Raw genomic sequence first — 57,671 nt, 5'->3', positions numbered from 1 at the left:
GTTCTAATTTGTCCCATTTAAGTGACATAATCATTCTCTACTTCTTTTGATTATTTCATGGACTAATAGAGATTTTTCTGTCGATTCTGCAATAAATCTGTTTTGGATTTTATCGAAGAGTTTGTATTTTTCGACATCTCCATCGAAGAATTTTTTGATTAGATATGGTTCCGCAAAATCGTTCACGGAGAACGGACGAATCCATTTGGTACGAAAATTTACAAATACTTTTTTGGTTGGGAGAATTTGATAAAAGGATCTTCTATGGTAAGAAGATTTAAAAATTTATAATAGAGGAATTTATTTTGAAGACACTCTATCTATTGGGCGCTGGGGCTAGTGCCAATACAATATCAACAGTTCCGAAAATGGAAGATAGTATTAGATCATGGACCAAATCTTTTGGTTATGGTCTGGCTGAAAGATATAGCACTCCAATAAGCTTTTCACCGGACAATATCTTAATCGAGAAATTTGAATGGCTCGCCAACGGGGTTCGAGATTACGGTACTCCCGATATATTTGCGAAGAGCTTACTTCTTTCAAAAAAATACCAAGAATATAAAATTGCAAAGATTACTTTAGCTACTTACATTGTACTTGAACAGAGCATAAAAAAGGTAGATAAGAGATATTTCGGTTTTTTTTCTGCCTTAATTAATTTTAATGAAGAATCTTCAAATGTTACTTTCCATCCCGAGATAAAAATTGCGACTTGGAATTACGATCTTCAAATTACCGAAGCATTAATGTCTTTAACGAACTTCAAAGAAAGCGAAGTTAACTCTATTTTACTTAAAACCTCTGATTTGCATTCTAATACTCCTAGTAAGAATCAAGTTTATAGATTAAACGGATATGCTGGTGCCGAGTTTTTTGGTAATGATATTTTATCGAATTCTTTATCTGCTGCATATTTTCACTTACCTAACGAGAGCCGTCACCCGGAGAAAATCCAAAAACTTTTTTTAGAATGGTTAAAAAGCGAAGCTGATTTAAATTTCCATTTTGCTTGGGATAGCCATGAGCCAATAAAAAATCAGAGAGAAAAATTTTTTGCGGATATTTCAGATACAGAGGTTTTAGTAGTAATTGGGTACTCCTTTCCCACTTTCAATAGATTCATAGACAGTAGAATTTTTTCAATGCTTAGGAAACTTAAAAAGGCCTATGTTCAAGATTCAAGCGAACAAGCATTGGGAAGAGTCAATCAGCTAATTAAGCAAAATCACTACCCTGGAAAAGAAAGCATTGAAGTTAAACATATTTCAAATGTTGATCAATTCTATATCCCGAGTGAGATTGATCAATAAGGCTTAAGCGTGTTAAACGCTTTGTAAATTGCATCTATAGCGAATAGAATCAGAGATGACTTGTACTAAATCTTCACTTTTTACTATAAAGTTAATCTTCTCTGAGAAGGTCTTCTCCCCTACTTTTGAATATAAAACTGCAAAGAGTTCATCAGCAAAAGAATGAGAAATAGATTCTATATTCCTTAAATCTATAGTTACCTTGTCGCCATTTTGGAGAAGTTTTTCAAGAATTAGCCTTTGCTCTTGGCCATAAGTCCGTGAGGATAAATCAGTTCCAGAAAAACTTAATCTTACTGTTTCATTCATGACTAACCTCCCACTTAATTGACGGCAAAATATTTGGTAATTTCGCCAACTTTTCTAGTCTAGCCTTGGCTAGGGACAAATTAATAGACATAGATATCGTTACGCCAACTATTTTTGGCCCATTTATAAAATTTTCCTCTCCCCTCGAATTTAGAATGTAAATGGAATCACCACTTGCAATTTCCAATGTTCCACCTGAATCCAAGCAAAATGATTTCAGAATATCCAATCCTATTCCCATGTGATGATTTCCGTCAGCTTTTCTACGAAACGTGTTCGTTCCTCTCATAGGATTGATAAAAGCATCCTCAGGTAGCATCTGAGCAAATTCATCATCAACTTTCTTTGTTGAATTTCCCTTCTTTAGACTCCAATTTATTGCCTCTTGATGCGACATAATCCCAGGGATATTATGTGATCTGATTTCGTTTAGGAAGCCTTTCCCTGAATCTGAAATACAGAAATAAAGCTCTTGTTTCCTTAATTGGAAAAATGAAAATCCTTGTGATTCACTGTGACTTGCGACATTATCATGCAATTCCATGACGGTTTGCAAAAGTCCGGTTGCACTTTGACTTACCAACAAAAACGGGTAATCTTGTAAAACCTTACGCATACAAGTATTAATTCCTGTATTCGCTAAATCGACTGATTTTGGATCCTCTGAATCAATTCTCTGAATTCTAGAATACTTATTACCCTCAGAATGTCGGTTTATATTAACTGATTGGCGAGGATCAATAAAACCAAACAAACCAATAGTATTTGCAAAAGATCTATTTTGTTCCCAATCAAATTTTATCTTAGATATTCCATGCCTTTGGGAAAGAAAAAGTACCCAAAAAGAAGGGTCAAAAAAGTTTTTTTCAAAAACAAATGGGTCTGATTGGATTTCTGGAATCGCTAAAACTTTTTCAATATTGGAAAGAAGAGACATTTTTTCTAAGTATTTTTCTTATAATGGAAAAATGAAATCGTTTTTCCTTGCATTTGAATTCCAGCATATAAATTATCCCTAGATGAAGTCTATCACCATTGCATCTTTAAAAGGCGGAGTTGGGAAAACTACACTAGCCATTTATTTTGCGGCCTCCCTTGCGAGACAAAAAAAGCGAGTTTTGCTTATCGATGCGGACCCAAATAACAATCTTACTGATTTCTTCCTTAGAAACGAGGAACTTGATTCACTTCAATCTAAGTCATTATACAATATTTTAAAAGGAAGGGTCTCAATTTCAGATGCGATAAGAATCGTTGAGCCAGGTCTCGGCGTTGTCCCGACTACACCTGAACTCGCGAAAGCTCAAAATGAGTTTGGGGCAAACCCAGGCACAGCTTTAAGGTTTCACAACGCTTTAAAATCTTTGGACTTTGATTATATTATTTTTGATACTCCACCATCATTGACTTACGAATTGTATTTAGCACTTTACAATGCAGATCATGTGATTTGCCCGATAGGATTTTCCAGATGGACAATCCAAGGATATCAGCTTATCGCTGAAGCATGTGCGCAAAACAACGTAACCGAACCTGTGTGTGTTCCTTTCAATGTTTCGAAGAAGGATTCAGAAAGAATTTCGGAAATTGAACTCCCTTCGACAAAAACATCAATTCCAAAATCAGCAGAATTTGCCAAGTCAGCGATAAATGGTAAACTATCTGAGAAAGTTTGGGATGAATTTTCAGACTTAACAAAAGAGATTTTGAGATGAGTGAACGAAAAAAACTCATAACTAATTTAGTCGGTGCGCGACCAGGCCATATCGTGACACCAAAAAATGAAATCAAAAATGACGAAGTTACAGAAATCAATCTTCTTCATCAATCCATCATCCAAGATCTATCCAATGCGATTCAATCCGCGATATTAATTGGAGAAAAACTTTCAAATCAGAAGAAAATCATCGGTCATGGAAATTGGATTCCTTGGATGAAAGAAAATTTACAATTTTCAGACTCTACAGCCAAAAGATACATTCGTCTTTTTGAAAACAAGTCTTTGTTAAATCGGTCAACAGTGACCGATTTGAAATCGGCATTACAGCTAATTTCTGAATCCAAGAAAGAAGAAAAGGATGTTACTCCGACAATTTCTCCAGTTGAATTATATAAGAAATTTTCATCTGGAGAGAACCTAGGCAAGAAGGACCGAGAAGTATTGAAAACTTGGCTAAAGGATAAGGAAAAGTCAACAGAACAGAAACTGAAAAAAATAAAATCTGACTTAGCAAAAATTTAATTTTTTTCTTGTACTTCTTTTTGTTTCTGACTACTTAGTACATGTCTAGCTTCACTGGATACGAACGATGCGGGAATTCGGAAGCCCGCAAAGTTCAAACCTCCCAAAACACAATTCCCAAAATTCATCTCCCTCCCAACCTGTGCCATTATGTCTCATTATGTGCTTGACTTATTATGTCTCTTAAATATACCGTGTACCCGTCTTAACGCCTAAGACTTGCCACTTCCGAAAATTTGGCAATTTAGTGAAGCTGGATCAATCCAATGATCCAAACAAAAAATCAATTTATTACGTGGCCGTAGGCGTGTCCACCTAAGAGGATCATTATGAGGACAGGATTATGGATACCTGTTGAGATCGAAGTATTGCCTTTGAATCTCACAGAAAAAGTCTTACTAGCAGAAATCGTTTCCCTCGATAGGGTAGGGGAGTGTTTCGCATCTAACGAACATTTCTCCAAATTAATTGGAGTAAGATCGGACTCGGTTTCAAGGATCATTTCCAAACTTAAAAAAATGGGTTTGGTAAAACAAACTGGTTTCGATGGGAGACGAAGAAAACTAATACCGATTCTTGAGACAAAATCGGTGCAAAAAGAAGATCATATTTTGTCCAAAGCTTTATCCTCCGCGCCAAAACAGAATATTCCCAAAACCAAAAGCAGGGTAGGCGAAAGTGCCGAGGCAGGCTTTGCAATTTCCAACGTTCCTATAAAGAGAGTACAATCACAGTACAATGTACAAAAGAGCTGGGATGAATTTTTAAAATGGAGTAGGGATAGGTTATCACCTTCAACCTGGGACTTAGTTTCGAAAGCATCTCGACCAGAGGATTTGAAAGGATCCGCTTTTCTCATGTGGAAAAATTGGGCACCATTATGATCGAACTATTTCCACAGTCTGACAATGACCAATTTATTTCTACACCAGATGCAGAAAGGTATTTTGAAAAGCCGTCTGAAATACCTATTTGTCAAAATTGCAAAGCCAAAGTTGCATACCACGAATGGGGAGAAGATGGAGTAGAATTTGCATGTCATGGGAATATCTTGCGATTTCATTTTATAGATGGAAATTTAGCCCGAGTTGAAGAACTTCTTGAATGAGGAGTAGACCAAAAATCTGTTCTTTACTCCGATTCGTTTCGTCTAAGAAATAATCATACTGGTCTTATGGCACTCCAACATGTCTGGTAGAGAAGGAGCAACAGAACGTAAAAATTTGGGTCTGTGTCTTGTTGATATTTATCCTCGGTTTCTTAGCAAAAGTAGTATCTAAACGTAAGATAAAAGGGGTAAAAAAAACTATGGCTAAAACTTTAAATTCACTAATCGATTCCGTTTCTAATTTCCTCATCTCCTACTCTGCCAGCATTGCAGTTGCTTGAATTTTCCAATACCAGTGACTAATTCCAACTTTTGAAAACTGCTTGATTCTTCAATCGCAGGTCATACTTGTCTTCAATGGAAAAGATTTTATATTCCGAAATAAAACTAGTCAAACTCGATGATTTAGTCATCCACAAAGATAACTTCTTCCGAGATGTAGATCGCGAATCACAAAAAGAGTTTGATGCGGATGTTGCCACTCAAGGCGTACAAGATCCAATAGTCCTAACCAAAGAAAAAAATGCAAACGGCCAATACGAAATTCTAAATGGCGCCAGAAGATACCGTGCTTCCAAAAAAGCAGGCTTCAAAACTATCCCAGCGAAACATGTTTTATCTGAATTAACTGATATCGTTCGAGCTCGTGTTATGGTAGCTCAGAACGGTTTTGCGAAGGACTATACTCCAGAAAACAGAAAACGCGTAATCCTTATTTGGTTTGGAAAAGATGAAGTTCTCCAAGACGATAGGGGAGGGTCCTATGGGAATAAGTTCTCCTCCCGAAAAGAATTCAAAACTCCCATTCGACGTAAGATCATGGATATGTTTGGCTGGCCTCTTGGAACAGTAAATCGGGACCTAAAGGAACTCCGAGACGAACTAAAGAAAGATATGAAGAAACCTCCCAAGGAGTTACCAGAACTGAAGGATGGAGAGGTAAGATATTTCAATAACAGAATCCTTGATTGGTGGGAAGCAGAAAAGCAAAAGAACAAAGTCAAAGAGGACCTACGTAAAGAAATTGATTCCTACAAAGAGCGATTGAATAAAATATCCAAGAAACAAACTGAATTCAAAAAGGATTTTGGTAAAGTAGGTGGGTTTGAACACTACTTGAAATACGCAATTCAAAAGGATCCAGATATCAAGAAACTGAAGGACCTAAAGAAGTTTATCGAAGGAAAAGAGGCACTTAAAGAATGAGTGATTTCAAAGTTGGATCCACGGTAAAACTGAAAGGAGGTAACCAGCTAATGACAGTCACTCAACTAAGAGAGTATAACTGCGAAGTTACGTGGACAATCGATGGTGGAGAGATAAATTCTTACACTTTTCAATTAAGTGCATTGGAAATAGTTCCGGAAAAAGAAGTAGCACAGGAAAGGAAAAGATACAACAGAAGAGAGAATGCGAAAGTTGGCCTTTCCGGAGGCGAGCAATTTAGCAAATATGCATCTCCTATCGCGGCCATTTTATCTGCTTTAGTTTTAGCTTTTCAAGCTTATACGATAAGTGGTTTGAAAGAGAAAATCGATTTTCTAGTGAATGCTCTAAAAATTAAAACTACACAATCAGAGAAAGAAGATTCACCTAAAACACCTGAATAGATTTTTCAAAATTAGTCTCTGAAGTAAGGTTTAGAGAATAAATTATCGGGATACCCCTGAAATCTAAAATATCCTTTCCAATCAATATCCTAAATTCAGGGGATATTACTATAATGTTTGCACTTTCCCCATGTTCTCTATGGTATAATTCTGTTTTATGAGCTAGGATTTGAAGGACAGAGGATTTTAATGATTCAAACTTTAGGGAAGTATAAAATTCCTGCGCTTCCCAGTGAAGTGTTTTTACTCTATCCATTTGAATTTCTTTCCAGTTCGGCATGGCAATTTTGCTTTTTATACCTGATTGATAAATCTAGCAATATTTGGGAATTGGTCTTCTATTTTCATTTTAGCAATGATACCAGATTTTCTCAAATGGACAAACGTTGCATCGTTACAAAAAGATTTTATAAATGGGGAATAATCAGAAGAGAAAGATTGATGTTCGGAATCAACAATACTATCAAAAGTTTCACTACGGCATTGTAAAAGATCCCAATAGATTAGATACTCTAAGCAATTTAGATATTTTAATATGAGTTTAGTCGATATCGCCATTCCAGCATCTTCTATAGAAATGAGTTTCGTAGTTACTTTTATCTTACTATCTGTATTTAAAAAACTTTCTATTAACGCCGCACCTGTTGTATTAGGGAAACCGCGATGAATTAAGTTTAGTTCGATTTCAGAGTATACTTTCATATAATTAAGCAAATATTCTTCGTTCTTTTGCCTAATGGAGTTTTCCAGTTGCTTAGATGCAATGCGAGTTTGATTTCCAGCTTCTTTGTTAGCAGTTTGCAATTCTAATCGGTTAAGTCTTAATTCCTCCCGGTTTAGGCTTAATTCTTCCCGCTGTAAATGAAGAGTGTATAATATTGCAATGAATGTAAAAAAAGAAAAAATACTGCTCAGGGTCCCACCGACAAAATCGCCAAAATGTGCCCATAATTCATTATCATCTGTTAGCATTGGGAAATGATAATAATAGAATAGAAAAACTGCCCCAATAATCCCGATGCTTACCAAAGAGAAAGAAATCAATACTATTTTGAACCAATTTATATTAATGATAGAATAGCGAAATTTTTCACGTTTACCCATTCTTTCCTTCCTTTTTTCGTCTTTTGATTGATATATGTAACTGAAACTCTTTCAGTAACCGAATCATATATTTCTGTTGTGACATCTCTCCCCGATCACTTTCAAGCAACTCATAGGAATCATCATCCAAATCTAAAGTTATTCTAGGCATTACTTCATTACAGTAAATCACTGTAAGTGGTCAATGCGTTTTTCGTTGACAGGTAGTATTTTACTGCAACTTGTCACTTCCCGATGGCACCAAAGAAGAAAATCCCTCGGAAAAAAGCACCTAGCAAACGTGTGGTGAAGAAAGGTAGTTCTAAATCATGGGAAAATCCTGACTCAACAATCTCAAATAACTCGACCGAAAATACAATACCGAGTCGAGAACCAGAGGAGATCTTTTTAGAGAGTAGGGGAGGAAAAGAATTTGAACCAATTCCAAAAAACAAAGCCGTGGTTCTTTACAGAGAATTTCCAGAAGTCTCCCCATTTCAAGAATCTGGATTAATACTTTTCCGTGCTGGAAAATATAAAACGCACATTGGTCCTATGATTGGGAGAGCTCGAGATTGGTTCGGATGGAATTATAAGCATTGTGAACCATTCCGAAAATATGCCGATGAAATTGAACTGGAACTCTTATCGCATATTCGCCAAAATTCCGTTCCAGTGGCCGTCGGATTTTTTCGAATCTTAGAAGAGATAGCATCAGGTGACTATGACTTTGAGGATAAGATCCAGGCCGGAAAATTAGCCTTCGCTTATTTAGAAAAAACGGGACGACTTCCTAAGTCTGATGACAAAGAGGAAGAAGACAAAAAGATAGAACAAGCAGTTCAGGCACTTTCAACTGCGCTCGCGGAAAAGTTTGGGAATGACCTTGCGATATGATCCAAATCGAGGAATTGCGTAAGGAATTAAAAAGGTATCCTGCCAAAGTCGCTGAAATTTATCTCAAGCGATTTTTAGAAAAACAAAAAGCACAATACGGAGAAGGGAATCCCGCCACCTTACGAAGAGTAAAGGCCATAGAAAGTTTTCGAGTCTTTCTCAATACTTATTTTGCTCACTACTTCTCTACTGAGTTTGGGGAACAGCAATTGGAATTGATAGAGGACATACAAGCCTTTGCCGGAAAGAAGGGTAGGGGGCCAATGAAAATAATCCGAGCTCTCTCCCGAGGTTTTGGAAAATCAACCATTCTCTCTTTATGCGGTGTCATGTGGTTGGTGCTTAGGCGTGATTGGCATTTTGTGATCATGGTCAGTGCCTCACTCACACAGGCGAAAGGTTTTCTCCAAAAGATTGTGGATGAGTGTGAAGATAACGAACTGCTTGTATCTGACTTTCCTGAACTAAGGCCTGCAAAAGATCAGAAAGGCCAGAATGTTGCTTGGAATGATTTGGATATCGTTTTCAGGGGAGGTGCCAGGATCATTGCGAAAGGCTTTCTTAATGCCATTCGTGGAACTCGGTATAGACAATATCGGCCAGACGCTTTGATTGTCGATGATCCGGATGAAGAGAAGGACGTTGAATCAGATTCCAGAATGCAAAAAAAATATCGTTGGTTCGATCGGGCGGCATTGAAGCTCGGAGCTCAATGGGGTATCGATGTAGTTTTGTCTTACACAACTCTTTCACCAAATTGCGTAGGAGAAGTTATCTACAACGATACCAAAAAGTATTGGGATTGGAATCGTAAGAAATTCTCTGCCATTGGAACTCGTCCAGATGGATCCGAGTATTCTACTTGGGAAGCCGGGGCACCTCTCTCGATGCTTCTAAAGGAAAGAGAAGTCGATCCAATCTCTTTCGCAAGAGAAAGGCAGAACGTCATACTCGCAGAGATCGATCAGAAATTCAAAGGTAGAATTCAAACTTACGAATTTGTTAGGCCGGAATCATTTCAAGGATGGACTCTTGGATTGGCAGTGGATCTTTCGCTTGGGAAGACTCAGAGATCAGATTATTCCGCAATTGTCGGTGTTGGACTTTCTCCACAGGGAAAATTCTACGAACTCTATTCAGACATTGCTAGAAGACCTCCAGATCAGATCCAAATTGACCTCGTAAAGGCTCTCAGAGCGTTTCCATGGACAGTTGCGGGTGTTGAGACCAGTGGAGGGCAGGAATACTTCCTGGACGCGTTTAAACGGCATTTAGAAGACTGGAATGAACTGTGTGTAAACCCAAACAACGGGCAAGGATTATCACCCACAGATCGAATCATTGTTCCAATGGTTGGGATCCCAAACACTGGAGATAAGATCAAACGAATCGAAGGGGCATTGCAAACTATAATTGCAACTGGCCTCATGTTACTCAGATCCGATTCCAATTTACTTTTTGAAATGCTAAACGAATTCCCTTACAAGAAACTGGATGGTCCTGACGCATTGGAGATGGCTCATCGATTGATTGTAGAACAAATGGGGAATATGATAAGTATAGTCACACCAGAACAGTTAGCGAAGGCAAGGGAACGGGAAGCAGGGTTGCATCAAGAATCGCAAGTTACAATTGGAAAGTCTATTGAGCAGCTTCGAAGAGAACAATTAAGAAGGCGAGGTTATTAAGTCTTTCTTTTGTGTATTTGAAAAAGGAAATCTTTTTCGTTTACGCTAGTGTTCTATGTAAGGTACTTAAAGAGGTTCTTTATATGGTTCCTAAAAAAGGCCGTATTTTCATTTACAGAGATTTAATTATCCCTAATTTTTTCAATGACTGTAAATGGTTTCAGGCGTTAGGTGACATAGTAGTAATTTAAAATCATCCACTTTTTCGATTATAGAATTTCGAATTGGGAATAAAGGCCTTTTTTCTATCACAGACCATTGCGGAATGTTTTCCGCAATGGTCTGTGATATTTCTGTTTTATTAATTCTGAAAAAAAAATGCGAAATTCAAAATAATTTGAAATTTCTGAAATAAAATTAATCTGAACTGTTATTAATATAATAGCTTTTTGCTGGCATCAAATCCTAAGCCTTTTCGATTACAAATAAAACTTTTTAGAATATATAAGTTGTACGAAAAAACATTGACCTATGTTTCTAAATTTTAATTTATTATGAAACACGTGTTATTGTAGGTAAAGGCTCTGGGGTTCGCTTTGAAATTATCAAAATTAAAGAATATACTACTATTATCTTTTGCGTTTTTTTCGTTTTCAAGTTTTACCTTGATGGATTTTTGGAACGAAAAAATTCCTCAAAATTTACCAACAATCTCGGTTGATCAGTTCGGGAATGCTATTACTACTTTCCCGATTGAGCTGCCTGTTGCCCTAAAAGAAATAGCACCTAATTTGCAACTTTCGTATAATTCGGAATTACCAACTGGGTTATTAGGAAAAGGATGGGATTTAAATCTTAATCATTACATAGAAAGAGATGTTCGCGGATCGTATGATCATGGGATCGAGCGCTTTACATCTACACTAGGTGGAGAGCTAGTCCCCTCGAATACATTAAATATTTATCGAACTAAACCTGAATCATTATTTATATTCAAGAAACTTGACTCGAAAACTTGGCAAGCGAAAGACAAAAACGGGTTGATTTATACATTTGGGGGCAACGATCAGTATCAAACTGAAAATTCATTGTATAGCCAAGATCAGGTCCAAAGATGGCGGCTAACGAGCGTAAAGGACACTTTTGGTGTTGGATATACTGTAACATATGGGAAACCGAATAGCAGTGCAGGTATATTTGTTACAAAAATTGCATACCAAAACAGAGAAATCTCATTCGAATATCGAGACAATGACGATAACGCAAAGAAATATACGAATTTTATTCAATCGCAAGATAACCAATTAATAAGCGAGATTAGAGTAAAAGTAGCTGGAGTAACTGTCCGTTTATATAAATTTGATTATTCTACAAATCTATTAGGAGAAGCACAATTAATTGCGATTTCTCGCGAAGAATCAAATAACTTTGGAGATGGCAAATACTTTGATATTCAATTAACCTATAGCCAGAGAACACAATCTGTATATGGATCAAAAGTTGAGAAACGAATTCCAAATCTTTTTGCGGTTTCACGAGTGCCATTGCAAGATAAATTTGAATGCAACCTAGGTACACTAAACTGTTTGGCATTCAACACTATGGTATGTAATATGCCAAACCCAGCGAGTCTATTGGTCTGCCAGACCGAAAAAGCAAGGTATGGTTTGCTTTGCAGTCAATTTCAGAATACGTGGTGGCTTCCTTGTATGACAGGAACCAGAAGTCCAAATAATCTTCTAACTTTCGGTGATACGGATGGTGATGGAAGCTTGGAAGGAGTTCGACTTGTAGGTAATGAAGATGAAGGTTCGTTCAGAATTGTCACAATTAAAAATCCAACAACAAGTATGGATGAATCCACGGTATCTCCGAATTTGCATGGTATAGGTTATAATAGTTTTTCTACAATGTCTTGGGGGGATGTTGATGGAGATGGAAACGTAGACTTAGCATATTCGAATGGTCAAAATGTATTAGTTACCTTCGCGCGGAATGGCTATTATACTGAACCATATCTGATATCAAATTTAAGTTTAGTTACCCCGCCCGTTGATTTTCTATTTAGTCCTCCTGATTTAACCTGGAAGGGGGGTCTTGTTGATATGGACGGAGACGGACGTTCAGATTATATAAAAAAGATTAATGATACAACGATTTCAATCAGTTACTCACAAGGTACTTCTTTTTCTGGCGAAAATCATATAGACATTGGCCCAATCTTTATAAATGAAAAAATGGGGCAGTTTATTGATTTTGATTCTGATGGAAAGCCTGAGTTTGTACATATTTTAAACGGCGAGGTAGTTATAAGAAAAATATTCTTAAGCTCCGGTAATTCCATTGAGTATCGAATGGGTGGAATCTACACGGGCAATGGGAATATTAAAGAGGAAGGATACAACAGATGGCTTGCAGATATCAATAGTGACGGTAGACCTGATTTCTGCGTATTACTACCCAATGGATTATTTTATACTTATTTAAATTTAGGGAAAAGTTTTGCGGAAGGAGTTAATCAAGGTTATCTTTCCGGAATGGTTTACCAGGGAGAAGTTTTTGGAGATGAAATTCTTAAAACTAAAACATTTGCTGATGTGAATGGAGACGGGAAGGTCGACTTACTAGCTTTTGATGGATCGAGAGTAGCTGTCAATTATGGGAACGGACAAGGCTTTGTCAGTGGAGGTACATTGGCAGAAGCTGATTCGTTTTATGGGGCAATGGACTTAAACAAGGATGGAAGAGTAGAACTAATTCATCTAAAGGCTGATAAAAACGCATTTTTACTAAATGTACCTTACTTAAGTTATTACCCTGCAATTCAGGACTATGTTGATGGTACGCGCAGAAGTCAGAATTATTTTGCGATGCATGCAAGGGGGTTTGATGCTTTTGTTTCCTTATTTAAAGCTCCCAAAACAACAATGTCACCAGGCTTACTTCTAAGTCTCCTTAGCTTATTAGCTCTTTACGATACTCCAGAAGGAGGAAATTTAAGTGTTACTCCGGTAGTTCTGAATAATTCACATGATAAGCTTGTAAAACTATCAGATGGGATGTGGTTTGAAACTGAAATTCGATATAAAAAGACAGAAGAATTTCAAAATGCTATCCAGTTTAATAATGGCTCCTACCCAAAGCTTTCAGTTCCAATATCAAAACAACAGGTTTATGAGATAGAATCGAAAAGTGCAGATAAAGTCATAACAGATAGATATGATTATCAAAATTTTAGAATTCACCTTGGTGATTTATTTTCCCGGGCATATTATGGGTTTGAAAAAGTAATTGAAACTAATCTATTACATAATCTAAGAAAAGAAATAATATATAACCAAGCAGGACCCCAATTTGCCGGTCTCGAAAAATCGATAAAGAGTTATTATTCGGATGGGACCCTTGCAAAAAGCTTAACTTATAATTATCAAATCAAAAATCCTTTTGGTGTTGAATTAGTATTAAGAAATTCGCAGGTTTCAGAATCCTACATAGACTCTTATCTTTATAAAAAAGAAGAATACGAAGCAGGGTATGACATATATGGCAATGCTTTGTCTCAAAAAAAATTCGCCAATAACATATTGGTAAAAGAAGAAGAATCAAATTTTGATAATAATACTTCTTTTGATAACTATTTTATTGGAAGACCTAAAAGAATAAAAAGTTATTTGCAATCTGAATTAGTTTCAGATGAAGAGTTTAATTATACCAATAACAGTTTGGTTGCTGAAGTTGTGTCATTTTCTGGAAGTCCAGACCAATCGAAAGTGACAATGAGTTATGACATGCTCGGCAGAAATACGGTCAAAAATGTTCCAGGTATCGGTGAAGTGATAACTGAATATGATTCAGATTCTGGAATCAATGTTGTATCGCAAATGAATAGTTTAGGTCATAGAACAGAGAAAAGATATGACTTACTTACAGATTCATTAATTGAAGAAATTTCGCCAAACGGAGCGAGCTTAAAGAGATCGTACGATCCTTTTTTGAATGAAAAGAGCGAAACACTTCCCGGTGACTCTGCACCTAACCTTAAACAAAGTTTTACATATAAGAAAGAGGAACTGAAGCTAGAGGTCGTCAAGCAGTCGCGTAACTCGGAAGGTGGGTATTCGGTCATCACGGAAATAATGAATCATGAAGGGAAACTTCAAAGTAGGATAACTCAGTTAAATGAATCAGCCAATCTAACCGAACGAATGGTATATGATTCTTTTGGACGACTTTACCGTAAATATAATCCTATTATTTCGGGTTTGATGGAAGATGATTGGGAAGAGTATAATTATGATGGCTATGATAGAGTTATAGGGATTATAAATTCGAAAGGAGAAAGAATCTCTATTTCATACTCTCCAAACCAATTGGTTACTACTTCGAGTATATTTTCGGCTACAGGCGAGCTAGTTCACACGATAGAGATTGAAAAGAATATATTGGGTCAAGAAATCCGAAGAACGATGAATGGTTCTACTCATACGATGAGCTATAGTGCTCGGGGGAATATTGCAAAAATTACTGATCCGTCGGGCAATCAAATAAGTTATGAGTATGATTCCAGGGGAAGGAAAGTTAGTCAAACTGACAAATCTTCCGGTAACATCGAGATGAAATATGACATGCTCGGACGCCTATCGAGAACGATTAAGTCGGATGGAACGGTAACTGATTTTAACTATGACGGTTTATCAAGAATCATATCTCAAATGACCGGTGGGAAAACAATTTCATATGTTTATGATGTTGGTGGTGCAACATCACAGTCCTATCCAGTAGGAAGATTGACCCAAGTGAATGATGGAAACCTTACAACATTGATGGACTATGACTTGCGAGGTAATGTAATCCGACAAAAGAAAATGATGGATGATGTGAATTTGTTTGTCGAGTCGGAGTATGATACTAATAATAACCCAACACTTATTCGGTATCCAGAAGGAACAGTCGTTCATTATTCTTACGGATCTGGAGGGCATTTGAATAAAATGACTTTAGATTCGGCTGATGGTAATTCAGTGGACCAGCTACTGGTGAAATATGAAGGACCTTTTTTAGAAGAGGATCGCTTTGTTATAAAGAAAATTACTGGGAACGGTGTTGAATCAACTATTGAAATTGATAAAAAATTTAAGAGGTTAACTGGGCTTCGAACCAAACTGGCGGATGGATTTCTGGAACAAAACTTGAAATATGAGTATGATCCAGCTGGAAATATAAGCAAGATACAGGATAAAAACCGAGAAGACAGGACTCAAAATTTTGAGTACGATTCACTGAACCGCCTTGTTAAGTCAGTTGGAAAATATGGTGAGGAACTATATGAATATTCAGCGGATGGTAATTTACTAAAAAGAGGAGAAGTTACTTTTAAATATGAAAATTTAAATAAACCTCATTTAGTCACTGAAGCCAGATCTCCTCAAATAGGAACTTTTCATTACTCCTATGATTCAAATGGAAATATGGTTAATCGGAATGGAGATGTTCATTCTTATGATTCTAACAATTTGTTAACAAGTATCAATACTGCGGGCGGCACTTCCATTCGCTATTACTACGATCATTCTGGTAATCGAATCAAAAAAGATGTGGGCAATGGAAAACAGATTAATTATACTTTATTTGGGGATGCGTTTGAAATTACAAGGGAGGAGGGCATTCCAGAATCTGCAACTTTATATCTTAAAGGATTAAAAGGGGAGCCTCTGGCTCAAATAGCAGTTCCTGATGTACAATTTTTGAGGGATGAAAATTTTAGTTCTCTAACCCCTTGGGACAAAATCCTAAGTTTGAATTTCTCTGTATTTGATTGTTCTAAAACTAAGATGGACTGCGAAGTATATCGAAAAAATAAATTTGATTCTTTGATATTTAAGCCGCTAAGAAAACACTTAACTAGAGAAAATATCAAATTCGGATCGTATTCTCTTCAATTCGCTTTTCTTGGATTTTTATTCATTTTCGTTCATAAACAAAAAAGACCTTATTTTTCGATTTATATTATGCCTGTTATGCGGTATGCAAATGTAATATTGTTGTTTTCTTTTATGATTGGCGTTGAGAATTGTTCGTTTCTTGGCATCGGAGGCAATGGGGATGAGAAACCTCTAACATTGTTCCCAACGCATGTCTCTGACTCCGCCCCTTCTGTTAATGATGAAGGAAACGATTACTTTCCAGGGACAGGCACAATAGTGCCTCCTATTTCATCAAATTCATTTTCGGGTATTTCTTTCCAACATGCTGACCATTTAGGTTCCGTTAGTTTTTTATCGGATTCGAAAGGGAATCCTTTGTCTGGTGGTGATTGGACGGGGAGATCCAGGATTGCTTACAAACCTTATGGATTGATTCACAGAACTGATAGCGGCGGACCTGATATTAGTAAAATTAAATATGCTGGTCAAACGGAAGACAAAGAATCTGGATTATACTATATGAAGGCAAGATATTATGATCCTTTTATTGGCCGATTTTTAACGGGAGACAAAAAGCTATTCTCAAAACAAGTCAACGGATTGAACCGTTATATGTATACAAATGGAAACCCAATTAAATACAATGATCCGACTGGTTATGGAAGACAATCCCCCTACTTTTCGGCAGTTGTCGTATATATGCTTAGTGAAGGTATGAATGAAAGTGATCGGTTACTTCTAACATCGGCAGCTTTTCGGACCTATAGAGGGAACGAGAGAGGAAGACAATCTTATATAGAAAAAACTTTCGGTCAAAATGCATCTCATTTGGGTAAGCCGCATATTTCAAAGGCTTTACAATATGCGCTGGCTGCTTATTACTTGCTGCCAGCAGAAAATGATCTCGACAAAGTTCGAAATCTATTTATGGGATTTACTATGGGAAAGAAAGCTGGCGGGTCGTACAATGACATCCAAGGTAAAAAAGAAGAGCGAATACATATTGGAAAATCTTGGAAAATGGCTTTTATGGGATATATGCTTTGGAAAGATAAACCTGATGTGTTAAGGTTTGTGGCTGCTGGCTATCGCACTGGTAACAAAGTCGATAAACTAGATAGGCCTTACGCTGATAGTAAAGCATTTTTTAATGGGTTGAAACAAGCTTTTTCTTCTGAAGCAATTCTCTCTTTGATAATACAGATAGTGACTCTAGTGGTTATGATAGTTGTATTTGATGTATCTATTCCAATAATAGTATTATCAAGTATTGGTATCGCAATGAATTTTTCATCAATAGCACTTTCCGGTGATTATGGAGCATCGGAAGAGATTTCACAAAATGATGGAGAGGATAATAGGGATATAAATTTTGGGGTTACCGATCGTTAGTCATTATGAAATATTTACCTTTGCTAATAACAATAATAATAATTAACTGCGCAGGGATAGTTATGCTGCCAAACCGGCTGGAGACGAAAAAAATATTAAAACAGGAAAAATGCGGAGATTTCAACTATGTCTTCTCCGATAATTCTGATTTTAGAATTAGGAGAGAATCTAAGTTTAGTATTTCTTATGATGGACTATTTGATGCAATAGATGAATGTACAAATAAAAAAAGCAAAAAAACGATAATTGTTACCATAACACTTGAAGATAAATCAAACCAAAATTCTCAAATGGCACGTGTATTTACATCGCTGCCATTTGTTACAGGATCATTTTTTATTCTACCAATGACTGTTGATACTGAATTAGACATTAAATTTGATAACTTGTATAAGTTTAGGTCGCTCGTTGTGCATCGAAAAGTTTTTAAAGTTGGAAGTCCCTTATATAGTTTATTCAGATGGAATTTTCAAACAAATTCCGAAAACGCTAAAGCAATCTACTATGAACATATGAAAAATGCAATTTTACGATTTGAAAATAGAGAAAAAATTTATGAAGATTAGTTTTGTTATCAGTTTATTCTTTTTCTTCTTTTTCAATTGCGAATTGATGACGATTCGCTCTGACCATTCGTATAAAGTAAGCCAACTAAATAAAAGTCTTTGTTGGGGTGGGAAATTCAATGTGCAGTATGTCGCGAGTGTAAATGGCGGGGCAAGCGATGATGTAAAGAAAGGGGTCAATAAGGCCATTGCCCTATGCGAAAATAATATGGTAGATAGAATTGATATTACGATCGAGCGATCTACTGATGATGAAAGTTTGAATTATGGATCGTTTATTTTCAGTCTTTTTCTCGTACCACTTTTAGAATCCAGCGGTTATCAAATTAAAGTTGTTAAAAATAAATTTATTTCAAAAGGAACAATTGTTCTCAGTCGGAATATATCACCATGGTATATTTTTCTGATTCCAAATTATTTCTTTGGTACGAGTCATGAAGATTTAATTTTCGAAGAGGTATTAAATCATATCCTGGAAGTAGAAGAACAAGAAAAACTTTATGCCATTGAAAAAAATAGGCCAACTGTCTCTTCTGAAAAGAAGTTTCGTAATGTATTTAGGGAATGTTCGTTTGATTTATATGAATGTGCTATGAATGAGGCAATCAAGCATAGGTTAAAGATAGCGATTCAAATAGAGAAGAAAGATAATAAAATTATCTCAGATTTGGCGGAATTAAGAGAAAGATTAAATACGAAAGAAAAGAACTTCGCACATGGTTGTTTTTGTAGAACCAATCCTGATCCAAATCTTTTTAGTAAATGTCCTGTTGAATCTGATTTTGATTCAATTTGCGAAGACAATTACAACTGCAATCAATTGAAACCTGGCGATAATTCCTGTGGAATCACATTTTGGAACCAATTAATTAAATTGGAAAAAAAACTTAAAGATGGTAAGTTTAATGATTATTACCTAAAAGAGAAAATAAAAGAACAGCTGGCTATTATGCATTTAAAGATTATCATTAATTGAAATTACGAGACTATTTTATAAAATTGAAAACTACTATTTTTTTTTCATCATTTCTTTCAACCTACAAGCTTAGATTCTCAAATAAAACTGGATCTTTAATTCGATGGCTTTGCCTTTTTCTATCGTTTTTCTTTGCTACGATACTTTATGGTGCGGAAATTGAGTTTGCTTCTGGTCAAAAGTTTTTAGGAAAAATAATATCTGAAGATGAGAGATCTATTCTATTTCAATTTCAGGGTAAGGATTATCGGATTCCGAAATCTGAGCTTACTAAAAATGAAAAAGATAAGTCTGGTAGTGATTTTAGTATAAGTTTATCGAGAATTGTATTGTATGATAAAAGCCAATTAATTGGCTATCTGATTGAAGAAGACCAAGATCACATAATTTTGCAAACTCAAATTGGTTTCGTTAACGTAGAAAAATCTAAAATTGAAAAATCGGAATTAAATAGAGAAAAGAATTTTCCACCTCCCAAAAAATATCTAGTCTCGTCGTTAGAATCACTTAACACCTTTGTCGGGTTAGGTTATGGAATTTACAGATCTTCAAATTTAGATATTACTCTAAATCAATTGAATTTAAACATTGAGCCAGCTTATCTAGATTGGAAAGGCTTTGGAAGGATAGGCTTGCAATTAGATGGTATTTGGGGAGTAAGTTCTGAATACAAAGTCAATATGATCAATGGAATCGTTTATTATTACTCTCATTATCAATTTCAACAAAATCCTCTTTTGGATTTTTATGGAAAGGTTGGGTTTGGTGGAAATTATGTAAATACGATTGCAGAAGATAGGAATCGATCAGGTTTAAATCCACTTGCCATGTTAGAGCTAGGTTGGCAGGGATATAAACTAAATGATTTTCAATTGCGGCTGGGTATAAATACTTTTTGTGCTTTTGAAACTTCCTCAACTGTTTGTTTTTCTGGCCCTACGATTCAAGGAATGTTGAAGTTTTGAAATTTATATTAGTCATCAATCTTTCTTTTCTTTTTTTGTTTAACTGTTACAACTCGCCCCTTTCTGATACTGGAGCAATAGAAAAACTAAAGCTCGAAGGATTTGGAGTTTCGAATGTAGGTGAAACTAGTGCAAATATCTTTGTCCTGTGTTCTGAAAAAACTAATGGGCTAATGGCTTTTTCAGAACTTCCGCTGAATGGAATAGGGGCTTTGCTTGGTGCAGATAATGTAAGAGCTAGTATTAGAGAAGGGAAAGAGCACCTTTTCATCGTCGATAGTTTAAAACCCAATACTAGATATTATTATCAGGTGTATTGTAAAGAATTAGGTGCAGTTACTAGTGGTAATCAATCCTTTGTGACAACATCAAATGACTTTCTTGATAGAATTAATGGACTTAGATCGATTTGGATTCTGGGCGGGATTGGATCCAATTTTGAACCTATAGGAATGATCGATGTATTTGATCCAGTTGAAAATCGATGGTTTGAAAATGTTTCTCAGATACCTACGCCAAGAGCCTTTGCACAGATAGTATATCATAAAGGGTATATCTTTGTCATTGGCGGAGCTACGAAAGTCGGTTCATCTTGGCTACAATCTAGAATAGTCGAGCGATTAGACACAGCCAGAAATGAATGGAAAAGAATGGCTGATATGCCGATCGATTTGCAAGGGGGAATCGGCGTTTCCAATGGTGAAGAAGTTTATCTAATCTCTGGTTCTACAACTATGGATATGACTACCGGGACTATCTTAAATACAGTCTTTCGCTTTAATCCAAGTTTAGGAAGTGCCGGACAATGGATTCAATACACATCAAATAATGCAATTTTTCCGAGGCTCGATATGGGTGGATGTATCATGAACGGATCTCTTTTTTACAGCGGAGGACGTTTATACTCTGATGGAAATTCATATGCTACCACAGATGTATATTTGCCATCAGCCAATTCTACTACAACATTAGTCGAAGCTTCAATAAACCAAGCAAGACATGGCGTCGCAACTGTTTGCTATAATCCAAAGAATACAGATCCTTATCCGAATGATTCTCAAGGTTTTCTAGTAGTGGGGGGAAGTACAGCTTCCAATTTCAATCAACCAGTAACTGCGATAACACCATCCTCTTCTTACGATTACTATAGAACGGGTATAAGTTCAAATATCTTTCAAGCAGGCCCTGTGCTACCAGTTTCAGTCTATTATCCAAGTATCGAAATATCTTATCAAAACAGAAGGGCTTATGTTATGGGCGGTTCCACCAGTATAAACATTCCGACAGATAATATATACTCTATTGATTTGGCAAATCCTATAGGAGGTCCATGGCGATTGGAATCCATAAAAATGCCAAGACCGAGATTTTCTCATAAGGCAGTTATCTTAAGCAGATGAAAGTAGTATATTTAATCCTATCTGCTTTCGTGATCCAATTTTCTCTTTTTTCGCAAAAAGTAGAAGACCCTCTTCAGTTAGCGAAAAACTTGTATAAAGAAAAAAAATTTCAAGAAGCAGAAACGGAAATTTTAAGACGTTCTGAAGTGCAGTTTTCAAATCCTGAATATGATTTATTGCAATCGAAAATTTGGATCGAACTTGGAAATCAGAATTATATTCAAAGAAAGTTTAGCACAGCTTATAAGTATTATTCCAAAGCTTATGAGTTTTGGAGCGCAGACCCACTAGTTCAACAACGTTATTATGAACTTAAGAATAAAGATTTAGTAGATGAAGTAGAGATTCTAGAAGTAAAGAAAACGAAAATACCAGTTGCTCTGCCAACAAAAAAAGAAAATCCATCAAATGATGAACCTTTATTTAAGAATGAGTTGATTCAATTGAATTTCAAAATTCAAGAATCTGAATTATCACTTTCAAGTAAAATAGAATCAATTAATGAAAAAATAATGTTTCTCATCATTGGGAATATTGTTTTTATGAATTTGTTACTTATTTCTATAGGAGTAGTGGTATTCCTTTATTTAAAGCTTAAGAAGTAAGTATTAATAATGAATTGATATGGTTTCGATACAGGTCTAAGTTTGCAACAATTGAACTGATATTGTTGTGTCGAGTAAGATGCAAGTTTTAATAAATAATTTAAGGAAAAACAATACTGTTAAAAAATCGGCTGCATCAACAATTTAGAATTTGATAATTCCACTCATCCAGGATTTTTAAACGGAACTTTTCTTTTCACCTTTATAATTAAGAAATTTGACATCTTCAAAATGTTATTAATTTCTTCGAAAGAATATTATATTGGGCTAGCTGCTTTTATGCAACATTAATAAGTGCCCTTGCGATTCCGAATCCTTATTTTAATAGCAATTTCAGTATTTTTACTAGAACCTTTACTATCATAATTAAGCTTTATTGGGACTCCTGCTATTGGAGAGTTGGTTGGCTTTGAAGAGGTCTCTGGCAGGCATTGTCGTCTTTATTTTGCGAACGCAATCCTTGGAATTTTAGATTTGTATACGAGTAAAGTGTTGAAATACCAGAGGTTGTTGTATAGAATTGACTAGCAAATGTGTAACCCATGTGAGTGATCTAAAGTGTTACCGATGTGCCTTTCTATACACCATCTAGCATCTGTAATGTGACATAATATACATTATAGGAAGAAGCATATTGTTTCATAATTCATAGTATCTCAAATAGAAATAATGCTTCAAAAGTAAAAGTATTCGAAGTAGAGTCTACCTCTTCATGAGTGATGACCATTCAAACACTTAAAGGGAGAGTCTATGGAAAAAAGAATTAATTATTACACTCCAGAACTTACTGAATATAGCATTATAAATTTCAGTATCATAGGGAAAGCGCTTTGTGTGGCTACTTACTTTGATAAAATTTGCAAGAATTTCTTATTAGCATTGGTGATAAAGTATCCTCAGTATTTCAAAGAAAAATTTAAAGAATTTAATAATATAAATTTAAATTCAGATGAATTATATAGCCAAATAATGAAAATTGCGGATAAAATTAATTTAGATAGATGTATTAAAATATTATCAAAAATAAATACAGAAAATGATAAATTTATTGGATTTTTTGGCCGTTTTGATAAAGCAAGAGAAGCGAGAAACTTTATTGCGCATGACTTGTGTTTGGGTTACCCTGAAAACATTAATAAAGCAAACTTTCGCGCTGAATTGGCCAGGGAAATAAAAGAAAATACTTCGGAAATTGTTAATTGTTTGGTTCTTATGGAGGATTTGATTTTGTCCTTTAACAAAGAAGGAATGTTACCGGGAATCGATAAGTCTTCCTTAGTTGAAAATATTGTCTCCTGGGTATTGGATGATGAAATATAAGAAAGCAACCTTTTCAGAGTTTGTTTTCAAATCGTTTTCAAACGAATTTAAAAACCCCTTAAAACCCCACTTTCAACCTTAAAAAACGATTGCAATGATTGAGAACTATATTTCTTGTCACTTCCCATGCCGAGACCACGTGGGAAAAATTATGAGAAGAATCTATTCTATCGAACTCCACCAGAGTTAAGAGAGAAGGTTGTTCAAGGTAAGGCTAAAGCAGTCGAAGATCCCTCTTCCGATCCAAGGACTATGACTGTGGAGGAATTTAGAAAATCCTCTTTTTACTCACCTGCAAAATCAACAGTAAAGCAAGCAGTTGAATTAAATAATCGAATGTTTAATTTGCTGGAAACTGCAAAGGACAAGAAGAATCCAATTTATTCAGATGATATGGTGGTCCCTGTCCAGCAAGGGATTCGTGTTAGGCCTATCTATCGTATCCCATTAGAGGACCTCAGAAACATTTCCTATGCTTCTTCTCTCATCGGAGCAATTCACCAAATCATGGCCGATGATGTTTCAATGTATGCCAAAATTGGAGAAGATCCAGGCTTTGAATTCAAACTAAAGCAAAAGGACATATCCGCAACAGATTTGCAAAGGCAAGAGATGGCCAGTTTCGCAAATCGTGTTTTCCTAATGGGAGATAAATCTCAGGCAGATTGGCGAGAACGTGAACGACTTGGGGAAGTCCTTGAAATGGCGACTAGGGACACTCTTGCAATAGATGCCGTGGCATATTTGAGAACCTTTAATCGAGCAGGAGAGATCTGTGACGTTCGTTATCTGGATCCCGCGACTATTTTCCGTGTAGATCCAAGAAAAGGATACAAAGGCGATAAAAATATCACTCACGTTCAGATGGTGCACAACACTGTAACAGAGACTTATGAAGCAGGACGAATTGTTTACCGTCATAAGAATAACCTTTCCGATATTCGAATGCGTGGGTTTGGATATTCGCCTATCGAATCTTGTTTGGTTGAGATCATGTCCCTACTTTTTACCATAAAACATAACGCAGACAGATTCAATTCTAGGAATCCACCAAAGGCCATTATTTCTTCAAAAAACGCAATTCCGAAAGGAGACCAAGAGCGCATCGAGCTCATTTGGGAAAACGCTTTTTATGGACCGAGAGAAGGATTCAAAATCCCAATGATGTTTGGTGCTGGAGAAATCCAGGTACATAACTTGGATGTGTCGGATGATTTCGAATTCGATAAAATGCTCCAAATGGTTTCTTCATTTATTATTGCAAGACACGGAATTGATCCTGCGCAGCTCGGACTTAGACTCAATCAATCGCAATCACTCGCAGAGCCTTCTATGGATGGAAGACAGCATTTTTCAAGAGACCGAGCTCATGGATCTATCATGAGTTTTCATCAAGATTGTCTCAATGAAGTTTTCGATCCGAGAGACGAAAGCCCAATCGCATTGAATTTCATCGGAGTGAAAACAGAGCAAGAGGACAAAAAAGCAGATCTCGAAGACAAACAATTCAAAGTTAGTCGGTCATTAGATGAAATACGGAAAGCAAATGATTTACCTACCATGAAAGAGGAAGCGGAAGATTATGTAGCTCGCGGAATCATAACTGTAGAGCAGGGAAAGAAAATGGCCCGTCTCGGCCTCTTACGTGGAAATCAATATTTCAGTCAGGAGTTTGGAAAAGTCTTTGCAGACGAGGAACAGGCTCAAGGCGGTGGTGAGGAAGAGCAATCTCCTGTTGCAACCGGTAACCAAGGAGAATTGCCTTGGGGTGAAGAGGACTTTCTACCGAATGCATAGTTAATTTAAAAATTTAGAAGGACAAAACATGGAAAATAAAAACGAAACAACAGACCAAGTGGCCGTTGTAGAAACACCGGAGACAATCACTGAGGAAGTAATTGAAAACACTGAGAACGAACAATCGGTCTTGGTAGAAGGCGGAGATATTGTTTCTGGGGATGGAACGGGGGCGACTCTTCCCGAATTCGATCAGGAAAATCCTTCTGATTCGAATGAAGCGGAAGCAATGAATCCACCTCCTGAAGTAGAAGAAGAAACTCAAGGATCGGAAGATCAAGGGATTGGCTACATTCAAGGGGAAATTGATCACCTAAGTGAGCAAGAGAAAACGGTTTTGGGGTACACGATTTCCGATCTTCTTGCTACTCCTAACCAGACACAGCCGATAATCGTTTCTATGATTATTAGCGCGATTTTGGATAAAGTGAGAAGTGTGAATCCCGATGCAACTGAGGCTCTCGGCCAATTATCAAATAGAATTGTAGAACTCGCAGCTACTCAAGACTATCTGACACTTGTTTCCGAATTTGAAGGTGTTGTTTCTAGTGGATTGCCAAATGCTACAAAGTTGTCTTTATACTCACAGCAGTTAGATCAATTTGCAAAACGATTGGGGTAAAGAGTCCCCCTTTTTGCGAAGCAAAGCAGGAAGGGAATTTCAGTTAATTGTTGGGGATCGGCTCAAGTGGATAGAATATGTCGTGCTTGGACCTGATTCCCCTACTATGTACGCATCGAAACTATATTTCAAAAAAGGTGTATTGAAATGGGGGAAGAATCTTTTTTCCAAAATATTTCCTTCTATTACAGCAAAACAATTTCCAAGAAAGATACGGCCGGCTATTATAAATATTGGGAAGGATACTGTTCTTGATGATTTGCCGGATCCTCCCGATCAGGACTTCGATGAATGGTTGTTTGATTATTTAGAAAAAGATTGGAATCCTACTTTCAAAGAAATCGGTGAAACTGGAACATTGCTCGGATACCTTTCAGGTTATCTAACCGGTGAGCTGAAACTTCCATTGGAAACTGTTACTGAAATGGGGATCCAAGATTATGACAAAGCACTTAAGTATAAACTTGGGTTTGGCATCGACGAAGTTTTTGAGAAAGGAAAAATAGTTTCGAAAAAAGAAGTATCAAGGCTCGCAACAGAATACGCAAAGGAACATGGAGCGGAATGGCTAGCGATTTACAAACGAGATGACCAGGGTGAAATAATCTATGGCGAAGATGGTCAACCTGTCAGAGGTGGAAAGCCTTATGAGTATCTAACACAAATGTGGCGAGATATGATCGTTACGGCAATTCAGGAAGGGAAGACACTTGAACAAATGCAAAGTGATTTTGCTTATCCGGATCTATTGGATCTCGTTGAAAATGGTACGATTTCATCGGAAACTTATCTTGAATTACTCAATGGTAAAGAATCCGAATTACTGCAATTGCGATTGAATAGAAATTTTCGACGATTTGCCTGGACAGAAGCAAGTATGGCGTTCAATGCTGGAAGGATCCGCGCGATGAGTGAATTGGGAATCGATTATGGAGTATTCCGAAAAGGGCAAAGAGTGATGTAATGAAAGATCATTATAAAGACCATTTAGAATTTCTTAGACGTGTTATTATAAAAAAGTTTGAAGACGCAAATAAGCGTCACGCAACATGGCACGATATTACACCGATCGAGGATCCTTGGGAAAAGAAGTATTGGCTCATGCTCAAAGATATTTTGGATCGAGTTGATAGTTATATCAAATCCACTCCTCCACAACGTTCTGGTAGAGAAGTCGTTCTCGATGCAATGGCCTTCTCTGAGATGACAGAATTTTTAGATCCTAAAAGTGCAGTATCTAAATACAGAAATGAAATGGACACGGATGAGTTTGAAACTCTCGGAATAGTTCTGCTCTCTGTGAGGAAAGCCGGAGAAGAAATCTATCTCGATGTATCTGGATCAACATTTAATCAGGAACAAAAACTCGCAGTAATAGAATCCGCAAAAGAGGTAATCGAGCGGAATGGTGGGAAATATAACTAATGGCAAAGCAATATCTTTCTGGTGGCGGGAATCCATTTGGAGTTACCCCTGCACCTTCAGTATTTAATCCTAATCCTCCAGATGATCTCATCAGTAGGCAAGGCGAGCCTGCAATTTGGATCCGCGCAATTCCTAATATAGGAGATCTAGACGAAACAAAAATGGCGATTCCTGGAAGTGATTCTCAACTGTATCGAATCGAACGTTATCGAAGGATGCCAACGGAAACTTTAAATCCGATGTTTTATGATGACAATGTTGTTCAAACGAAATACGGACCAATATCCAAAATCAGATCTCTGAAAGTGTTTCGGAATGAAGATTTCGGAGGGAATTTTAATCTCTCAATTGAGAGTTTTGAGCACAATAGAATTAAGCTAAAACCAAATATTGAATTCCAGGAATATTATCAATTGGATTGCGATTATGATATCGAATCATTTACAAAATTTGAAAATGTTTCATTTATACAAGAAGAGGACGGTTTTTTACTCCATCCTGTCCAGGATGATATCATCGTAATGGTCGATTCTGTTTGGAGAGAACGTCTCGACAAATCAGGTTATGATGAGATTGGATTTAAATATGATTTTACCAAAATCTCATGTGAGACAGTGGCAGAGGCAAGCCGAAGATATTTATTAAGCTACGTCACATTTTCTCCAATTAAAATTGGTTATAAAACTATCGATACCAAAGATGCTCGATTAGCAGAGAAAATGATAGATGTCCAGTCAGGTGATATTGATATCGTTGTTGGTTCCGGATTAAACATTTCAAAAGATGATATACTGATTCCACTTCGTACGCTTCGAACAGAGAAAGAAATCTTGGAAAAAGATAAAGAAGGACGTTACCCTGTCAAATACAGCCCACTCAGAGAGATTGTGGCCGTCTATACCGATTCTATCGAGTATGAAGACTTTTGGATAGAAGACAGTAGATATGCTCGCATCAATGCTGGTACTCTTCCAGAAAGAATAGTTTGTGTGTACCAATATAATCCTAGATATACGATTATGCCAGATACAACGGCCTCAGCTCTGGCAGAACGTATCCAACCGAGAAAATTTATTGGGAGGATTAATCAGACAAGGCTTGATCTTGGTAGAATCTTCCGCGAATCAATTTATCGTTCGGTGGCGACTGACTGAAACCGAAAAAAGCTTGAATTCTCGCCTGGGGGATGCCCTTGTCACTTCCCATGTCAAACTCTGCTCAAATATCATCTTAGGTTTCATTAAAGGTAAAAAATATGGTGCGACCGTTTAAAGGTTTTCTATTCCAAAATCCCGACGAAAATGCAAACAGGCACCTTTTGGAAAGGCTGTATGCTACTGAAAACCCAGGTGAAATCGATCCATCGATTCCTAAGACCGGTGGGTGGGGAGCAATTGTAACTCCCGATGAAATACGATATTCTTTGATGTCGGGTAACGGTCGATTGGTGACGGTTGATGGATCATATATCACAGACGAAAATTTAAAAGGATTCGTAGATCAGGTTACACTTGCGATTTCTGAGGAGTTGGAGCACGAAATCTATCCGACAATCTATAGGCATAGACCAAAAGGGAACCTTTCAAGGTTAATCGAGCCTCATGCAAAGTGGTATGATGCTCACGATTATCAGAATTCCGATCTTGGTAATAATTTCTTTGTAGAATTGCGAAAAAAACCACTTCAAAGACTAATTACTTGGCAGTTCGTTAATCCAATTGGCCGGGACATGAACAATGAACCGACAACCACAATCGTTGATTTCCAAAAGAGAGCGAGAATAGTATATGACCAAGGAATTTTACGTTCTATCGGGATTCTTGGATCTAATGTCTCCTTTTCTGGTAACGCAGCGCTTCGATCGCAAAGAGTTTTTCAAGGGATGAGCCCAACGAAAATTCCAACTACTCACTATATTGATTTTATCTCTGGATATGATTCTGCGTATCGAGTTCCAGCGGAATTAAGAGAGGTTATTGGTCTTATAACAGCCATTAAAGTAATGTCGATATACGGAGATGGACGCGCTGCCGCCGTTGCAAGTTTTTCGGTTGGGGTTGGTGTTCTACATGAATCTGTCAGCACAACTCAGTCTGCGACGAGCTCGATGTATGGAGCCCGAATCTTAGAATTGACTAACTATCTCAAGGCATGGTACGAAAAAAACATGAGTCGATACAGGTCCATGAGAGTCGCAATACTTTAGTTATTGCAGTTGGATACCTAAATCTCACACTGGGATTTAGGAACGGACAAGGCTTTGGACTACAAGGAAACTGAATAGTTTTCTCATGGGTATGGGTGGCGAGTGGTTCCTGGCACAAGATGGCGGAAAATACAGACGCGGTGGGCGCCGAAAGACTCTCCCCCATGACTCCGAGCGAAGGCTGACTGAGAGATGTAAGCTGTGTAATCGGGATGAAGGTGCAAACCCTTCTCTTGTGAAAATTTTAAGATAAGGATCCGGAACGTGAGTAATAAATTTCAACAAAAAAGAGCCAAACAAGTTATAGGGAAAGAGCGAGTAGAGTTACTCACATTTACGCATAGATTCTATCTTCATTACATGAATCCTATCCATCGATGGGTTGTACTTGCATTGTTCAAATTATCTGTGAAAGCAAATCTAAGAAAGAAGCCGAGGCTTTCTGATTTTTTACAGTTTCTTTCTCAGTTTATCCAGGCATTTGCGGGATATTCTGTTACTCATGTTTCGAATGTTCCTCCGAAAATTGATATTTACTCAATGGGAACAAGAATTGGCCTCGCAAATTTTTTCTGGAAAAGGCGATGGCTGTTAATGTGTAAAACATTCCTTTTGGGAAAAGATCCAGATTATATCGATTCTATGAAGCGGTTAATTGTCTCAAATTATCGAGAAGGTCTGAATTTGCCTGAGCCAACTGCAAGCGCAGTAAGTCGGGATTCGGTTCGATAGGTTTCGCCCTTGAAGCAGGCGTAAGAATTTTATAAATATCGCGGTGTCTTGTATAGATACCGTTGATAATACCCATTGTAAGTTTCTTTTGAGCATGTGTTAGATAGATTGATTTAGTTCGGATATCTCTAAGCGTTCTCACTTCTGATAAAAAAATTCTTATCTTCCCTTGAGAAAACAATTCAAGTAATCTATCGATTGATGCGTGAATTATAATGAATTCCGCCGTTGGAATATTTGGATCAAAACTCTCTTCTTCTTGTGCCACAATAATCCGATAATACGAGACATAAAAAAACATTCAAGCCTTTCATTTTTTTCTTGCAAATTGCAGGTAATTCGTCCCTTGTCACTCCCTAATCAAATACCTGCTCCGCTTATGCGAGGTAAAATGTTAGCAAATATAGATCAGAAAATCAACCAAGCTCAAGGAGATGCTAGTAAAGAACTAGTTGTCACCTCTATCGAGAAGTCCTCTTTGTCGGTCAAAATTGGATCTAAACCTTTCTATGTTCGAGAAAGTGATACAGGTAGAAAGTTTTATTGGAACGGCCTCAAGTTTGTCGACCTAACAAATGATCCTGGTATTCGCGCATGTAATACGTTGCGAGTCGCGGCTAATGTCGCTGATGCGGAAACCGTTGGAATTGGTGCAAGAACATATGAATTTGATCGTGCTGCTGACGGAGTTGTGTCTGGGAACATAGCTGTAAAAGGTCATGCGGATGATACACCTGGGAATGCAATTGCTGCACTTGTTGATGTTATAAATTCAGATCCAATTTCTGAAGTTACGGCCATTAAAATTTCTGCCAATGAAATGTTTGTATACCACAAAGTACCTGGTAACAAGACTACTCCCACTACAGAAACTCTCTTGGGAGCAAATAACGGATGGGCCGCTGCAACATTACTCAATGGACGTGAGCCAGGAAGTCAGGCATATTCAGTGATCCGGCGCGTTCCTACTGCGGTTGAAGTCGCTTTAGGTGTAATGCATTTCTATTTCGATTTCCCTCCTACATTGGCCGACATTCGAGTCGTTGCAACAGCGACTCCAGGTGTTCCTTTCGCCTGGGACGGTGCAGTAACAATTACTGGGAATAGACTCACGATTGACAACTCTGGCTCAGTCGATTGGTCAACTACGAACACAATCGTTCTTACGGTGGCAAAATAACGTGAGAAAATTTCTAGCAGCGCAGGATATTGCAAGAGCTCCGTATGCAAATCATTTTACGGAGCTCCACGATGCCAATGTTGTAAATTTGAATGATCAGCAAAAAATCTATGTAATCACTGAAGTGCGCTCTGGTGGTGCTTGGACCTGTGAATATACCAATTCATCTGCTGATGGTGAGGTCTATACCCGAAATGGTAGTGGGATCCAAACGTTTTTTCCGAAAGCATTCGTAGGTGAGAATTTGAAATTCACGGGAGTTACGGAAGTATCTGGATTTTTTATTCCTGCAGGTAAAGTATTTTAAATGGCTGCAATCCAAATTAAATCACAAGTCGCATTGGTAGAGGATTCAGGTGTACAAGTAGTATTGCCAGAAATGATAACTCAAAACGAATTCACCAAAGGTGCGCTTAGTGAGGCTATCATTATAGAAAATTCAGTTTCCGATACCATGGTTACTCCAATTGCAGTCTCGCTCGAATCTTATCCAAATACTACATGCATTGTATTGAAAGCAGAGTATGCCGAAAATGACTTCCCAAACGGAATCAAGGCAGGTGATAGAGCAAAATTCCAATTCAGATTCGATTCTGGGAATTGGTTTGAAGCCTATTCAGTGATTCTCGAAGGATACAAACCAAATTCTCCAGAGATACAAATTCGAGCACAAGGTACTGCAAAAATTCTAGTAAAGAGGACTGTCAGTGCAACAGAATAAACCGTATTGTTTTTTAAAATCTGCAACCGTTGAACAAGCCGAAATTGAAGGTAAGTTCATAAACATGCTTCTTAAAGTATCGACAGAGAAGCGTGACAAAGAAGGTGATATGTTCCTGAAAGGAGCATGGACCCACAAAGAGGATGTTGAATACTTCCAAAAGAAAGGTGTGATCGATTGGAATCACTTATCTCAAACATCTAAATTCGCAAAGTCAAATAATCCCAAAGAAAAAGCTGATAATGAATTGGTTAGCGCAGAAGCAATCCTTGGTGTTCCAAGTGGGCGAGGCCTGTTTCTTGGTGATGATGGATTATATTGCGAAGCTCGAATTAATGCAGAAAATAAATACATCAAACCATTTGTTCCTTTACTCAAAGCTGGATTTTCTGGATTGGAAGTTTCTGCAGCTGGTGGAGCATACCGTCCAAGTCCAGAAACAATTTCCAAATATGGAGAAAAGACTTGGGATCGTGCAAGGCTAACTCATATAGCCATTTGCCCTCCAGGTGAGGCAATCAATGATGAAACCCAAGCATTACTCTTAAAGTCTCATCTCGCATCTGAACTCGGATGGAAGGAAGAAGATGAGCCAGTACCAACCAAGTTTAATATTGATCCAGTCGGTTCAGTGTTAGAATTCATTTCTTCTTCTCCTGATTACAATCAGTGGGTTGCAAACAGACTAGTTGGTGCAATCGATTCTGGTCTTCTCCCAAAGGATTACCAAGCGATTTTTGAATTTGTTAAAAATCATGGTCTATCGGTAGAGAAGGCAAAACAATACGCAATTAAACTACTACAGGCTATGGAGGTCTGAAATGAATAAGGATTGGCAGAAACAGTTTATGGGACTTGTCTCCTCGTTTACCAAATCCAGTACAGGAGCAGAGGATACACCGCCACCTCCTAGTGCTGACGATGGTGGAACAGGAGCAGGAGAAGGTATCTCTGATGAATTTTTAGATAAATTGAAGTCAGCGATTGAATCAGGTGAGGTTGCAGTCGAAGAATCGGCTATCAAGGCTTACTGTAAAACGAATGGAATTTCTGAAGAAGACAGCGCGGAAATTTGGGGAATTATCTCTGAAGGGTTGAGTGATGAAGGTGGTGAAGAACCAGCACCTGGCTCAGATCCAGAAAGTGATATCCAGAAAGGTGGGAACAAGGCGATGGACCCAGACTTTGTGGCTTTTGCAAAATCAACAGCAATGGCTGTTAAAAGCGCAGAAACGCATGAAATGGCGATCGCTTCCTTAATTGAAGAGAATGCTGTATTCGCAAAAGAAAACCAAGAAATCAAAAAGGAAATCGCATTCTTAAAATCAGAACTCGGGAAAGTATTAAAACAACCGGTAGATTCAAAGAAACCGGTTCTTGATACTTCCGGGATCCCTGCACAATATGGAAGAGCTGAAATTATCCAGCTTATTTCCAAAGGTGTCCAGGATAAAAAATTAGCTCTCGGTGACTTGCAGACGTTCAAATCGTCCGGACGTCAAACTGAAGCTGTTGTGGAATTTTTAAAAAGTTCATCCAAAGGGGGAAACTAATGAAACTCAACTTAAAATTCACTTTGATTGGTGTTGTTTCAACAATTCTCTTCTGCATTGGCCTCCTCCATCTTGGAGGCACTGAGACTGTTATGCTCGGGTTATTAACCCCATCATTCGGTTCGCTAGAAGAAATCAGAAACTTCATGAAGTCATTTAACGCAAATAGCGACGGTATTACCGACGTTACTGCTCTCACAAATGGTGCTGCGACAACTATGCACAATTTGGACGAAGAGATGGTTCTCTTAGCACAGGATTCAGACGAATATAACTTCTTGAATACTATGTTCTATCGAGATACCAAATCGACTCTAAACGTGTTTGGTCAAATTCTCGATTGGGGTGGCAATGGCGATTTCTCTTTCGTAGGTGAAGTTGACGACGCAGAATTCAAAGATGTTTCCATCAAGAGAATCTCAAAAACGGTTTCTTTCCTCGCGGAAGGATATGCAGTATCTAAGGTTTTGGATATCCAAGACACAGGTTCTTATGATCCAGAAGCGATCCAAGTTCAAGGTGCGATTAACCGAATTATGCAAACTCTTGCTTATGGTGCATGGTATGCTGAGAAGGCTATCAATCCACTTGAATTCGATGGTTTTGTAACTGAACTTAAGAATGCTGGACAAGTTTATGATGCTCGCGGTGGTTTTCCGGAAATTAAAATCATTAAAGAATTAGCAGTGAATATCAGAACAAACTTTGGTATGGTAAACGAATTTTGGCTCCATGATGGTGTTAAAAACGTATTGGATACATACTACACTGAATCCAAAGAATTTTTTACCCAACCGAATAACGGATCTATGGCAGACATTGGATACAATATCCCAGGTTTAGTTGGTGCTCCACTTAAAGATAAGAGGCTGGAATTTAAAACTGATCTTTGGATGAACCGTCATCTAGTTGAATTGCCAACTTATAGAGATGCCAATGGTAACAAAGTATCTGGGAAAACAAATTCTCTAGCTCCTGATGCACCGAGCATTGCGTTAGCAGTATCCGGTGGCCCAGTTTTGGGTTCTGAGTGGCTTCCGAAAGATACCAAAAATTCTTCTGGTGTTGATGCTGGAGTAAGTTATCGAGTGGTTGCTTGTAACAAATCTGGACGTTCTGCTCCAAGTGCGATTGTAACTTCTGGTGCAATGAGCGCAGGTAAATCAATCACAGTAACAATTACACCTGCTGGAAGTGGGTATGCGGCTACTTATTTCCAAATTTTCCGTGAGACATCACCTGGTTCTGGAGACTTCCGATTGACAGAAAGAATCGTGAAATCTGCAAACCCTACCACTGTGTATGTTGATCTCAATGCTTGGCGCCCAGGTTGCACAGAAGGTGTTGTGGGTGATTTCAATTCAAGATCTGCTCTCGACCAGAAGCGAACCTACCAAATGTTGCGTATGTTGCCTTTGTTACAAACCAAGTTCTCACCGAACGCAGTTTATCAAAGAAAACTAGCGGGTATGGTCGAATGGTATGGTGGTCTTGCGGTTTTACAACCAAAGAGATTCTATTTAATTAAGAACTTACCTACTACACTCGTATAGGTTTGAAATTATAAGGCAGGACTTAACATCCTGCCTTTGCAATATAAAATGCTCACTGCAAATAGCCAAGTTAATACAGACATAGGAAATTTGACTGGGGGAGCAGCGCTTCAGAAAGATCCTTTTTCCAAATCTATCCGAGGCAAAAACTTCAAAGAATATATAAAATCTCTCAAGGGAAAATTTTTCCAAAAATCTCATCTTAAAATTTCAAAAGAAGATTATAATTCCAATCCTACTCATTCTCAAAAACAAGCAGGGAACTATAAAAAAGCCCACGTCAAAGTTCAAGGATTCGATATTTCCATCGAAAATCCCAAGGGAACGTATAGATGTGGAAAAGATTCCAATGGCAAAGAATGGAAAAATAAAATGGTTCACCATTATGGCTATTTCAAAAGGACTCTTGGAAAAGACGGTGATCATATCGATTGCTTTATTGGTCCAAACATAAAATCGGAACTAGTTTTCATAATCAATCAAATCAAGCCTTCATCCGGAATTTTCGATGAGCATAAAGTCATGCTTGGATTCGATTCTTTGGAAGAAGCAAAAGAAGGATATTTAGCAAACTATACTCCTGGTTGGAAAGGATTAGGCGATATCCAGTCCATGACTTTGGATCAATTTAGAACATGGTTAGAGAAAGCTGATACCACCAAGAAAGCAAAAGCAGTGATTATTAAATCCTCTTTAAAAAACTTTTTCGTAAAAAGTAATAAAGCCCAAGTAGGTGAAACTCGTACTTGGTCCGATGGGAAGCAGCATCGTAAAACCGACAATGGATGGGTAGAAGTCTCCAGTAACAAGCAGACCAGTACTCCTTCTCAAGACTCAAATGATAAACGAAAATCAAATGTAGATTCAAATTCTGGTCAAAATAAAACTTACGAACAGAAAGCTGTTGAGGCACTTGAAAGATGGAAGGAGTTCGAGCAACTTGCGAAAGAGAGAAACAAACAGAGAATTTCTAAAATGAAGCCAGAGAAGAGAAACGAGGCATTTGATATTAAAAATGCCGAACCAGGTGATATCGTTAGGATTGAGAGACCAATAGATGGACGCGTAAATCGAGGCCACCTAGCGAAAGTTTTGGATAAGATTGATGGTCATCTAAAAGTTATGCTCCCTTCAGGAAGTATTTTTCTATTTTTGGCCGCAGATCTAGCTTTTGCAAAATCAAGTAAAAAGCATTTCATTGATAAATTGCTCCCCTTCAATAAAGGAAAACTCGCTCAGGTTGGGGAAATTAGAACATGGTCTGATGGGAATAAATATCGGAAAGAATCAAATGGATGGCGAATGATTGGTGAGAGCGAGAACAAGGCTGCACATCAAACAACTTCAAAAAAAGCAGGTATGTCCAAAGAAGAACATTCGCAAGCTACCGAAAAAGCCATGCAAAATGGAATTAAAATTCCTGTAAAAGTATTACGAGAATACCCCGCACTTCTTGAAAAATATCCAAAATATAAGGAAAGAGCGAGTGCTATAGATTCTCTTTCTAAAGGGATTAAGAAAGGAGAGAAAATTGGTAATCAGTTGGAGAAGACCGCAAATACATTAAAACAAGGGAAAATTCCCGATGCAATCAAATCCATCAATTTAATCAAAACCAATCAGAGTAGTTCAAATAAAACCGGTGAAGCCAAAATCCAAGCTTCTGAAAAATTGAATAACCTAATGTCATCCAAAGGTCAACTTAAAGGAGCAGTTAAAAAAATAAAATCGGAAGCCAAACTTAAACTCACTTCGAAAGAACAGAAAAGAGTGGATGACTTAGAGAACAAAAATCTTGCAACAGAAGCGATTATGGTTTATGCAAACAAACTTAAAAACAAAAAGTATTTGTTTGCACTAAAGGAAAACAGGAAAAAACATATTAAACTCGGCCATCTTAGTAGCGAACTCAAGAAAGAAAGAGATGATATTTATCATGAAGTAATGCGGGAGTTCAAATCCGATTCGGAACGACTTGGGAAAATCAATAAACCCGAAACCTTAACAGATTCACAAATTTTTGAAAATGTAAGGGATGCTTCCCTTCTCGATTCTAAGAAGCTACAGAAAAACGTTTCTCTAATTGATGTTCAAATAGCGATGGCAGAGAAGCAAGGAAACGCCAATGCACTTCGAAAATTAGAAGTCAAGGGAACGATTTACCGAGTCGCTCAACTCTTACAAAGTGATAAATCTATGACTAGGGATGACATTGCTTCTCTTGTAAGGCATGGCGCGGAATTGCCTGGCCAATGACCATAGCGAACTATTTCCGCTATGGTCTATCCTGAAAAGAATTGACTTTCATTGGGATCCATTCCTTTGTCCTTCCCCATGAATCAAAATCTTGCAATCATATTAAATTTCCTTAAAGGGAGCAAAGGCTCACAAGGAACGAATGTAAAATACTACAAGCGAGAACCAAAGGCGAAAGGTGGTTATCGTTATTGGTACACAAAAGAAGCGTATGATCGAGATCACAAAAAACAAGTACCGAAAAAGGAAGGCCAGAAAGAGCCTTCTATTTGGAGCAAGGTTGCAAGTTTTTTCGGAGTCAAGCCGACGGAAATCAATGCAAAGATTGAATCGGAATACAAAGAGAACTTGGATGCAATAACTAAGGAAGTTGGACCCGTCTCAAAACAGGATTTCTCCTCTCACCTAGCAGAATATTTAGCAAACAAAACCAAATGGGATACAAAATTTAAGGCAAAAAAAACCGAGCCTACAAAAGAAACTGCTGAACCAAAAGAAGAGATTGGTGACGACATCGATGTCGTCACCAAAGAGAAACAGGAAAAAACTCCAAAGGAAAAGGTCAAAGAGCAGGCAGATAAATTTCAGGATGGGAAAAAATGGAATCTGAAGCTCATGCAATTCATAGCAAGTAAGTATACTGATTCAAATGAGAAACATGGGGAGGGATCCTCTCAAGAAATTGTAAATAATTTGGAGAAACTTGGATTCACCAAAGAGCAAACTTCAGAAGTAAAAAACGCAACAAAATACAAATACCTTTCACAAAGTGGGAAGGAAGTGAGTTTTTTTTATAAACCTACGGAAGATAAATGGATTTGGTCTCAAGGATCAGGAGCTGAAAAATTTTATTCCGAAAAAGATCCAAAACAAGTTTTGTCACAGGCAAAGCACTCTATTGAAAGTCTCGGAGAGCAAGGTATTTCCAATTGGAGCGAAATCCCAAAATCCAAAAAAGATGAATTGGGTAAATTGCTGGATAGTTTGAAAAAGAATTCCAGCTTACCTAAATCCCAAACTGATACTAAGGAACTATCCAAATTAGTCAACGAGCAGGACCCGATTGAAGCTAAAATCGCTCAATCCTGGAATAAAATTGATACCATTCGGAAGGATAAAAGCCTCAGTGAGGATGAGTTTAGGACGGAAATTGAAAAAGCCCGTTCTGAATTAAGATCAGCAATGAAAGAAAAACAGGTGCGTGATGGTTTCAAAACACTTAGCGATCTAGAGAAAGTCGCATTTGAAGCATTATACAAGGTAGATGCACCTGACACATTTCCAGTTGATGCTAAAGGGAACGTAGACAAGAAAGCAATTTCGAATTACGTCAAAGAAAAACAAGCACTCGATCCTGATGCACGTTCCAAAGCAATGAAAGGGAATGATAATGCTAAGAAAGATGGTGCAATAAAAGCAATTTCTGAAATTAAAAAAAAAAGCCCTAAGATAAGATCGCAAGCACTTCGCATTTCTGGAGACAAACATGTCTATCGACAATCTGTGTCCGGGAAGACTTCAAATAAATTAAAAGAAGTTCCTGCTTCAGATATCTCTACAATTGAGCAATACACTGACGAGAAAAATTATAATCGAAAAGTTATAGAAGGAATCAAATCTTCAATTCTTGCCAAAGGTTTCGATCCTGGTTCTCCAATTAAAGTTGATAGAGATAAAAACGGTAAACTGACAGTAGTCGATGGACATCATCGTTTCACAGCCGTAAAAGAACTTATTTCGGAAGCAAAACTTCCAAAAGATACCCCAATCTATGTAATTGAGGAAAAATACAATTCTGAATCTGATCGTTTACTCGCGCAGGTCTCAGCGAACAAAAACAAGCGTGAAGTGGAACGGTTGGATGATGCAAAAGCCTACGCGAAACTTATCGAGCAAGGTAAGTCCGTACAGGAAATTTCAGAAAGAACAGGAGAGTCTACGGAATATGTCAAGGGAACCATTGCACTCAACAATTTAATTCCAGAACTTCAAGACCTTCTCCGAACCGATGCGAAAAAGAACATCCGTACATCAGATAAAGCAAACGATGGATCCAAAGAGAAAAGGGAATCGATTCCTGAGTCATTGGCAATCGTTATCGCAAAAAACGGGATCGATGAAGGAGGGAATCCCTCACCTACTATCCAAAGAAAGGCGTTCTCATGGTACAATCAAAACAAAGGCAAAGGAATTTCACCTAACCAAGTTAAGTCGTATATTGATAGTCTCAAAGCACAGAATTTTTCCTTCGGGAACGTGGACTCTACCGGTAGATCTGAAGTAGAACAGGAGGCTGTGAAATATGCAGGTGGCGAGGACAATGCGAGGGCAAATTCAGCAGGCTTCGAAAACTTACTAACAGCAATTCAAAAACCAATTCAGAAATTCCTTGGTGATACAATTACGGATCTCAATGAAGGAAAAGCGAAAGAACTAGCAGCTTCTATTATAGCAACGAAAGGTGAGAGTGCACTGGAAACAGAACTTGCAAGGCTATCTGATGCACTCAATAATATCGCTGCTTTTAGAGATTCATTGAAAAAGAAATTCAGCGAAATAAAAGCAGATTCCCAAACTCCGGATATGTTCGCTTTCAAAAGCTCGATTGGAACTTTCCTCAAAGCTCTGAAAAATAAAAATCAGGTATGTTAAAGTGAGTATTTCCAATGTGTTATCGCAAATCAAAAAGAGGCCTGAAAATTTCCCTCGATATTTTTCAGTTCTCCGAGAAGCTGCTGAAAAAATCCAGTCTCGATGGCTCTTCATGGCAGGCGAACGAGCGAAACTTGGGGTTAAAGCAGGAGGATTAGGTTGGTGGGGAGTTCAGTATCTTAGTAGAGGTCAGATACAAATCGAACAACAAGGCATTGGATATAAAATATTTTATTCAAAAGGATCTGGGAACTATGATGTTGATAAAATTGCCGAAAACGGTAGAGGTGCTTTTGATATTGTTCAAAGCCTATTGAATAATTCAAAGAAAGTCAGAATATCTAAAGGTGGGAAAAAATATTTAATTGTTCCCATGGCATCTAACGAAAGCCAAGCGGACGTAGTCATGAAAATTATTGGGAGTCACAAGGAAGAGTCACCAAATGGCGGATTTGTAACTCGGAATAAATATAGTTATACCAAGCTAACAGACAAAAAGAAAGGAACTAAAACATTCCAATTTTCTCAAACTCAAGAAAGAGGTGGAAGCAGTAGTTCAAATCATAATTTGATAATGGTGACTTCGGATTCCCAATGGAAGCCTTATCCTGAAATCAAGGGACAGAAATTTTCAGCCAAAATGCAAAAGGTTGCTGATCAGCTTCTTACAAGCGAACCCTTTCTCAAGGCGCTTGCCGAGGCTATTATAATCGATCTTCAAGAGAATAGAATCAAGGCTCAAAAGGAAAAACGGAAATGATATTATCAATGTGGCAATTGGATCCTGAATTTCGGATCATCCAAGAGTTGAAAGCACTCTACCTAGAGACTGGTTTGGGAGATAGGGGCATTTCTTGTGATAAAATTGTTCACCCGGGTCATCCACTGTATTCAATCGCTTCTGTCCCTTCCGGGGAAGGGGCTAAAGATTCTGATTCATTTTTCCCAAAAGTTGGGGTGGAATGGTCAGATGATGAACCCTCTGATGATTTAGCTGGGAATTACAGAATTTTCCCTTTTGATTCACAGATAAAAAACAAAATTATCGCCTATAAAAATAAAAAAGATTCTGAATACGAACATTTTGGATACAAACAATTTGATAAGATTCTAAAATCAACTAACTTTGGTATAGTGGAATCTTACACCTCACATATCGTTTCAAATGTAAACATATCTGGTTGGGGAGGAAGCGGCAACAATGGAAGGAAAACGGCCCAAGAATTATATAAGGCGACGATGTCAGTCCTTCCTTTTCTCAAACACAACATACAAAAGAAATTTAAGGCTTCAGTAAGTCTTGAAGGGAAACCTGCTCTTAACGTAGAAGCACCTCAAATCGGAAGAGGTGCATGGGGTTTCGAAGTAATGTTATCAGTAAGGCAAATCAAAAGAGAGTTTAGGTTCACTGAAGGAACTCTCATTGAAAAAGCTGATGTTTACTTTGATGGAGTAGGGACTCTTCCCGGTAAAGAAAAGCTAGGAAAATCAAACAGAAACATGAATTTTCATCCTCTCAAATCAAAAATTTAGTTGATAATTTTGGAGTCTAGTTCCCTTGTCACTTCCCATGCAAGGGACTCAAGATTCTAACGTCGAAACAAAGCAAAAAGCTACAAAAGTCGTGGATGCTTCACCTAACAAAGAATTGGTAAAGGATCCAACTGCAAAATTCATTGAGTCCAAACCTGAACTTGCCCGTTATTCTATGGCGCAAGTATTCCGGGAGTTTTTGGTAAAGAACCATGGAAAGTTTAACGGTTTGAAGGCCAAAGATGATTACGAGAAAGCATTTCAGGAATTTTGGGGAGTGAAAAAGTAAATGGGCGTTTTAGGAAAAGCATTCGAGGGACGTTCTTACGTTCGACCAGGTTCGAGAGGAAAATTTCGTGCTAAGGATCAAATCCCTGGCGATTCTGTTGATCTATTCACTCAATTAATTATTGGGCAAGCCGACAATGGTGTAAATTGTAATGATACAAATTTACCAGATGACGAAAGATATTATATTTTTTACTCGTTCGATGAGGCGAAAAAAGTTCTAGGTGGTGGCGAACTTTTGGAAGCGATTATGCTTGCAGATACTCCATCTAGCGAAGATGATTTTGCGCCTGGACCACAAAGATTCATAGCACTCAATACAAGAGCAAATGTGGCTGCAAGTGCATCCATTCCATCATTAAAATCAGGACAATCTCATACTCTTACCTTCCCTATCCCTGGGCCGAAAGGTAAAAAAGTTCGATTCCGTAAAACGGTAGCGACTAAACAAATTGAGATTGGTGATAACGAAGGTATTCTTACCTCCCCTGCTCTTGAACAAAAAGTTTTAACTATATCTTATTCCGGAGATGCGACTTCTGCGATTCTTTCCGTTAATGGAACCGCTTTAATTGTTACTTTGGCAGGTCAAAATGATGGATCACTTTCACTTTCTGTTCCATTTGCTGATTATCCTACAGCTATTGAAGCTGTGGATTATATCAATTCTATCCCATTTTACACTGCGTCAATGATGTCCAATGCAACATTTTTGATGTCCAATTTGGATCATGTTGAAACTGAGGATGCAATTTCAGTAAAAAGTCCTGCTATTGCGACTGTCTATGCTGATTTGTTTGCTGAGAAGAATTGGATTGAATCTACAGGATTTGCAGTATTTACAACGGCAGCGACCGTTAAAAAACCTTTTGCAAACAATACAATATTCACCTACCTAACTATTGGTGGTACAACAGGTACGGAAGGAGTTACTGCTGTTAAAGATGCGATTACATTTGCAAAGAAAATTCCTGCAATGTATCGTAATATTCTCGCATCCTCCTTATCTGACAAAGTGCATTTTAAAACCGCTTGCTTTGATATGATTTCTCCGGATGGGGGGAAGGAAACGATTGGTGGATGTGGTGGAGATTTGTCGTTATCTGTTGATGCAAGGCGTGAGGAAGCCCGCACTTTAGGTGTCTATTGGATGAACTACGGACTAGAGAAATTTGTTTACTTTGGTCTTGATGGTAATCAAAAAACTTATCCTGGTTATATGCTTTCTGTTTTAGATAATGCAATTTCTGCTGCAAACTCTCCTCGACATTCCCCAACCTGGAAAGCACTCAATATCCTCAAAAGCGCTGAAAACCTGATCGATTCTGTTCGCGATGCTTCTATCCGTGATGGTGCTTTGGTTTTAACTAAGAATCCTGTCACAGGTGCATGGGTGATCGAAAGATCCATCACAACCGAACGAAAAGACAATATCATACTCAACGAAAAGAACAGTGTTGCCGTTGCCCTAACTATGGTTCGTGAACTCAGGGAAGGATTTAATTCTCGATTTATCGGTCGTTCAACGGTGGATGAAAATGCAAAAGTCCAAGGTGTGACAGTTGCAGACGTAAAGGGATATGTGGAACAGAGACTTCAGTCCTTTGTTGAAAAAGGTTATTTGGTAGGCTCCTCTGCTCTCGGTGTTGATGCTTTCCAAAAAGATTTCGTTGTCGAAGTTGATGGCGACACTTGGTATTTTCGATCGCTCGAAGGTACGGTGATCTCACCAGTGAATTTCATTTTCTACATTCTCTCTCTTGATACTCTCAAAGGAAGTGCATAAGCCATGCCAGATATCTCAATTGGTGACATACCAGATACTTCGATCCTAGTTGGGTCCAATGCTCAAGTCTACATAGATGGAAAACTTGCTGCTTATGTGGATGATATAGATGTCGATGAAAACTATAACCAAACTGACATTCGTGCAATTGGTGATTTTTTCCCGAAGGATACAAAAGCATTATTCTTTGATGGCTCATTTTCTGGAAAAATGTGGGTTATCACGGATGAAAAAGATCCTGGCTCCATAGTAAAGTCTCTCCCTGATTTAACAAATATCTTAACTAAAAAAGGAAATTTGTGGGAATTTAGGGAAAAAAGTACTGGGAAAAGAATTATGCGTTGTGTTGCAAAACTCAATACTCGCAGAACAAATATTTCAACTACTCAACCAAGTGTTAGAAACGTTTCCTTTAAGATAATTCGAATTCAACACATGGAAGGTGATAACTAAGTATGGGTCTATTCCCTGGAGTCGAAAGAGAATTCCAATTTGAAGTTGATGGTCATAAATTCGGAGGAAGATTCCCTCTTCCTTCAGATCGTCGTAATATAGATATTCTCATTTCACGTAGATTAGGTGGTGTTTCACTCGATTCAATTCCAAACCAAACTTATACATCGGAATATGTTTTTGTGACTTTGAACTATACAATATCTGATAGACCTTCAGAACTAGAAGGGTTAGATTTTGCGGATATCCCCGACGAAAATTTTACAGTCTCTGTTTGGAAAGAATATTCGAAGCTAGAAAAGGCCTATCAAGCGGGTCTAAAAAAAAATAACCGAACCGTTGTATCTACAAAAGCTTCTGCAAAACAACCTAGACAGTCTTCTAAATCTCTATCTTCTAAAAGAGTTCCGGATATTGCCGAGAGGGTACCAGACTAGCGAGGATTTCCAAACAGAGGAAAAACTTGCGATATTCCTTGCGGAATCAGTTCGTCCTGATTTTGAACAAATTCAAAAGTATATGGGCACAAAAACGAAAATCGAAGAACTCGAGAAACGGCCATTATCTCATTGGATAGATAAAGGTATAAGTCAACTTCCAAAAGCAGACCAAGAACGAATTGCACGATCAAAACGGGCAAGTGAGATCGCTGAACTAAAACAACAGATAGGTGAGGCATAGTCATGGCCGAAGTACTCATAGATATTGACAGTATTGCATCGAAACTAGCGCAAAAACTTGGACCAGAAATAGTCTCTGAAATCTCCAAACGCCAAAAAGGTGCTGGTGGAGGTTCAGGAAGTGGGAATGGGAAGACCGGCGGAAGTTCTGGCGGAGGAGAAAAACCAAAGAAAAAAGAACTTACAGAAAACCAAAAAAGAACCCAATCACTTGGCGAGGGTTATCAGGCCGGAGCAGATGCAAGTCCTCTTGACCAAGATTCTTCGGAATTGCGATCAGGTCGATTCTCAGGCATCATCAATAGGAAAATTCAATCAGCCAGAAAATTCAAGGACACAACTAAGAAGGAATGGGATAAATATAAAATCAAAACGGGGAAATCTGAGAATGATGGTGGTAACTCAGAGGATAGCGGTCATGGGTTAGGTGGCGGAGCACCATCACCTAACGCCAAATCGAAATACAACATCCTTGAAGTTAAAGAAGCAAGGATTATGAATCTATACCTAAAAGGAGGCTTAGGTGGATCTGGTGCATTTGGTGGAGGTGTCGGAATACCTGGTCGAGGTGGTAGCGATGGGAGTACACCGATTGGTGGTACCCCTCCGGCTGGAGGCGAAGATAAAAAATCAGGTGCCTTAGGGCGCATGAGTGCCGCTATTGGACCTCTTGCGATGGGATTAGGCGCAGTTGTGGGTGCAGGTATTGGCATTATTTCCTCAATGGCTGGAATGCACCAACAGGCAATGCAATCACAAGAAGGAACACTTGGCGCATTCGGTGGCTATGCTTCAGGTGGTGGTGGAATAGTTAGAAATGCTGAGGTAGGACAGATTGGAATATCAAGAGCTCGGGTTTTGGGTGGTAGTGCTGCTGGCCAAGATTTTGATACCGAAGGTTCTAAGTTAGGTGCACAGTTTGGAGTTACTCAGGGGATTGGTGGAACTGCGGGAGCAGAGTTATTTGCGAAATTAAATAAATTCGGTGGATTTCAGGAGAATGAATCTGCACTTAAAAAAATTATGACCGATGGAATTCGTTCTGGATTTGGAGGACTAAGACAAGCTGAGTTTATACAACAAGTATCCGGGATTTCTGAAAACGCATATAATTCAGGAATGGGGATTCAATCTGCTGGTCAGGTTTCCGGAACTCTATCTAATTTGAGAGATGCTGGAATAAGAGATAATCGATTGAGTTCTGTATATAGCGCAATGAACGATAATATGACCAAAGACGGTGGTCAAATGAATTCAATGTTAGTTGCTCACCATATGCAACAGAATGGTGGAGATTATTTAGCAGCAATGGCAGCAGCTGAAGAAGGAATGGGAAGCCAGGCAAATACTGCAGCTATTAATCAAATGACTCAAGGGATGGATCCGAAAACAAAAGCTATTTGGTTAAAAAAGCAAGGAATTATAACGGCTACAGAAGGTCAAAATTCCGTTCGCTTAGGAAAAGACGTTATGGATATTAGTCGCCAAACTAGCACAAATGATCAAGCTGCAGATTATGGAAGAGAGGCAGCACAAGCGGTCAGTAATTACGGTGGGCAAAGACATATTGAACACGCAAATGCCCTCGATCAGGAAGCGGCACTTGGCGATGCTTTCAAAACAGCAAACGATTTACAGGACAAAATATTTAAAATGATGATTGATCGTATCAAAGATCTCAATGGAATCGTAACGGATCTAAAAGCATTATTCTAAAAAACTAATCTATTTCAACGCTCTGAGTTGATTCTACTTTAGAAATTATCACGTGAACCTGTAACCCATCTATATGGTGATAAGAATAAAGGTCTCCATATTGTGATGGGGCTATTACGAAATTTCCAAGAATGGAATTGTATCGTGACTTCCCTTGAACATTCTCTTCTAATTTTTCATATATGCCAATATCCGTTAATTGATTCTTTGCACAATTGTTCTTATCGCCTTGGTAACATATCCAGAATGATCCAGCATTCTTATAATATTTCTTTTCACTGGAGTATTCTACTTTCATTTCATCCGAATATTTAATATCCAAGCACTGAATCACATATTCAGGAAGTCTCCCCCTTCTCTTTATGACTCTCAAATTTTCGTCTGGTAAGATTTGCGTTCCAACTGTAATAAAAGTTTTAAGTTTTGTTTCGACTTCACCTTGCAGTCGTTCCCCTTTCACAGTGAGCCCTTTTTGTTTCAGGTCAGCTGCTTCCTTCCCCTGTGCTATCACTTCGCAAAACGCTTTGTTATCCAGGGTTTTGGCGGAGAGGGAGGAAGTTAAAATTAAAGAAAGGAAAACTATTCTGATCATTGCCTAATCTAGACGTAGGCGGTAATGCTTGTCAAGGTTTTTGGGTCTGGGCAAATTCTATGAAAACTTTTTCGCAGTCATCGATTTTAGATTTCCATTGAGAGAGAAAACTTTTATGAATCTTTGTATTTGTATTTTCTCTTCTTGGAATTTTCAGTAATTCAATCAAGATACCATTTCTTTGTATCTGGAAAATCGTCCATTGTTCTTTATTTAATATGGTTACACCTTTGCTATTCGCATATTCAACTATTTCTTTTAGAGCGTCTTGAAATAACATTTTAGTTTACTGTCTGTAAACCTCGTTCCTCCAAGATTTCATACTCAAAATTCTTGTAAGTTTCCGGTTGAGAATGAATATCATGAGTTTTACCCGTAACCACTTTTCGGGTATCGAGGTAATTCGCTAATCCAGTTATGCTTTTAAAGAAAGTTGCATTCTTTATTTCATTGAATTTATCCCAAATAACTTGAGGGCATTTGTTTAATACAATTTGCTCCACTAGGTCTTTGTCTTTTCCTTGAACACTTAAATAATTTGTTAAATTGTCTATGAAGGTGTGAATCAATTCCGTTTTCAATACTCTATGGGTGCTATTCCCAAAAGTCGCCCTGTCCGAAAAAAGGAAATCTCCTGTATCCAGACATAAAAATCCAATATTTTCATTGTCATCATCAAACGAAATGAAATGTAAATGATAGTCTAAGCTTGGGTTTCTAGAAAATTGCGAATCATCTTTGTCCCTGTAAAAAGCCCATAAATGAGAAACCGCTATTGATTTCGCATTTTTTACGACTAAATCCGTAAACTCCTGATCCATTTTTTTATTGCCTTACTTGTAATTCGTTCTTCTAATTATGTCTAAGAGCCCAGAAAGTCGGCCCGAGTTGAAACATTTACCGATTCTGTATTTAACGACGGTAATCTTTAGACCACTTTTTAGATTATGTCTTTACTATCGTCAATTTTTTTATTTATTTAACTCCAAATTTGAAGCAATTTCCTCCTATTATCTAATTAGTGGCAATTTATACGGTTTTTGCTCTCTGAGGCCCAGAACTGCAAACTCTCCTCGTTGATGTTGTATTTTAACGTAAGGGGAACGATTGCGCAGTATAAGCTTGGTTCAGTATTATTTTTTGTGACAAGAAAGCGCACTTCCAGAAGCGCCATAGCAAATTGAAGTGGAATTCTCACATCGGACTACCCCTGCCATTGCCAGCATTCCGCCTTCACTATTGGGATTGGTCAACTCTGACATCATTTTAACTATAGGTGAGTCATCACCTGCAATAATTCTAATTTGCTTGCAGACCAAATCATGCCCGTTGGCCTCATTCGGTTTTTCGTCTTTACTGAAAATAGGAAATGTAATTGTTAAAAAGAAAAGAATGAATAGAAAATTTTTCATGAACTAACTTAAGATTAGGCTAAAGTCTAGTCAAGACCATTAGATATGGCTAGTACCCAAATCCAGGACAGCGAAAATTTCCAAATTGGTTTTTATCTGATTTAGTGAAAATTAAACGAGGTTATTGTATATAGTCTAAATTTATCATAAATTTGAATTAAATTAAAAGCTCATATAAAATAACTTCCCCGAATCATCTCTATCGTGGAGCTCCAAAATCACCTCATCATCTTCATATGAAAAATTACTTGGTATATCATCTTTTATGATAGAGAAAATATATTGAATATTGTATTTCTTTGTGTATTCCCTTACAGTTTTTAAAAGATCAATTCTGCGAGTGTTTGCTAAATTTGCAAATGCATCATCATGAAATATAAACCGAAAATATGATTCGCTCGAATAAACGGATTGAATTGCAATATCGAAAGCAATACAGAGTAATTTATAATATGTAGTTCCTTCATCTTTAGCACTATTTTCGTATTTACACTCAAATTCAATGTTTGAACTTTGATTTAATGCCATTGAAATATAAGCTTGCGAATGAGTAATCTTTCTAGTAATATCCGAAAATAATCTTCTTATTTTAGCATACTTTTCATTATTTCCCGTACTCGCGATTGTGCTTTTTAGTTCTTCGATAACGCCATCTAATTCTTTTACTATGGTGGTCTTAATTTCATTTTCTTTGGCTTCAATTTTTTGAATACTATTAAGTTTTGTATTTATCAGTAAAATTTCGGTTTCTAGTTTCACCATTTTTCTTTGATATTCTTTGTATTTCTTAATAATTGCTGAATCATTTAAAATATCTCTGTATTTTTCTCTTTGTGCATTTAGAGAAATTAATTCCGTCGTAATGTTTGTAACTTCCAGTTGTTTTTTTATCAAAGAATCTCTTATTTGCTCGTTTCTCTCCTTGGTTATCCTTTTGTTAAAATCTACCAGCTGTTCATAAGATTTTAAAAGTTGATTTGGAAAATAAACATTGAATTCTTCAAATAGTGTTTTTATTTTCTCTGTATCAAAAGAAAATCCATTTTTTATGGATTGATTTAGTTTGTTTATATCGTATTCTAAATTATATAGCTGAGAATTTAGTGCTGAAATATTATTTTCTAAACTACCTACCAAATTGTCTATAATCTCGCGATCTTGATTATAAAAATTATAGCTGTCAATCTCGTTCTGTAAATCAGAGTACTCGAGTTCTTTGACCTGCTTTTGGCCAACCAAACTATCAATTTCTGTCGGATTAATGTCGAATGTAATTTTTTGCTCTTTGATAGTATTTTTATCATCATTAATTTTATTTTCCAGGTTATATTTTTTAAGTGGAATTTCTTTATTAAATCCTAACAAAGCAAACATTAAGGGTTTCCAAAACTTATCCTTACCTTTGAATTTACTTAATTGAAAAATGCTATTCCTCTGATAATCATAATCTCCTTGCATCCTCAAAGAATAATTTACAAGTTTACGATAGTCTAGTTGGTAATTTCGGCTAAAATCGAAATTTAGTAGTTCATTTAACCTAGACTTTGCTTTATCAATTGGAATATTTTCTTCGTCCCAATCAGAATAACAAATAAAACCTTCATCAGATTTTTCTAAATGTTTAAATGAAATTTTCGTAGGATTCTCAATGGTTCTTTTTATTACGAGATATTTCCCACTATTCAATAAAATCTCTAAATAAAATTCGTATCCTTGGAATAGTAAAGATCCTTTATCTGAGGTCGCAATAATTTCAGAATTTTTTATAATGCTTCCTGAATTTGGCGACTCCGGATCAGATTTTAATTTTGTTGTGAATAAAAATAAATCAGAATGTTTTTTCTTTAATAATAAAAAATCGATTAAAATTAAAATTTTAGATTTCCCTAAATTGTGCTGATCCTTTTCCGTTTCTTTTTTTTTCGAGTCCCCAATAATAATATTTATTTTGTCTCTGTTTGTATTGAATTTTATATTGTGGAAAAGTTTATTTGAGTACAATTTACTGAGTTTCAATTAAATATCCCTTTAATTGGAAGGCATCCAATTCATTGCCAAGGTATTCGATTTTATCGAGCATAAATAAAAAGCTAAGTGCGAATGGGATTGTGTCTTTTACATTTTCTCCAAATTTATTTATGCTGGAATTTATAACATCATTGTAAGACAAAATAGAATTTTTTTTTAAATCCTGAAGGATAAAAGCAGAAATATTTAATATCGACAAATCTAAATTTAAATATTTATGAGGTTTTATCATTTTTCTCTCCCAATATCACATTGATAATACATGAAATGAAAAAATGCTGGAATTATATTCCTGTATTTTTTTAATCTTTCTGGTTCTTTGTCCAGAATATATCTTGTAAGAAAATCGAATACATGCTTGAAATTTTCGAACTTATCAATATTGATTTCAATTACCCTTTTGAGTTCAATGCTTGTTTCCTCATAAAATCCTGCAAAAACTTCATTTTTCGGATCAGTTAAAAACTCTAATATTTTCTGATGATACTTATTTAAGTCTTCAATCAATATATTCTCAAAATACGATGAATCTAAATTATTTATTTTATTTTTCTCTTCAATTGCAGGCCTATCCACTACTAAACTGATATTCGTAAATTTTGGAGTATTTTCATGAAATATTTGAATTAAATCTTTGATATCATTTTCGTAGAAATCGAAAGGAGTAGCAAATTTATCTAATCGAAATTGTTTTACGATAATTATATTTTGGGATAACCAACTTTGTATAGTATCTTTTCCAATAATATCGACGTTTTCTAAACCGGTTTCTGATTTTATGTATTTTACTGCATTTTCTCGCGTCTCGGTTTCTTTTCTATTCGTAAAAAGCAGATAATTATCGATTTCATTCTTTATCTTTAAATTTTTAATTTTTTCGATTTCCAATTTTACAACACTAGTTTTGTTTTCAAAAAATGTATTATCTGAACAACTTGCTTGATAATCACTTGTATGTTTCGATTGTATAATGAATTTCCCTTTCCATGGAGATAAATTAGATGGAAAGGAATTAGCAGTTCCGAAAAACCTCCCGTCCCTACCACCGTCACGTCCTTTTGAAAAACTCACAATCCCAGTTCCAAGAATTTTCTGACATATAACATTGACTAGCTTTTCGAAGTCATCCTCCGATAAATTTTCTAAGTGATAATCCATTTGAATTAAATGTTCCTTTCCATAATCTAAATTGGCGTTTTGATCAAATCAAGTTTGATTGATTTTATTTGATCTTTATTATTTTTAGAATACGAAATTTGGCTATTCCCCTATTTTTCCTTTCTTTTTTGGAATCTTTATTTGTGATGTGAGTGTATTTGTATATTTTTCGTAGAGTTCAAAGAGGAATTCTACTCTTTCTGACTCAGACTGGAATGGCTTTTGTCGGTAAGCCTTGTCCACGGCTTTGTCCAGTTTATTGTGAGCATCCCGCAAGACTTTTGGCATTGTTAGTGGGTCATAGAGATCAGCTAACGAGGACTCAGGGAATTGCGCTCTGGCATCCAAAACCGATTGAGCAAGTTTTTCTATTTCTTCTTTTTGTTTATCTGAAGGATTTTCTGGCCAAGGAAAGTTATTGTAAACAATATCTTTTGAATATCGGTAATCTCCCTTGATTCTACCACATACGACTCGCATCCAAGCATTATGCATAAGTGAAGTTATAATCCCAAAATGATAACGGTTTGCATTTTGAATTGAAAAACAACTATCTGCAACTATGTCATTTTTTGAAAAAAAGCCAAACGGAACATACAATCGATTTTCGGAAGAATGTCTCGGAACTAAAATATAGTCAGACTTCGGCTGTGTAACTTGCCTAAAAAGATGATGATATTTATAAGATCTTGTAGATAGTGCTTTACTCTCCAATCGGAACTTCCGAACCTTTTCAATTCGCTTCATAATGAATGGAATATCTTTGTATAGAGATGGATCTACTTCATCCAACCAAATACAATATCTTTTTAATCCGTTTAGATATTCTTTCGCGCTTACAAAGGGGCGCACAAATTCTTTAATTCGATTATCATCTAGAATTGCAGTATTAAATTCTTCTTCTGTTAAAAGAAAATTTCCATCATCAGTTGGTTTTGAACCATAAAGCATTTTTGGAGTATGATCAAAAAGAGGATGACTTCTGTTATCAAGATATATATTTTTCCCTTGGTTTAGATAAGGGTTTATATTAGATGCATTCTTCTCAACTGGTTCAGCATTAGCATTTTCATAAAAGAAGATTCTTTTGTTTCTTTTTTCTATTTTTGAAAACCCAATTATTACGCAAAAAACTGCAGCTTTCCCTTTTGCCTCATTACTCCATTTAAAGGTTCTATGAGCGAAAAAAATTGAGATTCCATATTTTTCAATCATAGGCTTCCAAAAGATTCCTACTTGCTCGCCTTGAGTTATTGAATTTGTCGAAACAAATGCAACAAGGATGTTTGGATTTTTTTGAATGTATCTAGCAGCCAACATATACCACGCACAAACATAATCCATTACACCTGAAGCCTGAATTTCATTTAGTACTACATTGAGTTCTTCTTTCTGAGCTGTTGTTTGTAAATGATGACCAATAAATGGAGGATTCCCCAGAATGTATGAAATTTCATTCGGGCTGATTATTTCTTCCCATTTCAATTTTAGAGCATTCCCAAAGACAATCATTGGAGATTTCTTCAATGGGAGCCTAACGTAATACTCTCCAAATTCTTTACCTGTTTCGACATTCATCAAATGATCCATAATCCATATTGCCGTTTTTGCAATTTGAGCAGGAAATTCTTCGATTTCAATTCCGTATAAACAATCAACATCGAGACTTTCAAGTGTTTGAATTGATAACTCAAGTCCAAGTCCTTTGAGTTTTCTGATTTCCTTTAATAAATTGATTTCAAGACGTCGAAGTTCGCGGTAGGATAAAATTAAAAAGTTACCGCAACCGCAGGCTGGATCGAGTATTTTAATTTTTCTAATCCGAGCCAATAGTTCATCGAGCCCTTTAATACTCTTTTTTGATTTTAAAGTTTCAAATTCTTCCAGCAGATCATCCAGAAAAAGTCCATGAATAGTCTTTAATATATTCTTTTCACTCGTGTAATGTGCTCCAAGCTCTCTCCTTTCAGCGGTATTCATTACAGATTGGAATAAACTTCCGAAAATAGCAGGGCTAACAAGAGCCCAATTAAATTCGCAAGTTTGAATTAAAATATCACGTAACACACTATCAAATTGTGCGAATGGAATTGATTCTTCAAATAATTGCCCATTGACATAAGGGAATTTTGCAAGGTCTTCATCTAGGTTTGCGAGCCTTTGTTCCGTAGGGGTATTGAGTACTTGGAAGAATTGAGCAATCCAAAGCCCTAAGTCGCTACCATCCTGCTTGGTACGTTCTTTCAGGAAGAAAAGAAAATCGTCTTTATTGAATATTCCAGTATCATCGGCAAAGAAACAAAACATCAGACGAACAAGCATAAGTTTTAGAGGATGTTCCTGGAATCCATTCCTCTTTAGCTCATCATGCAATTTCTTCATGAGCTCTGCAGCTTTGATATTTACTGGATCTTCATCTTTGTATTCCCGTTGTTCATATCCGAGTAAAAAATTAAATCGTTGAAGGTGGTCTAGAAGATCGGTGATTTTAAATTCTATTGATTTTTTATGGTCTGTAAAATTTACCAATCGAAGTCTTTCAAAATCGCATACACAAATATAACTTGGAAGTTCTTCATCAGGGATACCTCCGGTTAAACAGTAGTCTAATGCTTGTTTATATGCTTTATCTAAATCTTCACCACGACTCTTCTGTTCTATCAGAATCGTTTTGGGCCAAAAATAGTCAATAAATCCCGTCGTTTGCTTTAAAGTTTTTGCTCTCTCTTCAAAGATCCCTACTTTTTTAGCGCTAATACCCCATATATTAAAGAAATCTCTCCAGAATATTTGAGACTCCCCCTTTTCGTATTTGTCATCTTTATGGTCGTGAATAAATGAAATTGCTCTAGATTTAATTTCGTTAGGTGATAATGCCATCGGTATGCAAAATTAGAATACAAGGAACCAATGAGTCAACCAATTTGGATAACGTAGAAGCTCTATTAATTGATTCTTTTCCGTTGACAAATTACAAAATCCACGAATTTGTCCCTTCCCATGCCAGAATTCCCATCATTTGGAAGACAATCGAAAGTTGCGTTTGCACCACCTAGTCTTGCACAACCAGGCATCATGAATGGATTGGAGCTAGGTGAAATCGATTCTCTTAGCGGTGGACTTATGAAATACCGGGCCGACATTCGGCTTTTCAATGGCCAGATTCTAAAGAAAGTCCGCCTCCCGGGACCTTATATCGGTCTATTGGGCTTTCTCTCGGGATTCAAATTTGGATACCGAGAAGGCCAAATGGTACTTGTTGGATTTCTCCAAAATCGTAGAGACAATCCGATAGTCATCCAGGTATATCCATTTGCAGCTGAGACAAAAGGAAAAAGTTCACTACTTAAACATTCTACTCAATTCGATTCTGAAGAAACATCCGTCGGCCACGAATCTGGCCATCGAACAAAATGGGATAAAAATAAAGTTCTCTTTAAAGATAAATTAGATACTACCAGAGTCCAAATCGATCACACAATTCCACCAATTCTAAACTCTCTGGAAAAAGCTGCACAAGGAGAAACTTTGAAATCAATCCTAGAAGAAATCTGTGACGAAATCACTAAAATCACAGTTCAGTGTACAGCACCCGGGACATCGAGCTTAACACCAGATAACTCGGCCAAGTTTCTTGTGATTAAGGGAAAATTGAACACAATCCTTTCCGAGGTTTTAAAACACTACTAATGAATTTTTGGGAACACTTCGAGATAGACAAAGAACATTTACATGACACCAGTTTTTCGTTTGTGAAAGCTAAAACTAAAACTAGGCATTCATGCGAATTTTGCTCAGATCATTGGGGAACGGTAGTCAGACTTTTCAAAAGTCAAAGTGATTTTGAGAATTCAAGTTTCTATGGTGGTGAAGATATTATAAAAGGAGATCCAAAAGCAAAAATCGCTGTGTGGCCAGGAAAAAATAATGTAGGTAGAAATAAGACCTCATATTGGTTATGTGCTCCTGTTCATCCACTCTGCGGCTGTGAAATTGAAGTTGAAGAGACAATTCATGAATCAAAAGAGGATTTAGAAGACTGGTATTCAACTTTAGAATGGGACTAATCTATTTCCCAAGCGGCGTTTTCGATTCGTTTCCCCCATTTAACCATTGTTTCTTGAGTTGCGATTCCTGAACCAGGTCGCCAGGTTACTCGAACACCGGTCACATAAAAATTAGGATGATATTGTTTGATTTCTTTGTGTAGAGAATCGGAAAAGCCATCATCATCCGTAAGACGCATGATTTGTCCTTTGCATAATCCACGAAAATAAAATCCAGAAAATGAACCCGTGAATATCCGTTCGCCTGTTCCAAATGTTTCGTATAATTTCTCTTGAATCTTGAGAAGGGACGCAATCTTACCTGTTTGTGAACCAGGTGCTTGCAACTCTGGAGGCATCCCTACTCCATCCATTGTAATCTGCATTACTCTTTGTCCAAATTTAGCAAGTAAAGATGGATTATATGTAACTGGATTTAAAGCGAGTCCGGTGATGGTATCTTGGATCCCGAGATTCACATGAACACCAGAGAAAATATCCTCTTGGGATTCGGTGAGGTCAAAACTGTTGAATTGAGATTCAGGGACCTCTGAAGAGATCCCAAAATATGGAAGGAAGAAATCGTCTTCTAACTTATCAAATGGGGTTTTCCGAAAAACTAATTTAGCAAGTGAAATATCTGGCGTATAGTCATCAGATCCTAATAGGCCAAAGCCATTTGATTTTTTTTCAATTGGCGGAGTTGTTTCGCCAACATAAAGTGCGCAATCTTGATCGTAATGGAAGAAAAGTTCATATAGCGGTGATTTTGCGATTGATGCCATAAGCGACCAAATCGAAAGAGAAATCCCAAAACTCTGATTGTTGATCCATTGAACTGTATGGATAAATCCGATAGTGTAAGACAGTTTATCAAATTTATAGCTTATGAGATCCCGAAAAATCTCACCTCCGTAGTTCCCATTGGAAAGTAGAGTTCTTATTGCAGCATCGGCAAGTGATTCAATAATTCCGCTAGGTGTTTTCGATTCAGAAATCACTTCAGAAATTATATTTAGCGCAGCTTGGATTTTAGGAATTGGCAAATTGGAAACACTTTCAGCAGGTTGTCCCGCGATATTGGGACCAGAGTTGTCGAAATCTATAAATAAGGTTTGAGACTGGATACAGTCTTCCATTCCTCCCCCGGAAATCACATAGCTTTGCTCTCCAGATACATTACTTACGTGATTGGCTGTTTTAATTCTTCCAACAAACTTAGTTTTTTGTGATTCAGTCACTACAATGAGCTCACCAGTTCGCAAAACTTCACGAATGCGAACTTTCCCAGCATAGGTAGTAATAATATTCCCTGTTGCACCTTTTGCGAGAGTTAGGGTAAAACTTCCATTATCAACGGAATCTACATAAGTAAGAGAATCAATGAATTCTCCTGGAATTTCAATCGGAGAACGCATAGCAGCGATTTCCCCTGGAGAAAGCCTTCTAGATAACCTACTTACGATATTCGGCACAAACCCAAATAGAAAAACTTGAAAATCTGGTTTAATGGCATTAACTTTCACTCAATTAAGCCTCTAACTCTTCTTAACTTAAAGGATTTGAAATCACCAATTGGATTCACCTTCACAATGTAAGAGATTGCATCAGAATCAATTGAGAATTCTACAATATCTGCAGTTTGAACACCCAAGTCAGATTGTATATCATCTAGAATTTTTTTAGGGATTACCAAATTGAGAAAATCGTCTGGCACAGATCCAGGTTTGGGAAGAGCTCCGATATCTGGATGCATTGGGATTTGACCTGGAAGAATTCGCATTTTATCGAGGAGTCCATCAACTAAACAATCGATACCTTTCGTCGTGCTTATATCTCCACCTTTGGTTTCGATATCCCGGTCTGCTTTTAGAGCTATATCTTCGCCAAACAAAAATTCTTCGAGAAATTCCTGTGTTTTTGAATTGGATAAATTATTCAAAA

General features: G+C 37.2%; 54 protein-coding genes and 2 pseudogenes. 41 read left to right on the top strand and 15 right to left on the bottom strand.

What is annotated here, in order from left to right:
- Window positions 1-305 precede the first annotated feature (305 nt).
- Entirely contained in the window at window positions 306-1,313 is a 1,008-nt protein-coding gene (locus DI076_RS18545) for a hypothetical protein (protein ID WP_108961343.1), read from the top strand.
- 12 nt (window positions 1,314-1,325) lie between these two features.
- On the opposite strand, the gene DI076_RS18540 is transcribed toward DI076_RS18545, so the two are convergent.
- Together DI076_RS18540 and DI076_RS18535 are read right to left on the bottom strand one after the other, a co-directional pair.
- The gene (locus DI076_RS18540; protein WP_108961342.1) at window positions 1,326-1,622 is read right to left on the bottom strand and encodes an STAS-like domain-containing protein; all 297 of its coding nucleotides are present in this window, start codon (window positions 1,620-1,622) and stop codon (window positions 1,326-1,328) included.
- The gene (locus DI076_RS18535; RefSeq protein ID WP_108961341.1) at window positions 1,615-2,559 is read right to left on the bottom strand and encodes a hypothetical protein; all 945 of its coding nucleotides are present in this window, start codon (window positions 2,557-2,559) and stop codon (window positions 1,615-1,617) included. The genes DI076_RS18540 and DI076_RS18535 overlap by 8 nt, the downstream gene beginning before the upstream one ends.
- Before the next feature lie 82 nt (window positions 2,560-2,641).
- Between DI076_RS18535 and DI076_RS18530 the strand changes: the two genes are divergently transcribed.
- The 6 genes from DI076_RS18530 (at window position 2,642) to DI076_RS18505 (ending at window position 6,582) form a co-directional block, all read left to right on the top strand.
- Window positions 2,642-3,337 (top strand): ParA family protein, encoded by a 696-nt coding sequence (locus DI076_RS18530; protein WP_108961340.1) that lies wholly within the window; start codon window positions 2,642-2,644, stop codon window positions 3,335-3,337.
- A complete protein-coding gene (locus tag DI076_RS18525; protein ID WP_108961339.1) occupies window positions 3,334-3,864 on the top strand; it encodes a DUF3102 domain-containing protein in 531 nt (176 codons plus the stop codon). The genes DI076_RS18530 and DI076_RS18525 overlap by 4 nt, the downstream gene beginning before the upstream one ends.
- Before the next feature lie 329 nt (window positions 3,865-4,193).
- Window positions 4,194-4,748 carry a helix-turn-helix domain-containing protein gene (locus DI076_RS20490; RefSeq protein ID WP_108961338.1) on the top strand — a complete coding sequence of 185 codons (555 nt, stop codon included), beginning with the start codon at window positions 4,194-4,196 and terminating at the stop codon, window positions 4,746-4,748.
- On the top strand, window positions 4,745-4,972 hold the full coding sequence (locus DI076_RS18515; RefSeq protein WP_108961337.1) for a hypothetical protein: 228 nt from the start codon (window positions 4,745-4,747) through the stop codon (window positions 4,970-4,972). Before DI076_RS20490 ends, DI076_RS18515 begins: the two co-directional genes overlap by 4 nt.
- Window positions 4,973-5,329: 357 nt before the next feature.
- The gene (locus tag DI076_RS18510; RefSeq protein WP_135358408.1) at window positions 5,330-6,178 is read left to right on the top strand and encodes a ParB/RepB/Spo0J family partition protein; all 849 of its coding nucleotides are present in this window, start codon (window positions 5,330-5,332) and stop codon (window positions 6,176-6,178) included.
- Complete coding sequence (locus tag DI076_RS18505; RefSeq protein WP_108961335.1) at window positions 6,175-6,582, top strand: hypothetical protein; 408 nt, start codon at window positions 6,175-6,177, stop codon at window positions 6,580-6,582. The genes DI076_RS18510 and DI076_RS18505 overlap by 4 nt, the downstream gene beginning before the upstream one ends.
- On the opposite strand, the gene DI076_RS18500 is transcribed toward DI076_RS18505, so the two are convergent.
- On the bottom strand, window positions 6,566-6,838 hold the full coding sequence (locus DI076_RS18500) for a hypothetical protein (protein ID WP_135358407.1): 273 nt from the start codon (window positions 6,836-6,838) through the stop codon (window positions 6,566-6,568). The genes DI076_RS18505 and DI076_RS18500 overlap by 17 nt on opposite strands.
- 38 nt (window positions 6,839-6,876) lie before the next feature.
- Window positions 6,877-7,686 (bottom strand): hypothetical protein, encoded by an 810-nt coding sequence (locus DI076_RS18495; protein ID WP_108961333.1) that lies wholly within the window; start codon window positions 7,684-7,686, stop codon window positions 6,877-6,879.
- A 234-nt stretch (window positions 7,687-7,920) separates the two neighbouring features.
- Here DI076_RS18495 and DI076_RS18490 point away from each other — a divergent pair, with 234 nt between their 5' ends.
- The 16 genes and pseudogenes from DI076_RS18490 (at window position 7,921) to DI076_RS18420 (ending at window position 29,388) form a co-directional block, all read left to right on the top strand.
- On the top strand, window positions 7,921-8,562 hold the full coding sequence (locus tag DI076_RS18490; protein ID WP_108961332.1) for a hypothetical protein: 642 nt from the start codon (window positions 7,921-7,923) through the stop codon (window positions 8,560-8,562).
- Window positions 8,559-10,250: a hypothetical protein gene (locus DI076_RS18485; RefSeq protein WP_108961331.1), complete on the top strand. Its 1,692-nt coding sequence runs from the start codon at window positions 8,559-8,561 to the stop codon at window positions 10,248-10,250. Before DI076_RS18490 ends, DI076_RS18485 begins: the two co-directional genes overlap by 4 nt.
- A gap of 536 nt (window positions 10,251-10,786) precedes the next feature.
- Entirely contained in the window at window positions 10,787-17,506 is a 6,720-nt protein-coding gene (locus tag DI076_RS18480) for an RHS repeat-associated core domain-containing protein (protein ID WP_135358406.1), read from the top strand.
- A 62-nt stretch (window positions 17,507-17,568) separates the two neighbouring features.
- Window positions 17,569-18,072 (top strand): hypothetical protein, encoded by a 504-nt coding sequence (locus DI076_RS18475; RefSeq protein WP_135358405.1) that lies wholly within the window; start codon window positions 17,569-17,571, stop codon window positions 18,070-18,072.
- The gene (locus DI076_RS18470) at window positions 18,062-19,048 is read left to right on the top strand and encodes a hypothetical protein (RefSeq protein WP_135358404.1); all 987 of its coding nucleotides are present in this window, start codon (window positions 18,062-18,064) and stop codon (window positions 19,046-19,048) included. Before DI076_RS18475 ends, DI076_RS18470 begins: the two co-directional genes overlap by 11 nt.
- 23 nt (window positions 19,049-19,071) lie before the next feature.
- Window positions 19,072-20,013: an LA_3334 family protein gene (locus DI076_RS18465; protein WP_108961327.1), complete on the top strand. Its 942-nt coding sequence runs from the start codon at window positions 19,072-19,074 to the stop codon at window positions 20,011-20,013.
- Entirely contained in the window at window positions 20,010-21,413 is a 1,404-nt protein-coding gene (locus DI076_RS18460; protein WP_108961326.1) for a Kelch repeat-containing protein, read from the top strand. The genes DI076_RS18465 and DI076_RS18460 overlap by 4 nt, the downstream gene beginning before the upstream one ends.
- Window positions 21,410-22,018, top strand: a complete 609-nt coding sequence (locus DI076_RS18455) for a hypothetical protein (RefSeq protein WP_108961325.1) — start codon at window positions 21,410-21,412, stop codon at window positions 22,016-22,018. Before DI076_RS18460 ends, DI076_RS18455 begins: the two co-directional genes overlap by 4 nt.
- A gap of 372 nt (window positions 22,019-22,390) precedes the next feature.
- A pseudogene (locus DI076_RS20540) lies at window positions 22,391-22,546 on the top strand (IS481 family transposase); the annotation flags it as partial.
- Between the two features lie 222 nt (window positions 22,547-22,768).
- On the top strand, window positions 22,769-23,338 hold the full coding sequence (locus tag DI076_RS18450) for a hypothetical protein (protein ID WP_108961324.1): 570 nt from the start codon (window positions 22,769-22,771) through the stop codon (window positions 23,336-23,338).
- A 114-nt stretch (window positions 23,339-23,452) separates the two neighbouring features.
- Window positions 23,453-25,135: a phage portal family protein gene (locus tag DI076_RS18445; RefSeq protein WP_245918582.1), complete on the top strand. Its 1,683-nt coding sequence runs from the start codon at window positions 23,453-23,455 to the stop codon at window positions 25,133-25,135.
- A gap of 28 nt (window positions 25,136-25,163) precedes the next feature.
- The gene (locus tag DI076_RS18440) at window positions 25,164-25,757 is read left to right on the top strand and encodes a hypothetical protein (RefSeq protein ID WP_108961322.1); all 594 of its coding nucleotides are present in this window, start codon (window positions 25,164-25,166) and stop codon (window positions 25,755-25,757) included.
- A gap of 259 nt (window positions 25,758-26,016) precedes the next feature.
- Window positions 26,017-26,721 carry a hypothetical protein gene (locus DI076_RS18435; RefSeq protein ID WP_245918581.1) on the top strand — a complete coding sequence of 235 codons (705 nt, stop codon included), beginning with the start codon at window positions 26,017-26,019 and terminating at the stop codon, window positions 26,719-26,721.
- Complete coding sequence (locus tag DI076_RS18430; RefSeq protein WP_108961321.1) at window positions 26,721-27,182, top strand: hypothetical protein; 462 nt, start codon at window positions 26,721-26,723, stop codon at window positions 27,180-27,182. Before DI076_RS18435 ends, DI076_RS18430 begins: the two co-directional genes overlap by 1 nt.
- The gene (locus DI076_RS18425; RefSeq protein ID WP_108961320.1) at window positions 27,182-28,336 is read left to right on the top strand and encodes a hypothetical protein; all 1,155 of its coding nucleotides are present in this window, start codon (window positions 27,182-27,184) and stop codon (window positions 28,334-28,336) included. Before DI076_RS18430 ends, DI076_RS18425 begins: the two co-directional genes overlap by 1 nt.
- 101 nt (window positions 28,337-28,437) lie before the next feature.
- Window positions 28,438-29,388, top strand: coding sequence for a hypothetical protein (locus DI076_RS18420; RefSeq protein WP_108961319.1), 951 nt, complete (start codon window positions 28,438-28,440; stop codon window positions 29,386-29,388).
- Between the two features lie 640 nt (window positions 29,389-30,028).
- On the opposite strand, the gene DI076_RS20205 is transcribed toward DI076_RS18420, so the two are convergent.
- Window positions 30,029-30,388: a hypothetical protein gene (locus DI076_RS20205; protein WP_167396559.1), complete on the bottom strand. Its 360-nt coding sequence runs from the start codon at window positions 30,386-30,388 to the stop codon at window positions 30,029-30,031.
- Between the two features lie 78 nt (window positions 30,389-30,466).
- Here DI076_RS20205 and DI076_RS18410 point away from each other — a divergent pair, with 78 nt between their 5' ends.
- The 16 genes from DI076_RS18410 (at window position 30,467) to DI076_RS18335 (ending at window position 46,491) form a co-directional block, all read left to right on the top strand.
- Window positions 30,467-31,300, top strand: coding sequence for a hypothetical protein (locus tag DI076_RS18410; RefSeq protein ID WP_167396558.1), 834 nt, complete (start codon window positions 30,467-30,469; stop codon window positions 31,298-31,300).
- Window position 31,301: 1 nt separating this feature from the next.
- Window positions 31,302-31,607, top strand: coding sequence for a hypothetical protein (locus tag DI076_RS18405; RefSeq protein ID WP_108961317.1), 306 nt, complete (start codon window positions 31,302-31,304; stop codon window positions 31,605-31,607).
- Complete coding sequence (locus tag DI076_RS18400) at window positions 31,608-32,021, top strand: hypothetical protein (protein WP_108961316.1); 414 nt, start codon at window positions 31,608-31,610, stop codon at window positions 32,019-32,021. It abuts the gene before it with no gap.
- The gene (locus tag DI076_RS18395) at window positions 32,008-32,841 is read left to right on the top strand and encodes a hypothetical protein (RefSeq protein ID WP_108961315.1); all 834 of its coding nucleotides are present in this window, start codon (window positions 32,008-32,010) and stop codon (window positions 32,839-32,841) included. The genes DI076_RS18400 and DI076_RS18395 overlap by 14 nt, the downstream gene beginning before the upstream one ends.
- A 1-nt stretch (window position 32,842) precedes the next feature.
- Complete coding sequence (locus tag DI076_RS18390) at window positions 32,843-33,574, top strand: hypothetical protein (RefSeq protein ID WP_108961314.1); 732 nt, start codon at window positions 32,843-32,845, stop codon at window positions 33,572-33,574.
- Window positions 33,574-35,127, top strand: a complete 1,554-nt coding sequence (locus tag DI076_RS18385) for a hypothetical protein (RefSeq protein ID WP_245918580.1) — start codon at window positions 33,574-33,576, stop codon at window positions 35,125-35,127. Before DI076_RS18390 ends, DI076_RS18385 begins: the two co-directional genes overlap by 1 nt.
- Before the next feature lie 36 nt (window positions 35,128-35,163).
- Entirely contained in the window at window positions 35,164-37,383 is a 2,220-nt protein-coding gene (locus DI076_RS18380; RefSeq protein WP_135358402.1) for a pyrophosphatase-like OB fold-containing protein, read from the top strand.
- A 78-nt stretch (window positions 37,384-37,461) separates the two neighbouring features.
- The gene (locus DI076_RS18375) at window positions 37,462-40,035 is read left to right on the top strand and encodes a ParB/RepB/Spo0J family partition protein (RefSeq protein WP_135358401.1); all 2,574 of its coding nucleotides are present in this window, start codon (window positions 37,462-37,464) and stop codon (window positions 40,033-40,035) included.
- Window position 40,036: 1 nt separating this feature from the next.
- On the top strand, window positions 40,037-40,795 hold the full coding sequence (locus DI076_RS18370; RefSeq protein WP_245918578.1) for a hypothetical protein: 759 nt from the start codon (window positions 40,037-40,039) through the stop codon (window positions 40,793-40,795).
- Window positions 40,792-41,568, top strand: coding sequence for a hypothetical protein (locus DI076_RS18365; RefSeq protein ID WP_108961311.1), 777 nt, complete (start codon window positions 40,792-40,794; stop codon window positions 41,566-41,568). The genes DI076_RS18370 and DI076_RS18365 overlap by 4 nt, the downstream gene beginning before the upstream one ends.
- A 25-nt stretch (window positions 41,569-41,593) precedes the next feature.
- Entirely contained in the window at window positions 41,594-41,857 is a 264-nt protein-coding gene (locus tag DI076_RS18360; protein WP_135358400.1) for a hypothetical protein, read from the top strand.
- Window positions 41,858-43,642, top strand: a complete 1,785-nt coding sequence (locus DI076_RS18355) for a hypothetical protein (protein WP_108961309.1) — start codon at window positions 41,858-41,860, stop codon at window positions 43,640-43,642. It abuts the gene before it with no gap.
- Between the two features lie 3 nt (window positions 43,643-43,645).
- A complete protein-coding gene (locus tag DI076_RS18350) occupies window positions 43,646-44,095 on the top strand; it encodes a hypothetical protein (protein ID WP_108961308.1) in 450 nt (149 codons plus the stop codon).
- A 2-nt stretch (window positions 44,096-44,097) separates the two neighbouring features.
- Window positions 44,098-44,532 (top strand): hypothetical protein, encoded by a 435-nt coding sequence (locus tag DI076_RS18345; protein WP_108961307.1) that lies wholly within the window; start codon window positions 44,098-44,100, stop codon window positions 44,530-44,532.
- Window positions 44,510-44,776 carry a hypothetical protein gene (locus DI076_RS18340; RefSeq protein ID WP_108961306.1) on the top strand — a complete coding sequence of 89 codons (267 nt, stop codon included), beginning with the start codon at window positions 44,510-44,512 and terminating at the stop codon, window positions 44,774-44,776. Before DI076_RS18345 ends, DI076_RS18340 begins: the two co-directional genes overlap by 23 nt.
- A 2-nt stretch (window positions 44,777-44,778) precedes the next feature.
- Entirely contained in the window at window positions 44,779-46,491 is a 1,713-nt protein-coding gene (locus tag DI076_RS18335) for a hypothetical protein (RefSeq protein WP_108961305.1), read from the top strand.
- Window positions 46,492-46,495: 4 nt separating this feature from the next.
- Here DI076_RS18335 and DI076_RS18330 read toward each other — a convergent pair whose 3' ends face one another.
- The 8 genes from DI076_RS18330 to DI076_RS18295 all read right to left on the bottom strand — a co-directional run bounded on the left by DI076_RS18330 (window position 46,496) and on the right by DI076_RS18295 (window position 54,561).
- Window positions 46,496-47,083, bottom strand: coding sequence for a hypothetical protein (locus tag DI076_RS18330; RefSeq protein WP_108961304.1), 588 nt, complete (start codon window positions 47,081-47,083; stop codon window positions 46,496-46,498).
- A gap of 31 nt (window positions 47,084-47,114) precedes the next feature.
- Window positions 47,115-47,363, bottom strand: coding sequence for a hypothetical protein (locus DI076_RS18325; protein ID WP_108961303.1), 249 nt, complete (start codon window positions 47,361-47,363; stop codon window positions 47,115-47,117).
- 1 nt (window position 47,364) lies between these two features.
- Entirely contained in the window at window positions 47,365-47,904 is a 540-nt protein-coding gene (locus DI076_RS18320; protein ID WP_108961302.1) for a hypothetical protein, read from the bottom strand.
- Window positions 47,905-48,216: 312 nt separating this feature from the next.
- Window positions 48,217-48,495: a hypothetical protein gene (locus DI076_RS18315; RefSeq protein ID WP_108961301.1), complete on the bottom strand. Its 279-nt coding sequence runs from the start codon at window positions 48,493-48,495 to the stop codon at window positions 48,217-48,219.
- Between the two features lie 162 nt (window positions 48,496-48,657).
- Entirely contained in the window at window positions 48,658-50,511 is a 1,854-nt protein-coding gene (locus tag DI076_RS18310; RefSeq protein WP_108961300.1) for a DUF2326 domain-containing protein, read from the bottom strand.
- Entirely contained in the window at window positions 50,498-50,755 is a 258-nt protein-coding gene (locus DI076_RS18305) for an ABC-three component system middle component 8 (RefSeq protein ID WP_108961299.1), read from the bottom strand. The genes DI076_RS18310 and DI076_RS18305 overlap by 14 nt, the downstream gene beginning before the upstream one ends.
- Entirely contained in the window at window positions 50,752-51,681 is a 930-nt protein-coding gene (locus tag DI076_RS18300) for an ABC-three component system protein (RefSeq protein WP_108961298.1), read from the bottom strand. The genes DI076_RS18305 and DI076_RS18300 overlap by 4 nt, the downstream gene beginning before the upstream one ends.
- A 102-nt stretch (window positions 51,682-51,783) precedes the next feature.
- The gene (locus DI076_RS18295) at window positions 51,784-54,561 is read right to left on the bottom strand and encodes a class I SAM-dependent DNA methyltransferase (RefSeq protein ID WP_108961297.1); all 2,778 of its coding nucleotides are present in this window, start codon (window positions 54,559-54,561) and stop codon (window positions 51,784-51,786) included.
- 120 nt (window positions 54,562-54,681) lie between these two features.
- On the opposite strand from DI076_RS18295, the gene DI076_RS18290 reads away from it, so the two are divergent.
- The gene (locus DI076_RS18290) at window positions 54,682-55,371 is read left to right on the top strand and encodes a hypothetical protein (protein ID WP_245918577.1); all 690 of its coding nucleotides are present in this window, start codon (window positions 54,682-54,684) and stop codon (window positions 55,369-55,371) included.
- Window positions 55,371-55,748 carry a hypothetical protein gene (locus DI076_RS20385; protein ID WP_245918575.1) on the top strand — a complete coding sequence of 126 codons (378 nt, stop codon included), beginning with the start codon at window positions 55,371-55,373 and terminating at the stop codon, window positions 55,746-55,748. Before DI076_RS18290 ends, DI076_RS20385 begins: the two co-directional genes overlap by 1 nt.
- On the opposite strand, the gene DI076_RS18280 is transcribed toward DI076_RS20385, so the two are convergent.
- Complete coding sequence (locus DI076_RS18280) at window positions 55,745-57,145, bottom strand: hypothetical protein (RefSeq protein WP_245918574.1); 1,401 nt, start codon at window positions 57,143-57,145, stop codon at window positions 55,745-55,747. The two genes, DI076_RS20385 and DI076_RS18280, sit on opposite strands and share 4 nt — an antisense overlap.
- Before the next feature lie 104 nt (window positions 57,146-57,249).
- A pseudogene (locus tag DI076_RS20200) lies at window positions 57,250-57,671 on the bottom strand (hypothetical protein); the annotation flags it as partial.

It is taken from the genome of Leptospira ellinghausenii (genome assembly GCF_003114815.1).
Classification (GTDB): Bacteria; Spirochaetota; Leptospiria; order Leptospirales; family Leptospiraceae; genus Leptospira_A; species Leptospira_A ellinghausenii.
This window is presented reverse-complemented; position numbering and strand designations above follow the sequence as displayed.

Excerpts from the sequence above, each read along its gene's own strand:
- DI076_RS18540 (WP_108961342.1), bottom strand. The coding sequence starts at position 1,622 with ATGAATGAAACAGTAAGATTAAGTTTTTCTGGAACTGATTTATCCTCA.
- DI076_RS18535 (WP_108961341.1), bottom strand. The coding sequence starts at position 2,559 with ATGTCTCTTCTTTCCAATATTGAAAAAGTTTTAGCGATTCCAGAAATC.
- DI076_RS18530 (WP_108961340.1), top strand. The coding sequence starts at position 2,642 with ATGAAGTCTATCACCATTGCATCTTTAAAAGGCGGAGTTGGGAAAACT.
- DI076_RS18525 (WP_108961339.1), top strand. The coding sequence starts at position 3,334 with ATGAGTGAACGAAAAAAACTCATAACTAATTTAGTCGGTGCGCGACCA.
- DI076_RS20490 (WP_108961338.1), top strand. The coding sequence starts at position 4,194 with ATGAGGACAGGATTATGGATACCTGTTGAGATCGAAGTATTGCCTTTG.
- DI076_RS18515 (WP_108961337.1), top strand. The coding sequence starts at position 4,745 with ATGATCGAACTATTTCCACAGTCTGACAATGACCAATTTATTTCTACA.
- DI076_RS18510 (WP_135358408.1), top strand. The coding sequence starts at position 5,330 with ATGGAAAAGATTTTATATTCCGAAATAAAACTAGTCAAACTCGATGAT.
- DI076_RS18505 (WP_108961335.1), top strand. The coding sequence starts at position 6,175 with ATGAGTGATTTCAAAGTTGGATCCACGGTAAAACTGAAAGGAGGTAAC.
- DI076_RS18500 (WP_135358407.1), bottom strand. The coding sequence starts at position 6,838 with ATGGATAGAGTAAAAACACTTCACTGGGAAGCGCAGGAATTTTATACT.
- DI076_RS18495 (WP_108961333.1), bottom strand. The coding sequence starts at position 7,686 with ATGGGTAAACGTGAAAAATTTCGCTATTCTATCATTAATATAAATTGG.
- DI076_RS18490 (WP_108961332.1), top strand. The coding sequence starts at position 7,921 with ATGGCACCAAAGAAGAAAATCCCTCGGAAAAAAGCACCTAGCAAACGT.
- DI076_RS18485 (WP_108961331.1), top strand. The coding sequence starts at position 8,559 with ATGATCCAAATCGAGGAATTGCGTAAGGAATTAAAAAGGTATCCTGCC.
- DI076_RS18475 (WP_135358405.1), top strand. The coding sequence starts at position 17,569 with ATGCTGCCAAACCGGCTGGAGACGAAAAAAATATTAAAACAGGAAAAA.
- DI076_RS18470 (WP_135358404.1), top strand. The coding sequence starts at position 18,062 with ATGAAGATTAGTTTTGTTATCAGTTTATTCTTTTTCTTCTTTTTCAAT.
- DI076_RS18455 (WP_108961325.1), top strand. The coding sequence starts at position 21,410 with ATGAAAGTAGTATATTTAATCCTATCTGCTTTCGTGATCCAATTTTCT.
- DI076_RS18450 (WP_108961324.1), top strand. The coding sequence starts at position 22,769 with ATGGAAAAAAGAATTAATTATTACACTCCAGAACTTACTGAATATAGC.
- DI076_RS18440 (WP_108961322.1), top strand. The coding sequence starts at position 25,164 with ATGGAAAATAAAAACGAAACAACAGACCAAGTGGCCGTTGTAGAAACA.
- DI076_RS18430 (WP_108961321.1), top strand. The coding sequence starts at position 26,721 with ATGAAAGATCATTATAAAGACCATTTAGAATTTCTTAGACGTGTTATT.
- DI076_RS18425 (WP_108961320.1), top strand. The coding sequence starts at position 27,182 with ATGGCAAAGCAATATCTTTCTGGTGGCGGGAATCCATTTGGAGTTACC.
- DI076_RS18420 (WP_108961319.1), top strand. The coding sequence starts at position 28,438 with ATGGTGCGACCGTTTAAAGGTTTTCTATTCCAAAATCCCGACGAAAAT.
- DI076_RS18400 (WP_108961316.1), top strand. The coding sequence starts at position 31,608 with ATGGCTGCAATCCAAATTAAATCACAAGTCGCATTGGTAGAGGATTCA.
- DI076_RS18390 (WP_108961314.1), top strand. The coding sequence starts at position 32,843 with ATGAATAAGGATTGGCAGAAACAGTTTATGGGACTTGTCTCCTCGTTT.
- DI076_RS18385 (WP_245918580.1), top strand. The coding sequence starts at position 33,574 with ATGAAACTCAACTTAAAATTCACTTTGATTGGTGTTGTTTCAACAATT.
- DI076_RS18375 (WP_135358401.1), top strand. The coding sequence starts at position 37,462 with ATGAATCAAAATCTTGCAATCATATTAAATTTCCTTAAAGGGAGCAAA.
- DI076_RS18365 (WP_108961311.1), top strand. The coding sequence starts at position 40,792 with ATGATATTATCAATGTGGCAATTGGATCCTGAATTTCGGATCATCCAA.
- DI076_RS18355 (WP_108961309.1), top strand. The coding sequence starts at position 41,858 with ATGGGCGTTTTAGGAAAAGCATTCGAGGGACGTTCTTACGTTCGACCA.
- DI076_RS18350 (WP_108961308.1), top strand. The coding sequence starts at position 43,646 with ATGCCAGATATCTCAATTGGTGACATACCAGATACTTCGATCCTAGTT.
- DI076_RS18345 (WP_108961307.1), top strand. The coding sequence starts at position 44,098 with ATGGGTCTATTCCCTGGAGTCGAAAGAGAATTCCAATTTGAAGTTGAT.
- DI076_RS18335 (WP_108961305.1), top strand. The coding sequence starts at position 44,779 with ATGGCCGAAGTACTCATAGATATTGACAGTATTGCATCGAAACTAGCG.
- DI076_RS18330 (WP_108961304.1), bottom strand. The coding sequence starts at position 47,083 with ATGATCAGAATAGTTTTCCTTTCTTTAATTTTAACTTCCTCCCTCTCC.
- DI076_RS18325 (WP_108961303.1), bottom strand. The coding sequence starts at position 47,363 with ATGTTATTTCAAGACGCTCTAAAAGAAATAGTTGAATATGCGAATAGC.
- DI076_RS18320 (WP_108961302.1), bottom strand. The coding sequence starts at position 47,904 with ATGGATCAGGAGTTTACGGATTTAGTCGTAAAAAATGCGAAATCAATA.
- DI076_RS18315 (WP_108961301.1), bottom strand. The coding sequence starts at position 48,495 with ATGAAAAATTTTCTATTCATTCTTTTCTTTTTAACAATTACATTTCCT.
- DI076_RS18305 (WP_108961299.1), bottom strand. The coding sequence starts at position 50,755 with ATGATAAAACCTCATAAATATTTAAATTTAGATTTGTCGATATTAAAT.
- DI076_RS18300 (WP_108961298.1), bottom strand. The coding sequence starts at position 51,681 with ATGGATTATCACTTAGAAAATTTATCGGAGGATGACTTCGAAAAGCTA.
- DI076_RS18295 (WP_108961297.1), bottom strand. The coding sequence starts at position 54,561 with ATGGCATTATCACCTAACGAAATTAAATCTAGAGCAATTTCATTTATT.
- DI076_RS18290 (WP_245918577.1), top strand. The coding sequence starts at position 54,682 with ATGCCAGAATTCCCATCATTTGGAAGACAATCGAAAGTTGCGTTTGCA.
- DI076_RS20385 (WP_245918575.1), top strand. The coding sequence starts at position 55,371 with ATGAATTTTTGGGAACACTTCGAGATAGACAAAGAACATTTACATGAC.
- DI076_RS18280 (WP_245918574.1), bottom strand. The coding sequence starts at position 57,145 with ATGCGTTCTCCGATTGAAATTCCAGGAGAATTCATTGATTCTCTTACT.